The following is a 53245-nucleotide window of genomic DNA, read 5'->3' as shown; positions in this document are numbered from 1 at the left end:
GTGCCGCCCACTACGGTGAGGCTGCCTTCGTCAAAGCCGGTGACTTTTTCACTGAAGCTGAAGGTAACCTCGCTGGTCTCGCCCACGCTCAGCAGGTCGTCAACAATGTTGACCTCCACGCTCGGGGCGGCAGTATCCAAGCTGTAGCATTCGCTGTCGGTCGCAGTGGCACTGTTGCCCGCCGCATCGGTGCTGGTCACGCTGGCATCGATGGTCTGGTCTTTATCGGCCACTAGGTCACTGCCCGCAACTAGGATGGTGAAGCGGCCTGCCGCATCTACCTTGCCAGCGTATGCGGTGTTGTTGACGGTCAGAGTGACAGTGTCGCCCTCCTTGAACTCGCCAGTCACGGAGCCACGGACTGGGATCTGCTGACCCGCTTCGGCAGCGTTGATGACATCGTCGGCGGTGATGTTGGCATCAAGATTGATTGCCAAGTCAGGGACCTTGCTATCCACACTACCATCGTCGGTCGCGGTGCCGGTGTTGCCAGCTGGATCGGTGACGCTGGCCGTTACTTGATAGCTGCCTTCCACCAACGGGGTGGTGACATCCACGCTGTAACCACCGTCCGGCTGCACGGTGGCGGTCAGGGTCTGCTGGTTGCCGTTCGCATCGGTCACGACTAGGGTAACGGTACTGCCTGGGGCCGCATTGGTAGTACCAGTGATGGTCGGAGTGGTGTCATTTGTATTGTCAGGCGCATCGACAGTGATCACTGGAGCTGTTACATCCACACTCCCTGAATCAGTCGCACTTCCGGAATTACCCGCAGGATCTGTCACTGTGGCGGTCACGGTATAAGAACCCTCGACCAATGGGGTCACCACATCCACGGTGAAGGTACCGCTGGGTGTGACAATCGCGGTCAGGGTTTGTTGATTACCGTTTGCATCGGTGACCAGCAGGGTCACGGTGCTGCCAACGGGAGCATCCGTGATTCCGGTCAGGGTCGGAGTGGTGTCATTGGTGTTATCTGGCGCAACGACGGAAATGGTGGGCGGAGTCAGGTCAAATACCTCATCTTCGCCAGCAGCACCCAACGGCGGCTCACCATTGGTGTTGTAGGTGGTATCGAAAGTGGCTTCAGCAATGGTTGCGGAACCGGTACGGTCGATGGTGACAAAACCGCCGTTGCCACTGGCACCGGCGACGCCCCCAATACCGCCACCACCGGCGGCAGGTGCACCGCCTGCGGCAGAAGCTTCAAAGGCCTGGGTCGGGTCCGCGCCGCCCAAGATCGCCTGTTGCAGGGCATTGATATCATCAGGAGTACCTGTAGCGCCGTTTTGCGCCAGCTGGGGAGCATCTCCCTCTTCGGCAGGCTCACTCTGTTCGCTGGCTGGTTGCACATTGAACGACTGTCCGCCGCCCATGAAACTGGCGCCATCCGGCGACACGATCACCGCCCCTTTCGGCAGCACATCACCTTCAGCCAACAGCTTCCGGCTGCCATCTGCGGCAACCAGATAAATTTGTCCTTTGAGTTGGGTTACGGTTACGCCCTGTTCCAAGGTAACGGCATTGGTGATCATGTTCTCTCCTGAATCCTGATTTGAATGCAATAAGCCACAGCCTACTTTGCAGACTGAGGGGAAAAATAACCAGCTCGAAAATTCGAAAGGATAGACCGATTTGAGGCTGAACTGTTCAGCCAGACAGAAGTGTGTAAAACGAGGTTGCGAGAATGGTAAAAACCAAAACTATCAATAAATTACAGAATAATGACGAGAGCATGACAAGGCATGCTCCCGTCAAGATTAACCCTAGGCTCCCGCCCAGAGGATGATAGCCAGCAGCTGTGGCGAGATGATCCGCAGGAACATCACCAGCGGGTAGACAGTGGCGTATGAGAGCGCACTGGCGCCACTGGTCGGGTGCATGGCGTTGGCAAAGGCCAGCGCGGGAGGATCTGTCATGGAGCCGGCCAGCAAACCACACAGGGTCAGATAGTTCATCTTGCCGTAGAGGCGCGCCAGCACACCGACCACCAGCAGCGGGATCAGGGTGATCGCCATGCCGTAGAGCATCCAGGCCGGGCCATCACCGTTGATCAGGGTATCGACGAAGCCAGCACCGGACTTGAATCCGACCACCGCCAGAAAAAGTACGATGCCGATCTCCCGCAGCGCCAGGTTGGCACTGGGGGGCATGAACCAGTAAAGCTTGCCGATGCTGCCGATCCGCGACAGGATCAGCGCCACCACCAACGGCCCGCCCGCCAGACCCAGCTTGAGGGCGGCCGGGAAACCGGGCAGGTAGAAGGGGATGGAGCCGAGCAATACGCCAAGGCCAATCCCGATAAATACCGGCAACATCTGCACCTGCTGCAGCTTTTGCTGCACGTTGCCGACCACATTGGTCACGGCCTCGATGGCGTCGAGACGGCCAACCAGGTTGAGGATGTCACCAAACTGCAGGCTGGTCTGACTGGTCGGCACCAGTTCGATACCTGCCCGGTTGAGACGGGAGATCACCACGTCATAGCGCTGTTTGATGTCCAGATCGCGGATCTTCTTGCCAAGAACCTGCTCGTTGGTCACCACTACTCGCTCGACGCGCAGATCTGTGCCCCGGGTCGAGAGCGAGGTCTCCACCTCCTCCCCCAACACCAACAACACCTTGTGCAGCGCGTGACGCTCACCCACCAGGTGCAGCAAGTCACCCAGTTCGATACGGGATTCCGGCCGTGGCACCATCAGCTCGTCGCCCCGTTTGAGCCGTGAACAGATGACATCAGACTCGTCGAGACTCGGGATCTCGCTCAGCATCAGGCCGTGCATGTTGGGATTGCGCACCGCGATGTTGATGGTCTGCAAGCTCTCCTTGGTTTTACCGGTTTGTAGCTCGAACTGGGCGGCTTCATCGTCGATCTTGATGCGAAAGAAAACCCTGACCAGCCACATGGTGAGCAAAATGCCACAGATACCAAACGGATAGGCAACCGCATATCCCATCCCCATCAGGCCGGTAGAACCGGGCGCGGCGCCCAGCTCGGCCAGGATCTGCTGGCCCGCACCGAGGGATGGCGTATTGGTGACGGCACCGGAGAAGACCCCCAGAATGACCGGTAACGGCACATCGAAAAATTGATGCAAGCCAGCAGCCACCACGCAGCCAAGGATGACCAGCAAAGCGGCAAAGGCGTTGAGTTTGAGACCCGAACTGCGCAATGACGAGAAGAAACCCGGCCCGACCTGGATGCCGATGGTATAGACAAACAGGATCAGGCCAAATTCTTGAATAAAGTGAAGCGTTTGTGCATCCAGCGCGAGATCGGAGGCGCCTGCAAAGTGACCCACTATGATGCCGCCGAACAGCACCCCCCCTATTCCCAAGCCAACGCCATAGACTCGCCAGTTTCCCAGCCAGAGTCCTAGCACTGCCACCAGCGACAACATGCTGATGGAAAGCGCGATTTCACTCATTTCGTGCATCCTTTGCGAATTGAACTGGCCCTAGCTTGTCAGCAAACGCTGATGCCAACTGTGTGATACCGCACGAATTTATCCTTTTACGCGCTAAAAATACCAATTAAGGGCTAGTTGCAAGACGTTAGGCGACGTAGCCGTAAATGGCCATAAAGTGACAAACGCTGCCACCCAGCACAAAGAGATGCCAGATGGCGTGGTTATAGGGGATCTGCTTGGCCACATAGAAAATGACCCCGAGGCTGTAGATAAGGCCACCGAGCCCGAGCAGCAGCAGCCCCTCACCGGCCAGATGGATATAGAGCTGATAGATGACCACCAGCGACAGCCAGCCCAACATCAGGTAGGTAAAGAGCGACAGCTTCTTGAAGCGGTTGATAAACACCAGCTTGAACACCACACCAGCCAGCGCCAGGGCCCAGATCACCACCATCAAGCCCTTCGCCAGCGGCGTATCGAGCGCCACCAGCAGGAAGGGGGTATAGGTGCCGGCAATCAGCAGATAGATGGCGCAGTGATCAAACACCTTGCACCAGCGTCTGGCCCGCCCTTCCGCCATGCTGTGATAGAGGGTAGAGGCGAGATAGAGCAGCACCAGACTGCCGCCATAAAGGCTGTAACTCACCAGCGCCTGCGTGCCCTGCCCCCATCCCTTGATGAGCAACAACACCAGCCCGACAATCCCCAGCAACAATCCCGCACCGTGACTCAGCCGGTTTGCCAGCTCCTCTCGGGGGGAGTAATCCATCACACCACTCATAACAGCGACTCCACAATAACTGTGGCTCACTCTACCCAGCGCCATTTCGGAGTACAAGTGTTCGCTTAAAAAATGGAGTGGCTGTCACCTGCCAACCTTTGGTGTATGCTCTGCCGCCGATGCCCGAGACAAGCGGCATTGACGCCTAACCCGGTGACCTGGTCTGGAGAACCTGATGAAGTTGACTGAGCTGTTTGCACAAGCGGATCCCGCCTTTGGCGAGGCGATGAACACCTTGCTGGAGAGCTTCCACCACTCCGACGACAGTCAGGCTCCCTATCAGCGCGACCTGTTCACCCACCAGCTCGATCAATCCCGCATGCCTGCAGTCGGCCAACCTATCGAGGAGTATCTGACGCGGCTGGCTACTCTGGTACCCGGCGCCTCGCATCTCACCTCGCCATGCTACATGGGCCACATGACGGCGCCACTGCCGGCCTATACCGCCGAGCTGTCGCGCCTGCTGGTGATGCTCAACCAGAATCCGATGAAGATGGAGTCCTCCCGCCTGCTCAGCTTTCTGGAGCGGGAGGTGCTGGCCAAGCTGCACCGCCTCATCTATGGCAGGGACGATGCCTTCTACGGCGAACAGATGCATGCCAAGGATGCAGCCCTCGGCGTCATGACCAGCGGCGGCACCATCGCCAACGTCACGGCACTGTGGTTGGCCCGCAACCGCGCCTGTGGCGACAACCTGTTCGCCCTCTATGAACAGGGCTATCGGGGCGCCGTTATTCTAGGCTCCCGGCTGATGCACTACTCCTTCGACAAGGGGATGGATCTGCTGGGGCTGGGCGCCCGCAGCGTCTGGCGCCTCGAGACCGACGAGCAGAACCGGCTCAGTCTGGCTGCGCTGGAGCAGGCGCTGATCCAGTGCAAAGAGCAGAAATTGAAAGTACTAGCATTGGTCGGCGTGGCAGGCAGTACCGACTTTGGCTCCATCGACCCCCTGCCTGAGCTGGCCGCCATCGCCGAGCGAGAGCAGATCCACTTCCACGTGGATGCTGCCTGGGGTGGCCCGACCCTCTTCTCCCCCCGCTATCAAGGTCTGCTGGCCGGAATAGAGCAGGCCGACACCGTCACCCTCGATGGCCACAAGCAACTGCTGGTGCCGCTTGGTACCGGCATGCTGCTCTGCCGCCAGCCCGACCTGATGATGGCGGTCAAGCGAGAGGCCCCCTACGCCATTCGCGCCACCTCGTTCGATCAGGGTCGCTTTACCCTGGAGGGCACCCGCCCGGCCAATGCCCTCTATCTGGATGCCGCTTTCCAACTCTTCGGCCAGCAAGGCTACGCCGAGCTTATCGAAGCCAACTACGACCGCGCCCGGCTGATGGCAGATCTCATCGAAAGTGACCCCGCCTTCGAGCTGATGTCGGCACCGGTGATGAACCTGCTCTCCTACCGCTGCATCCCGCCCCACCTGCAGGGCAAGGTGCTGGATGAGACGGCCAATGCGCAGATCAACGACTTCAACGTGGCACTGCAAAAAGCCCAGCGGGCCGAGGGGCACAGCTTTGTCTCACGTACCCAGCGGGCGGTGGTGCGCTACGGCGCACAGCCTCTCACCTTGCTGCGCGCCGTGCTGCTCAACCCTCTGATTGAAGAGCGCCATATCCGCGACCTGCTGGCCGATCAGCAACGACTGGGGATCTCCATTGCACGCCAACTGTTTGGCGACAGCGCGGAACCGGCGTAAAAATGAGCGGTCTTATTCATTTGCCGTTGTCCGCCATGCAGGTAGACTGGGCGAAATTTGCAGGCCATCTTTGAGGACTAGGCGCCAGACATGAAGCAATTTATTGAATTTATTCCACTTATCGTTTTCTTCGCGGTCTACAAGTTCTACGACATCTACATGGCTACCGGCGCACTGGTAGTGGTCACCGGTCTGCAGCTCGCCTATAGCTGGATCCGCTATCGCAAAGTCGAGAAGATGCAGCTCTTTACCTTCCTGCTGGTTGGCTTCTTCGGCGGTCTCACCGTCTTCTTCCACGATGACACCTTCATCAAGTGGAAAGTGACTGTCATCAACGTACTGTTTGCACTGGGTCTGCTCATCAGCCGCTACGGCTTTGGCAAGAACCTGATCAAACAGATGCTGGCCAAGGAGCTGCAAGCGCCCGATGCAGTCTGGGACAAGGTCAATCTCGGCTGGGTCGGCTTCTTTACCGTCTGCGGCCTGCTCAACCTCTATGTGGCGTTCAACCTGCCGCAGGAGATGTGGGTCAACTTCAAGGTGTTCGGTCTGCTGGGGATGACGCTGGTCTTTACCCTGCTGAGCGGCGTCTATCTCTACCGCCACATACCTGCCGAGCAGTTGTCCCAGCAAAAAGACGAACCCAAAAAGTAACCCTCATCAGAAAAGGATTGTCTCATGTGGTATCTCATCTACTCCGAAGATGTCCCCGATAGCCTGCCACTGCGCAAGCAAGTTCGCCCTGCCCATCTGGCCCGACTGCAAGCCCTGCAGGATGAAGGTCGCCTGCTGACCGCGGGTCCTAATCCTGCCATCGATGCAGAGGATCCGTCAGATGCAGGTTTTACCGGCAGCACCGTCATCGCCGAGTTTACCTCGCTGGCTGACGCCAAAGCCTGGGCCGATGCCGATCCCTATGTGGCAGCTGGCGTCTATGCCAAAGTGACCATCAAGCCGTTCAAGAAGGTCTTCTGATCCAAAGCACATAGCGAAATAAAAAAGGCCGGACTGGAAGTTCACTCCAGTCCGGCCTTTTTGCATCCCGATATCTCGTTTATGCCCTGGCGACAAACCAGGGGTTGAGGATGTCGGGCTTGTTGTAGCGCAGCGGTGAGCCATCGAGCTGGGTGACGCAGCCACCCGCCCCCTCCAGCACCGCCTGTGCCGCACCAGTATCCCACTCGCAGGTGGGTGCGAGGCGCGGATAGAGCTCGGCGTCCCCCTCAGCGATGATGCAGAACTTGAGGGAGCTACCCATGGAGACCAGCTCGATCTCACCAAACGGCGCCAAGAAATCGAGGGTCTCCTGCGACAGGTGGTTGCGACTGCCCACCACTCGCCACGCCTCGCCTTCACGATGAGGCCGGGTCTGGATAGGCTCGCGCTTGCCATCGGCGATGCGCCAGGCACTGAGCCCCTTTCCGCCATACCAGAGCTTGTCCAGCACAGGGGCATAGACCAATCCCCAGCGCGGCGTCCCCTCTTCAATCAGCGCGATATTGACGGTGAACTCACCGTTGCGGGAGACAAACTCCTTGGTTCCGTCGAGGGGATCCACCAGCCAGTAGCGTGACCAGCCGTGGCGCGCCGCCATCACCTCGGGCCCCGACTCCTCGGACAATACAGGGATGTCGGGTGTCAGCCGTGCCAACGCCTGAACGATCACCTCATGAGCCCCCTTATCGGCAGCCGTGAGCGGGCTCTCGTCGCTCTTGTACTCCACCGCGAAGGGCTGGCTGTAGATGGCCATGATGGCCGCCCCCGCCGCGCGGGCGACAGGTTCAAGTTCGGTGATATCGGGGTGGTACAAGGGATGATCCATAACAATCTCGTCCAGCTTACAGGGTCAACAAGTGTAACCCTTTTGACATCAACTGCTTATAGCCGATTGTGCTGGGTTATTACAGCGCAGGAGTTGCCATCGTTTGAACAGGGCCAAAAACAACAAAGGACGCCGTGGCGTCCCTTGTTGTTTTTGGCAGCCTGTATCAGGCCGCCTGTCTAATGGGTCAGATCCCCTGACGGGCTTCCTGCATCAGCAGGCGCATATCGCTCACAGCCTTGGCTAGACCATCAAAGGCGGCGCGGCCGATGATGGCGTGGCCGATGTTGAGCTCATAGAGCTCGGGGATGGCGGCGATAGCCTTGACGTTGTGGTAGTGCAGGCCGTGGCCGGCATTGACCTTGAGCCCCTTGCCAGCGGCATAGGAGGCGCCGGCGGCGATGCGCTTGAACTCGGCATTGCGCTCGGCATCGGTGGTGGCATCGGCGTAACGGCCGGTGTGGATCTCGATAAAGGGGGCGCCACTCTCGGCGGCCGCATCAATCTGGATGGGATCGGCGTCGATAAAGAGCGAAACCTGGGCCCCCACAGCGGAGAGGCGGGCAACTGCGTCAGTCACCTTGTCCAGCTGACCGGCCACGTCCAGACCGCCCTCGGTGGTCACTTCGGTGCGCTTCTCCGGCACCAGACAGACGAAGTGGGGCTTGATGCGGCAGGCGATGCCGATCATCTCTTCGGTCACTGCCATCTCCAGGTTCATCCTCGTCTGGATAGTCTGGCGCAGGATCTCCACATCACGGTCGGTGATATGGCGGCGATCTTCTCGCAGATGCACGGTAATGCCATCAGCCCCGGCCTGTTCGGCCACGAACGCGGCCTGTACCGGATCCGGATACTGGGTGCCCCGGGCGTTGCGCAGGGTGGCGATATGGTCGATGTTCACACCCAGATAGATTTCACTCATTGAGAACTCCTTGAAAGGCTTCATCTGTTGACTGCGCGGTCAGCGAATCCCCCCGCGCCAATATCCGTATGTCTGTAATCTGTGTCAGCCTTGCATGCTGGCTTTGCGTTTTAAAAACAGCTCCCGGCTCTTTAGCTGGCGCTTGCCCAGATAGGGTTGCAGTGCCAATCGGCTGAAACGTTTGGCCGCCTGCAGCAAGGGAGGGGTATCGAAACGTCCCTCGGCAAAGGCGAGCAGGTGGGCACCGAGAAACAGGGTACGGGGATCCGGCGCCCGCTCGCAAGCAACAAAGCCCAATTCACGCTCGAAGCCATAGAGCAGGGTCGGCTCGATGGGCGACTCGTCGTCCGCCGTGTATTCGAAATCCACCGCATAACCGAGCGCCTGCAACAGCAGGAACTCGAAGCGACGCAGCGGCAGCTCCGGCGTCTCGCCGTCGGCCAGCGCCATGATGGCACGAGCATAGGCGTCGAATACTTCGGGGAACGGGGTGTGCGCTTCCAGCAGGTAGTAGACCAACTCGTTGAGATAGAGGCCGTAGAAGAGGCGATCGCCACCGAGTCGCAGGGAGTGATCCGGGCATTCGACCTGGGTGAGGTTCTTGAGATCCCCCTTGCCGCGCCAGGCGATGGTGAGCAGGGTAAAGGGTTGCAGCAGCCCCTTGAGAGGGGAGCGTGGCCCGCGAGAACCGCGAGCCACCAGAGTAAATCGGCCACTATCCTGGGTGAAGACCTCGACCAGCTGGCTGGTCTCCCGATAGGGCCGACTGTGGATGACGAAAGCCGGGGTCAGCAATCAGTCGTCGCCATACCCGAGGCTGCGCAGTGCGCGCTCATCATCAGCCCAGCCCGACTTGACCTTGACCCACAGCTCGAGGTGCACCTTGTTCTGGAACAGACGTTCCATATCGAGGCGCGCTTCGGTGCCGATGGTCTTGATCTTCTCGCCCTTGTTGCCGATGACCATCTTCTTCTGGCCATCGCGCTCGACCAGAATGAGGCCGTGGATGTGATAGAGGCCGTTCTCTTCCACCTTGAAGCGCTCGATCTCCACCGTCACCGAGTAGGGCAGCTCCTCACCGGTGAAGCGCATCAGCTTCTCGCGGATGATTTCGGAGGCCATAAAGCGGGAGGAGCGGTCGGTCACGTAATCTTCCGGGAAGAAGTGGACGTTTTCCGGCAGCAGATCCTTGGCCCACTCGCGGATCTTCTCCACGTTGGTGCCCTTTTCGGCACTGATGGGCAGAATATGGGCGAAGTTCATCTGTTGGCCCAGCCACTCGAGGTGGGGCAGCAGATCTTCTTTCTCTTTGACGTTGTCGATCTTGTTGACCGCCAGCACCACCGGGCACTTGAGATTGCGCAGCTTGCCCAGCACCATCTCGTCGTCTTTGGTCCAGTGGGTACCGTCGACCATGAATACCACCATGGCCACATCACCCAGCGAACTGGTGGCGGCACGGTTCATCAGACGGTTGATGGCCCGTTTCTCTTCAATGTGCAGACCCGGGGTATCTACATAGATGGTCTGGTAGTTATCCTCGGTGTCGATCCCCAAAATCCGGTGACGGGTGGTCTGGGGCTTCTTCGAGGTAATGCTGACCTTCTGGCCAAGCAGCTTGTTGAGCAGGGTGGACTTGCCCACATTCGGGCGGCCCACGATGGCGACAAAGCCGCAGTAGGTGGTATCTGTCATGACAGTTTTTCCAATGCTTGCTGCGCCGCGGCCTGTTCGGCCTTGCGACGGCTGGTGCCGACCCCGACGAGGGGACCATCCAGACCTTCCACGTCACACTGGACGGTGAACTCCTGGTTGTGGGCCTCGCCCTTGACGTTGGTCACGGTGTAGGTCGGCAGGGATTTGCGGCTTCCCTGCAAAATTTCTTGCAGACGGGTCTTGGGATCTTTCTGCTCGATGCCCGGCTTGATCTCTTCCAGGCGGCTGGCATACCAGCTCAGCAGCAGTGTCCGCACCGTCTCAAGATTGGTATCCAGATAGACGGCACCGATCACCGCCTCGACCGTGTCGGCCAGAATGGATTCGCGGCGAAAACCGCCGCTCTTGAGTTCGCCGGGGCCGAGGATCAGGTGATCCCCGAGGTCGAACTCCCGGCCCAGTTCGGCCAGGGTCTTCTCGCGCACCAGGGTGGCGCGCATCCGGCTGAGATCCCCTTCCGCCGCTTGCGGGAAGCGGTGGAACAGATCGTCGGCAATCACCAGACTCAAAATGGAGTCCCCCAGAAATTCCAGTCGTTCATTGTGACGGGAACCGGCGCTGCGGTGAGTCAGCGCCCGGGTCAGCAGTTCCAGATCCGCAAAGACATGCCCGAGACGGGACTGCAGTCTGTTCATCTTGATATTCATTTACTTGATTCCGCCAATGCGGTTGAAGCGCACACCTGTCGGTACCCAACTTGGCAGCAGGGAGCCTTCTTCGCGCTCGAATTCAAAACTTATCCAGATAGCGACCGCCTTGCCGACCAGATTCTGCTCGGGCACAAAGCCCCAGAAGCGGCTGTCGGTGCTGTTGTCGCGGTTGTCGCCCATCACGAAATACTGGCCTTCCGGTACCACCCACTCGTCGGGGTAGGTGCCGGGCTGGCGATAGTAACGACCAACCATGTCGGGCATCAGCGGATTGCGCAGGGTCTCGTGGGAGACATCACCCAACTGCTCGGTATAGCGGTCAAGGGGGATCCCCATCTGGGTAAATTCGCCTCTTTGTTCAAACTTGACGTCGAGCTTCTTGAAGCCCGGGCACGTTTTCCCTTCCTGCTCTTCGCACTTGGGCCGGATCATCAGCTCCTTGTTGCGATAGATGACCCGATCACCCGGCATGCCGACCACCCGCTTGATGTAGTCAACGCGCGGTTCAAGGGGATACTTGAACACCACCACGTCGCCACGCTTGGGCTCGCCAGTCTCGAGGAACTTGGTGTTGGTCACCGGGTCCCGCAGACCATAGGCAAATTTTTCCACCAGGATGAAGTCGCCCACCAGCAGGGTGGGCATCATGGAACCTGACGGGATCTGGAACGGTTCAAAAATGAACGAACGCAGGATCAGCACAAAGGTGATGACCGGGAAGACCCCGGCGGTCTGTTCAATCCAGACCGGCACGGGGGCGACCTTGGCCAGGGTCTTCTCATCCAGGTGGGCACCGCCATGGGCACGAGCCACGGCAATCTTGGCGGCGCGCTGCTTGGACCAAATCATCTTGTCCAGACACCAGATAACACCGGTGATCGCGCAGACCACCACCAGGATCAGGGAAAACGTGCTTGCCATCTATTAATCCTTTCCGACGTGGAGAATCGCGAGGAAGGCTTCCTGCGGCACGTCGACACGGCCGAGGGACTTCATCCGCTTCTTACCTTCTTTCTGCTTGTTCAGCAGTTTCTTCTTACGACTCACGTCACCACCGTAACACTTGGCGGTTACGTCTTTACGCAGAGCCTTGACGGTGCTGCGAGCGATGATCTGGTTGCCGATGGCCGCCTGAATGGCGATATCGAACATCTGGCGCGGGATCAGCTCGCGCATCTTCTCCACCACCTGACGACCGCGATACTGGGCGTTGTCCTTGTGGGTGATGATGGCCAGGGCATCGACGCGCTCACCGTTTATCATGATATCCAGACGGACCATGTCGGAGGTTTCGAAACGCTTGAAGCCATAGTCCAGCGAGGCGTAACCGCGACTGGTGGATTTCAGACGGTCGAAGAAGTCGAGCACCACTTCCGCCATCGGGATTTCATAGGTCAGCGCCACCTGCTTGCCGTGGTAGACCATGTTGGTCTGCACGCCACGCTTCTCGATACAGAGGGTGATCACATTGCCCATGTACTCCTGCGGCAGCAGGATATGACACTCGGCGATCGGCTCGCGCATCTCCTTGATGCTGGTGATGGCGGGCATCTGGGCCGGGCTGTCGATATGGATAGTGGAGCCGTCGGTCAGCTCGATCTCGTACACTACGGTCGGCGCCGTGGTGATCAGATCCAGATCGTATTCACGCTCCAGACGCTCCTGAATGATCTCCATGTGCAGCATACCGAGGAAGCCGCAACGGAAGCCGAAGCCCAGTGCCGTAGAGCTCTCCGGTTCGAAGAACAGGGAGGCATCGTTCAGGGAGAGCTTGTCGAGGGCGTCACGGAACGACTCGTAGTCATCGCTGGAGATGGGGAACAGACCCGCATACACCTGCGGCTTCACCTTCTTGAAACCGGCCAGCGCCTTGTCGGCACCGTTCTTGGCCTGAGTCAGGGTATCGCCCACCGGCGCGCCGTGGATGTCCTTGATACCGCAGACAACCCAACCTACCTCGCCGCAACCCAGCCCGTCGGTGTCCACCTGCTTGGGCGTGAAGATACCGATACGATCGACACCCCACACCTGACCGGTGCTCATCACCTTGATCTTGTCGTTCTTCTTCAGGGAACCGTTCTTGATCCGCACCAGAGAGACGACGCCCAGATAGGAGTCGAACCAGGAGTCGATGATCAGCGCCTGCAGCGGCGCATCCGGATCACCTTCCGGTGCCGGGATCTTGGCCACGATCTCTTCCAGTACCAGATCGACACCGAGGCCGGTCTTGGCGGAGCAGCGCACTGCATCGACCGCGTCGATACCGACGATGTCTTCGATCTCCTCGGCAACCCGCTCCGGCTCTGCTGCCGGCAGGTCGATCTTGTTCAGTACCGGCACCACTTCCAGATCCATCTCCATGGCGGTGTAGCAGTTGGCCAGAGTCTGTGCCTCAACCCCCTGGCCGGCATCTACCACCAGCAGCGCCCCTTCACAGGCCGCCAAAGAGCGGGAGACCTCGTAGGAGAAATCCACGTGGCCCGGGGTGTCGATAAAGTTCAGCTGGTAGGTGTTACCGTCTTGTGCCTGGTAGTTCAGGGTCACACTCTGCGCCTTGATGGTAATGCCGCGCTCGCGCTCCAGATCCATGGAGTCAAGCACCTGAGCCTGCATCTCGCGGTCGGACAAGCCACCGCAAGTCTGGATCAGACGGTCCGACAGGGTCGATTTACCGTGGTCGATGTGCGCAATAATCGAAAAGTTACGAATGTGTTTCATCGAGCAAGAGTCACTCAAAATTGGTTTAAGGTCGGTTATGGAGGCGCGATTTTACTGGATAACCCGGCTGACGGCCATTCTTTAGTCGCCGGCGCCAGTGAAATAGCGCCTGTTCAGTCAGGGGAGGATGCGGACAGGGACCACGACGCCGAGCATTTGCGGGCCGTAGCGCCCCTGATCCAGGCGGTTGGAAAAGTAACGAACCAGTAAAAAGCCCAGCACGCCCCCCAGCAGGCAGCAGAGAATGGTAATCCCCTCCCCGCCCGAGAGCAGCGGCGCCAGCCAGAGCTGCCCCAGCAAGGCGCCGGCCAACAGACAGAAAAGCGGCAGCACATAGACCAGCGCCGCCCCGCGCAGCAGACTCTCTTGCGGGATACCGAGCCTAACTTGCTGGCCAACCCGCACCTCGGCGGTCAGCCTGACTCGCAAGCGGGGAGCTTTCAGGGGAAACGCCTTGGACACGGTGCCGGTACCGCAGTTGGATTGCTGCTGACAACCACTGCAGGCGGAGCGACGCTCACATTCCACCCAGGCATGGTCACCCTCAATGGCCACCACAGTCGCCAGCTCTTCACTCATCTCATTCACGGCAACACCTCGGGTTCACACAATCAGGGGATCTGACCACGACTCGCCACGCTCGGCAAGCGGGGAACACCCCCGCATCCCCCGTTACTGCACCGCTTCGTTGCGGGCCAGCGGCTGGACCGACTCGGCGATGCGCTTGGCGGTTTCGGCAGGCACCTCGCCGACCACGGTGATCTCGACCCCCACCTCGTTGACATAGCTCACCAGCGAGGTCGCCCCCTGGCGGATCAGCTGCTGGCGCACCGCCTGCTTGGGATCGACCCGGGAAACGTAGACCGAGAGATCAACCAGCCCGTCGGAGAGCATCATGTAATCCACCGGCATACTGGTGGTCACCAGCTGGTGCCGGTCTTGCGACAGCACCTTGAAGCCATCGGGCAACCAGGTGATCTGCCAGTTCAACTGCTGTTGCGGCGCCGGATAGGCATCCTCCAGCGCCAGCGCCGGAGGCTGCTTGCTGTTGGCCAGCTTCACCAGCCAGGGGGCCGGTTTGCTCTGCAGATCCAGCTCGACACCGAGTACCTGCTCCACCAGATTGCCTTCCCGCTCGACCATGTCGATCCGCAGCAGCAAGTGGCTCTGCTCGTCAATCCAGAGCACGAAACCATATTTATCGGCCTCTTTAGGCACCAGCCTCACCACCTGTGCCACCACACCGGCGACCCGGCTGCGACCGGCCAGCACTGGATCATAGCTCTCCAGCACCTGCGCCAGCGGCATCTTCACCAGGGTCGACCAGATGCCGGGGAAGCGGGCATCCTTCAGGGTATAGGGATCGTGACTGTTTTCAAAGAAGGTGTATTCATTCTGGCGCTGGAGATACTCGATCGCCTTGCCGTCGAGGTAACTGAGGTGGGCCACTTCCTTGCCGTTGATCACGGCATGGCTGATCCGGATCGGTTCAAGACGCCCCTGACGGGCCTTGACCATGGACAACTCGAAATTCTGTTGCTGCACGGCACTCTGCATCTGCTGCAACAAGGCCTCGGCCGACTTATCGTCGGCCGAGGCCTTGGCACTAATCAGCAGGAGAGAGGCCAGCAAAATACGGCTGGACTGGCGCACGTTTGTATCCCTGACAATTCGTTATTGTTGGAGCTGTCTGTCTTGCAACAGGCGCTGCTGCAACTGGTGGTCACGCAGGAAGGCGTTGATCCGCTCCCGCTGCTCCTGCATCTGCTGTTCGGTCAGCCCCTGCTGACGGGCACGGGCACCGTCCTGTTGTGGATAGTGAACACTCACAGGCGCCGCACTACCACCGATTGGAATGGTATTGAGCACCGGATTGGCCGGAACGCCATCCTGTCCCTGATACTGCTGCACCCCGAAGATAACGGCAGCGGCCACGGATGCCGCAATGGCATATTGACCCAGCTGCTGACCGACACGGCGGAACAACGGAACCACATTGGCATCTGTCTTGACCGGTGCAACGGCAGGTTGCAGTACGGGAGCCGTCTCGACCGGCTTGGGTGCCAGTATGGTGGGCTCATCCTCCAGCGCAGCCATGATGCTGTCACTAAGATCCAGTTGCAGATTGACCGGCAGGTCACCCCGCATGGCATCGCCGATCAGGTGGTAACGACCCCAGGTATCTTGCAAGTCGGAGTCCATCCCCAGCTCGTTCAGTACCTCTGCGTCACTCAGGTCACCATCCATCAGGGCAGAGATTTGCTCTTTATTTGCCATAAGTTAACCCGTCTTTCCCCAGTTAATTCTCGATCAGAGGTTGCAGCTTTTTATCGATTGCTTCCCTCGCCCGGAAGATACGGGATCTGACCGTACCCACTGGGCAATCCATGATTTCGGCAATCTCTTCGTAGCTCAGCCCTTCCAGTTCGCGAAGGGTGATAGCTGTCCTCAGGTCTTCCGGCAATGCCTCTATGGCTGAAAACACGGTGCGTTTGATCTCGTCAGTCAGCGCCAGGTTTTCGGGGGTTGAGACCTCTTGCAAGGCTTCACCACCACCATAAGACTCCGCTTCGTCAGCCTCCACATCACTGCTGGGCGGCCTGCGCCCTTGGGAGGTGAGATAATTCTTCGCCGTGTTCACGGCAATTCGGTACAACCAGGTGTAAAAAGCACTTTCGCCACGGAATGTCGGCAATGCACGGTAGGCTTTTATAAAGGCCTCTTGCGCCACATCGGGCACATCACCGGGATTGTTGACATACCTGGCAACCAGGTTGACCACCTTATGCTGGTATTTTTTTACCAACAGGTTGAAAGCTGCTTTATCGCCGCGCTGGACCCGTTCAACCAGCTGTTCGTCCAGTAGATTCTGGTCGCTCATCAGAGCCGTAAAACCCCCATCAGGTTATCGTTTTTCTTTTCCGGCCCTTCCTAAGCGCACAAGTTCAGACAGGGAGAATCAGAGAAAGTTCGCTTCAATTGAAAAAAATGTGATGCAGGCTGCATCCTCGCCCTCGCTTGGGCTACCATGGTGCCAGTTCTTAATCCAGGCCAATGATACTTATGAAAGCAAGTGTTGAATACCTTTGCGATGTACTGATCATTGGCAGCGGTGCCGCTGGTTTGTCCCTCGCGTTGCGATTGGCAGACCACGCCAAAGTCCTGGTTCTGAGCAAGGGGCCCATCAGTGAAGGGGCCACTTTCTATGCGCAAGGAGGCATCGCTGCCGTTTTCGACGAAACCGACAGCATCGAATCCCACGTGAGCGACACGCTCAACGCGGGCGCCGGGTTGTGTGACCCGGCAGTGGTGGAGTTCACCGCACGCCACGCCCGCGAGTCCATCCAGTGGCTCATTCAGCAAGGGGTCCCCTTCGATCAGGAGGAGAACGCCGACGGCGAGTCCCAATACCACCTCACCCGCGAAGGAGGCCACAGCCATCGCCGCATCTTCCACGCAGCGGATGCCACCGGCAAGGCGGTGCAACTGACCCTGATCGATCAGGTGCGCGCTCACCCCAATATCCAGCTGATGGAGCGCTTCAACGCAGTCGACCTCATCACCACCCGCAAGCTCAACCTGCCGGGCAACAAGGTGCTGGGGGCCTACGTCTGGAACCGCAACGCCGAGCAGGTCGAGGTGATCCGTGCCCGTTTCGTGGCGCTGGCCACCGGTGGTGCCTCCAAGGTCTACCAGTACACCTCCAACCCGGATGTGAGCTCTGGCGATGGCATCGCCATGGCATGGCGGGCCGGCTGCCGGGTGGCGAACTTGGAGTTCAACCAGTTCCACCCCACCAGCCTGTTTCACCCGGACGACCCCAACTTCCTGCTGACCGAAGCGCTGCGTGGCGAGGGGGCCTATCTGCGCCGCCCGGACGGCAGCCGCTTTATGCCGGAATTTGACGAGCGGGCCGAGCTGGCACCGCGCGATATTGTCGCCCGCGCCATCGACCACGAGATGAAGCGGCTCGGGGCGGATTGCATGTATCTGGATATCAGCCACAAACCGGCCGATTTCATCATCAAGCACTTCCCGACCATTTATGAGCGCTGCCTCGCGGTCGGCATCGACATCACCAAGGAGCCGATGCCCATCGTGCCGGCCGCCCACTACACCTGTGGCGGCGTGATGATCGACAACAACGGCCAGACCGATATTCCCGGCCTCTACGCCATAGGTGAAGTGACCTACACCGGTCTGCACGGCGCCAACCGCATGGCCTCCAACTCCCTGCTGGAATGCGTGGTCTATGCCCATCAGGCGGGGGCCGACATTCTGGCCAAGCTGCCGATGAGCGTGGAGCCGCCGCACCTGCCGGTGTGGGACGAGAGCAAGGTGGAAGATTCCGACGAACTGGTGGTGATCCAGCACAACTGGCACGAGCTGCGGTTGATGATGTGGGACTACGTGGGGATAGTGCGTACCAACAAACGCCTCGCCCGCGCCAAGCGCCGCATCGACCTGCTCAAGCAGGAGGTGCAGGAGTACTACGCCAACTTCCGCGTCTCCAACAACCTGCTGGAGCTGCGCAACCTGCTGCAGGTAGCCGAGCTTATCGTCAACTGCGCCCTGCAGCGCAAGGAGTCTCGCGGCTTGCACTACAACCTGGATTATCCGGATATGCTGCCGGACTCCAAACCGACCGTGCTGACCCCGGAGCGGGATTAATCCCCCTTCCTGCCAAGCGTTGCAGCAATCAGTGACCCCGCCCCGGCGGGGTCACTTGTTTTCAACCGCTTTTCAGCCACAAAAGAGTGTCGCCAGCCACATGGCAACAGCTTATCGCGATAAATCAGCGCATGGTCATCACGGAAAGCAGGCGTCAGCGCCGGGACGGCAGAAAGTGGATGGCTCGCGCCAGCAGGCGGTAATGTTCGGGGGGAAGGGCATCGGAGAAGAGCCACAGTTGCCGTGGCGACACGGCTCCACTCTCTTGCGGATCGGGACAAAGCACCAGCCTGAGCACGCCGGGCAGAATGCGGCTTTTCTTGTCAAGCTGATAGCGACGACCTTGCCACTGCAACCACTGACCATCCCAAACGAGCTCGAACGGGGGCTCGGCGAGCGCACGCCAGCTCAACCAGAGCGCCGCCAGCCAGACGGGCAGCAACAGCGCCCACTGCCAACCGGCAATCAGGCCAGCCACCGGCCAGAGCAGCAACAGAAAGAGGGCCACCAGCAAACATTGCTGATGGCGGGAGGGGTGAACCGTCATGATCACCCGCTCCACGGTATTACCCCTGGCGGTCGTGGCGCGCCTGATTGCGCTCCAGGATCATCGGGATCATGGCGGCAAATGCGGGATCGGCAGGGACACCATGACCCATGCACCATTTGAACAGATCCGGATCGTCGCTCGCCAGCAGGCGGATAAAGGTCTGCTGATCGGCTTCGCTCAGGGAGTCGAACTCGTGTTCGAAAAAGGGCATAAAGATCACATCCAGCTCGAGCATACCGCGACGGCAGGCCCACTTCAGGCGGGATTTTTCAACTGGGCTCAACATGGCACTCTCCTTACAAAGACCGGGGGATGGTACCAGCTGGATTTTCCGGCTGACAAACATTAGTTACGTCTTTACCATGCAGCTCACATACTTTCTCTCTGGAATACCATCGTGAGCCTGCAACCACCTGTTTTTCCTGCCGAGCCGACCCGCTTCCCCCTGACCAAGCTGGCCATCACCCGTATCAGCGGCCAGGATCGCGCCAAATATCTGCAAGGTCAGGTCACCTGTGATGTCAACGCCCTACAACCGGGGCAACAGACCCCGGGTGGCCACTGTGATCCCAAGGGCAAGCTGTGGAGCAATTTCCGCCTGCTCTGCCTCGACGACAGCCTGCTGCTGCTGACCAGCCCCTCGGTGCTGGAACGTCAGTTGCCGGAGCTGAAGAAATTTGCCGTCTTCTCCAAGGTCGAGATCACCGCCGATGAGCGTCACGCTACCGGGATCGCCGGTACGGGCAGCGATGGCTGGATCGCCGCGCAGTTTGGCCTTGAGCAGAGCGGTCTGATCGATGGCGGCATGGCGGTGAAGATTGAGCAGGATCGCTGGCTGCTGGTGAGCAATCAACAAGCCGACGCCCTGCCGCAAGGTGACGAGTCACTCTGGTGGGGGCTCGAGATCAAGGCGGGTCTGCCGCATATGGAGGCAGTGCATCAGGGGGAGTTTATCCCGCAGATGCTCAACCTGCAGGCGCTGGACGGCATCAGCTTCAACAAGGGCTGCTACATGGGGCAGGAGACAGTGGCCCGCGCCAAGTATCGCGGCGCCAACAACCGCGCCCTGTTCCTGCTGGCGGGCACTACCGGCGAGCCGGTTGCCAGCGGCGATACCCTTGAGCTGCAACTGGGTGACAACTGGCGTCGCAGCGGCATGGTGCTCAACGCCTGGCAACAGGCCGGGCAGGTGTGGCTCACCGCCGTACTGCCGAAAGATACCGAGGCTGACGCCCTATTCCGCCTCAAGCAGGACGAAGGCTCCCGCCTCACCGTGCAACCCCTGCCTTACACCCTGACCGAGTAAAGTCGGCTAGCGAGGCACCCGCGCCAGCAGTGCCTCCTTCAGCCAGCGCCCCGCCTGCCCCAGCGGGCGGGCGCGATGCCACTGCAACTCAAGCGCCAGCGCGTGGCTGGCGATAAAGTCCGGCTCCAGCACCACCACCTCGCCCCGCTTCAGCGGTTGATGCAGCAGAAATTCCGGAATGGCGGACCAGCCAAGGCCCCGCTTGACCAGCTCCAGCACCCCGAGATCCCCCTCGACCCACCACACCTGAGCCGAGATGCGAAAACGCTGGCGCTCGCTCCCTTCACGTCGGCCGGTCACCATCAGCTGACGTGCCCCCTGCAGATCGACCTCCCGCAGCGGCTGCTTGCGGGCCAGCGGATGATCCGGTGACACCACCAGCGGCATGGTCACCTCCCCCAGCGAATGGGCGACAATCTCCCGCTGGGGATGCACCTTCTGATAACTGATGCCGAGCTGGGCCCGGCCGGTCACCAGCATCTCGGTCACATCTTCCATCAGCGGGAAGAGCAGCTCCAGCTCCACGGTCGGGTAGCGAGTGGCGAACTCCTCCAGCAGGGTGCCGAGCCAGGGTAGGTGGGAGTCATCATCGATGGCCAGAGTGAGCCGCGTCTCCACCCCGGCCGCCAGCTCCCCGGCAATGGATTGCAATCGTTCACTCTGCGCCAGCAGGATCCCCGCCTCCTGCACCATGCGGGCCCCCGCGTCCGTCAGTTGCGGATAGCGGCCGCTGCGGTCAAACAGGGTGAGCGCCAGATCGATCTCCAGATTGGCGATGGCGCTGCTCACTACCGACTGCGCCTTGCCCAGCTTGCGGGCGGCAGCGGAAAACGAGCCGGTTTCGGCGGCCGCCAGCAAGATCCTCAGTTGTTCCAGTGATGGCGTCATCTTGTGGCCCTCCGGCAAGCTCTCTCATCCATCTATTTTAGCGATGGATACCAACATGAATCTATCGCTAGAGTTCTATAGATTAACCTGCAATTCGTGAATGAACCTGATTGAGAGAGTGACTTATGCGTACCCGTAACGATCGCCTGCGCCATGCCATTGGCTTTGAATTCATTGGCCTGCTGATTGCCGCCCCGCTGGCCAGCTGGGTTACCGGGGTCGGGCTCAACCATATGGGCCCGCTGGCACTGTTCTTCTCGGTGCTGGCCACCGTCTGGAACTACATCTACAACATCGGGGTCGACAAGCTGTTGCTCAAATATCAGGGCCATACCCACAAGACCCTGTGGCAACGGGTGCTGCATACCTTCGGCTTTGAGGGCGGTCTGCTGATCGTCGCGCTGCCGGTCATGTCCTGGTGGCTGAGCGTCAGCCTGCTGGAGGCGCTGGTGCTGGATCTGGGCTTCGTCGTCTTCTACCTGATCTATGCCTTCGTCTACAACTGGTGCTATGACAAGGTGTTCCCCATCCCCCGCGAAGTGCCGCACGGCATGCCACAAGAGGCGCGCTAAGGCACGAATCAGTTGGATTGAAACCGAGAAGTGAAGGGCAACAAGGAAAGACTACAGAAGAAACGACACGACCCCATCATGGCAGACATGATGGGGCCGCAAGAGGGATCAGCGCTGGCAGGCCGGCTGATTCAGAGGTAAGGATTCAGGCCTGCCCGTCGTTCAAGCCTGGGCTTTGAGCTCTTCGCCGCTCTCGTCAGTTGCGACAGCCTCTTCAGGCTGCGCCTGGGCGGCCTGCAGCGCTTCCAGTTCGCTCTGATAATCGCTCAGGATCTGCTGGGCAACCGCCATATCTCCCTTGTGTTTGCGCTCGAACAGATGGTGCTGCACCACGCCGTTGAGATACTCCACCGTGATGGGCTGCTCCAGGGTGGCCATCAGCTCCTCTTTCTCCAGCTCGGCATTGATTTCATCGGCGGTCGTGCGCAGCAGCCCGGCCAATTGAACCAACATGCGGCGCTCACCTTCGCGCAGCAGGCTCAACATGCGGTTTCTCTGCTGCTCATTCTGTTGGGTCATACATTTCCTTACGTCAATTGGGAACAAGCCCGCTCATTCTGCCCTGTCCCCATGACAGCGTCTATCTCATGCCCCCCACAAATTTTTGGCGCTGGCTCACAAATGGCTACAGATGCTATTTGAAGCGCCTCTGGGGTATAGTAGCCGCTGATTTTCGGGCGCTTTTTTCACCTTCATCCGCAGACAGGGATGAGACGGCAAGGGCGCCTGCCCGGTTTACCCCAACGAGGTGAAGATCCGCTTTATGACCGACGCCATTGTGGTGCTCTGCACCTGCCCAGATCAAACCAGTGCCGACCTTCTCTGCGAACAGCTGCTGAACCAGCGGCTGGCCGCCTGCATCAATCAACTGCCGGGCGTCACCTCCGTCTATCGTTGGCAAGGCAAGGTGGAGCGCGCCCCCGAGATCCAGCTCATCATCAAATCCCGTCAATCGCGCTTTGCCGAGCTGCAGGCATGTATTCAAGCCCATCACCCCTATGAGGTGCCCGAGCTGCTGGCCCTGCCGGTAAGTGCCGGACTACCTGCCTATCTGGACTGGCTCAATGGGGAGACCGCATGACGTTCAACCGCTTGCTCTCTCCCCTGCTGCTGCTCTGCGTCCTGCTGATGACAGCGGTGGGCAGCTCCCCAGCCCACGCCAGCGGCGCCGATCTGCTCAGCTCGCTGGGTATTGAGGCCAACGCCAAGCCCAAATTTTTGCAGGTCGATGAAGCCTTTCAGATCGAGAGCGAACAGCGTGGCGATCAGCTGCTGCTGACCCTCCACATCGCCGACGATTACTACCTCTATCGCCACAGCCTGCGCTTCAAGGGGAACAACCTCACCTTCAGCGAGCCGACCCTGCCAGAAGGCACCGAGCACGAGGATGACTTCTTCGGCAAGACCCGAGTCTACTACCAGCAGGTGAGCATCGCGGTGCCGCTCAAAGAAGTGGGCGACGGCGCCACCCTGCGGGTGCGCTATCAGGGCTGTACCGACGGCCTCTGCTACCCGCCGACCGACAAACTGATCGACGTGGCCCCGCTGGTCACGGCAACCACAGCGTCCACTGCTGATACGGCACAAAGCGTCGCACCGGTTAGCCAGCAAGATCAGCTGGCCGCTGCCCTCGGCAATCAGGGGTTCTGGCTCAGCATCGTCGCTTTCTTCGCACTGGGGCTGGGGCTCTCCTTCACCCCCTGCGTCTTCCCCATGTACCCAATCCTGACCGGCATCATCGCCGGAGCTGGCCATCGCCTCTCCACCGGTCGCGCCTTCCTGCTCTCCATGGTCTATGTGCAGGGGATGGCGGTCACCTACACCCTGCTCGGACTGGTAGTGGCCTCAGCGGGGCTGAAATTCCAGGCGGCGCTGCAACACCCCTATGTGCTGATCGGTCTATCGGTGATGTTCGTGCTGTTGGCCCTCTCCATGTTCGGGCTCTACACCCTGCAACTGCCGAGCAGTTTGCAAACCCGGCTCTCTGGCCTCTCCAACCGCCAGCAGGGCGGCTCGGTAGTCGGGGTCGCCATCATGGGGATGATCTCCGGGCTGGTCTGCTCCCCCTGCACCACGGCGCCGCTCTCGGGGGCGCTGATCTATGTTGCACAGAGCGGCGATCTCTGGCTCGGCGGCGCCGCGCTCTATGCGCTGTCACTGGGGATGGGGCTACCGCTGCTGCTGCTCGGCACCTCGGGGGGCAAGTTGCTGCCCAAGGCGGGCGCCTGGATGGATGTGATCAAGCAGCTGTTTGGCTTCGCCCTGCTGGCGGTGCCGCTCCTGCTGCTGTCACGGCTATGGAGCGATCAAGTTACTACCCTCGCCTGGCTTGGCTGGGGGCTGCTGCTGTGCGGCTATCTCTATCACCACAACCAGCATCAGCCCCACTCGGTGGCCAGAAGCGTGCGTGGCTTCGTGCTGTTGCTGGCGATGATCAGCGCCGTGGTAGTGGGCAAAGATCTGCTGCAACCGGCCACCCCTGCTGCCATCACGGCGGATGCCAGTCAAACGGCGCCACAGTTTATCCGCGTCAAGACGCTGGATGATCTCAAGGTGCAGCTGGCCGCCGCCCGCGGCAAACCGGTGCTGCTCGACCTCTACGCCGACTGGTGCGTCGCCTGCAAGGAGTTCGAGCACAAGACCTTCAGTGACCCAACCGTGCGCGAGCGCTTCGGCCAGATGGTGCTGCTGCAGGCGGATGTCACTGCCAACGACGATGCCGATGTCGAGCTGCTCAACAGCCTCAGTGTGCTGGGGCTGCCGACCCTCATCTTCTTCGACCGCGAGGGCAAGGAGCTGGCTGGGCAGCGGGTCACCGGTTTTATGGGGCCGGTGGAGTTTCTGGGCAGGCTTGATCAGCTACGCTGACCAACGGCGCCCCTGTCGACAGACAGGGGCAGCCTTATACGTTACGCACTGATTTTTCTGGCAATCCCTTGTATATGACCGGCAGCATGGCAGAATTTGCCCTTCGATTGTCTCGCCCGTCCGGAGTTTTGATGAAAAAGTGGTTCATCCCCCTGCTAGCCCTCTGGCTTTATGGCTGCAGTGCAGGGCCCGGTGAAGAGGATATCCGGAGCCAAGTTACCGCTAGGCTGCTGGCCGAGACAGACGCCAACCTGTTCGAGATCAGCGATTTCACTATCCTCGGCAAGGAGGAGCGGATGGAGGGGGTTTATCTGGTCAAGGTGAGTTACCAGCTCCACTTCAAGCAGGGGCTCGATCAGTTGCAGGTGTTGCACGACGAGGACCTGGTCTACGACCGGGTTGGCCCCTTCCAGCAGGAGATGGGGCTGATGGAGCTCGAGCGCAAATATGGCGAGTTCGAGGCGGGCCAGGTGCTGCCACAAGAGGCCGAGGTGTGGATGATGAAGGACGAACAGGGGTGGCGGCTGGCGGAACCGGCCCAATAAAGGGCTTTCCGCCCCTTATGCTCTGCAACGACTCTCCTGCCGTTGCCAACCAGCTCAAACCTGGGTATCGACCCGATACCCTTTTCGCTCGGCAGGTTCGTTCGGCAGCTTGCTGGCCAACCCTGACAGCACCTCCTTGAGGGTGACCCCGCTCTCTGCCGCACCACTGCTCTCCAGCAGCTTGGTCAGCTGGCTCTGCAAGGGGTTGACCGCTTCACGCTCGGCTCCTTGCTCGCTCGCTTTTTCCTGTCCGCCCTGCTGATCCAGCGTCTCCAGCAGGCGCTCCAGATCCCGCTTGAGCGGGTTTTCGCTGCTGTCGGCGATGGCGAGTTTGCGCTGTTCCTGCTCTTGCCGCTGTTGTTGCTGCAATGCCAGCTGTTGCTCCTGCTGCTGTTGCAGGGAGCCCATCATGGTGTTGATGAACGCCTCTAGCGAATCCCTGATTGAAACAGTGCCACCGCCGCTGCTCTCCCCTTGTGGTGACAGCCCCAGCTCATCCAGCACAGCGCCAAGGTCGCGCACCAGGCTGTCACTGCCCGTTGATGGTGAAGTTGCAGCCCGCTCCTGTGCCTGCACAGCGGGAGAACCCTGCCGTTGCGCCAGCGGGCTGAGCCCGCCTGACGCGACCACATTTATCTCCATCTTGGCCCTCCTCTCCCCGTCCTCAGCTCTTTCTCGGCAAGTATTCCGGCAAGCAGACACACCCTCGTCCCCTTGGCAGATAACCGCTCTCACACCTAAAAGATAGCGCCAACCGGACGAGATTGGCGCGAATGCATCTTTTGGTCTATCAGGCGGAATGATAGTGCTAACCCGCTATAAACAAGAGCTTGGCAAGGGGGCTGGCGTTCAGCCATCACTGCGCAGGCTGACAATGGGGGTCAGAAGATATCCTTCATCCGGTGCCACAGCATACCCAGTGCCAGCAGCGGGGAGCGCAGCGCCGGGCCGCCGGGGAAGGTGATATGGGGCACGCTGGCAAAGAGATCGAAACCCCGGCTCTCGCCGCGGATCGCCTCGGCTACCAGCTTGCCCGCCATATGGGTGGCGTTGAGGCCATGCCCCGAGTAGGCCTGGGCGTAGAGCACGTTGGGATGCTCCTTCAAGCGGCCAATCTGCGGCAGCCGGTTGGCGCCGATCCCGATCATCCCGCCCCACTGAAACTCGATGGCAGTGCCAGCCAACTCGGGGAAGACCCGCAGCATCTTGGGCAACATAAAGGCCTTGATGTCGCGGGGATCCCTTCCCGAGTAGTTGCAGGCGCCGCCAAACAGCAGGCGACCGTCGGCGGAGAGGCGGTAGTAGTCAAGCGCCACGTTCTGATCGCACACCGCCATGTTTTGCGGCAGCAAGCGCTGGCGCAAGCGGCGATCCAGCACCTCGGTGGCAAGAATGTAGGAGCCGGCCGGCAGCACCCGCCCTCCCAGCTCCGGATTGAGGTCGTTGAGGTAGGCGTTGCAGCCGATCACCAGATAATCGGCGGTGACCCGCCCATGAGCCGTGGTCACCTCGACCTGCTTGCCGTAATCGATATGGGTCACTCTGGAGTGTTCAAACAGGGAAACCCCGAGGCTGGCGGCGGCACGTGCCTCGCCGAGCGCCAGATTGAGGGGATGGAGATGGCCGGAGCCCATGTCGATAAGGCCACCGATATAGCGATCCGACCCCACCACGGTATGGATATCTTCGCGCGGCACCAGCTTGAGTTCGTGCTCATAGCCGAGGCTCGCCAGATGGTCGAGCTCCTCCTCAAAACCTGCCAGATGGCGCTGACGGGTGGCCAGATCGCAGTAACCCCAGGTGAGATCGCAGTCGATATTGAAACGCTCCACCCGCTCGCGCACCAGCTGCACCGCCTCCAGCCCCATCAGGTCGAGCTCGCGCACCCCCTCCTCACCAATCCAGCGGGCAAACTGGTTGGTGTCGTGGCCGATACCGCGAATAAGCTGACCGCCGTTGCGCCCCGACGCCCCCCAGCCGATGCGGTTGGCCTCCAGCAGCACCACCTTGTAGCCCGCATCAGCCAGGTTGATGGCGGTATTGAGACCGGTAAAACCGCCGCCGATGATGCAGACGTCAGCCTTGTGCTCCCCCTCCAGCTCGGGCCACTGTTGCGAGTCGTTGCGGGTGGCCGCGTAGTAGGAGGCGACGTGCTCCTGATATCCGTTGTGCTTTCCTGCCTGCATACTCAGCATCCTGCCTTGGTTGCAAATTGTTTAATAAAATAAGCAAAGTTGTTTCGATAATACCCAGTTCCTCCTCCACTCACCAACCGGTGCGGATCACAGAAATGCAAAAGGCGCCCCGAAGGGCGCCTTTTCATGCAATCAAGGTGCTGTAACGAATTACAGTACGTCGATGGCGTTCAGGTCGGAGAATGCTTTCTCCAGACGAGCGATCATGGAAGTCTGACCTTCACGCAGCCATACGCGCGGATCGTAGTACTTCTTGTTCGGCTTGTCGGCGCCTTCCGGGTTGCCCAGCTGGCCTTGCAGGTAAGCTTCGTTCTTCTTGTAGAAGTTCAGCAGACCTTCCCAGGTTGCCCACTGGGTGTCGGTGTCGATGTTCATCTTCACTACGCCGTAGGAGATGGACTCGCGGATCTCTTCCAGAGTGGAACCTGAACCACCGTGGAATACGAAGTCCAGAGACTTGGCTGGAACACCAAACTTCTCGGAAACGTACTTCTGGGAAGCGTCCAGGATGGACGGGGTCAGCTTGACGTTACCCGGCTTGTATACACCGTGTACGTTACCGAAGGAGGCAGCGATGGTGAAACGCGGGCTGATCTTGGACAGACGCTCGTAAGCGTAAGCAACATCTTCCGGCTGGGTGTACAGAGCGGACTGATCCATGTGGCTGTTGTCGACGCCGTCTTCTTCGCCACCGGTGCAACCCAGTTCCAGCTCCAGAGTCATGTTCATCTTGGCCATGCGGGTCAGGTACTCGCAGCAGATGTCGATGTTCTCTTCCAGAGACTCTTCGGACAGATCCAGCATGTGGGAGGAGAACAGCGGCTTGCCGGTTTCAGCAAAGTGCTTCTCGCCCGCTTCCAGCAGACCGTCGATCCACGGCAGCAGCTTCTTGGCAGCGTGGTCGGTGTGCAGGATTACCGGCACGCCGTAAGCTTCGGCAACAGCGTGAACGTGCTTGGCACCAGAGATGGCACCCAGGATGGCAGCTTTCTGACCTTCCAGCTTCAGACCCTTACCGGCGGTGAACACGGCACCACCGTTGGAGAACTGAACGATAACCGGCGCTTTAACCTTGGCGGCAGCTTCCAGTACGGCGTTCACGGAGTCGGTACCAACGCAGTTTACGGCCGGCAGAGCAAAGCCGTTCTCTTTAGCGATGGCGAACACTTTCTGAACGTCATCACCAGTGATCACGCCGGGTTTTACGAAGTCGAAAATTTTCTTAGACATGTTTAATCGTCCTGTCTCGTATGCCGTTAATAAAAAATGGGGGGTTCATCATGAACCGGCACAGCGGGCACATGATAAACGAAACGGGAGGCTTTTGCCCCCCGTTCCGGGTCAATTAGGCTTTAGCGCGCTGTTCCAGAATCGCAACAGCCGGCAGTACCTTGCCTTCTACGAACTCCAGGAAGGCGCCGCCGCCAGTGGAGATGTAGGAGACTTTGTCAGCGATGCCGAACTTGTCGATAGCAGCCAGGGTGTCACCACCGCCAGCGATGGAGAAGGCCGGAGAAGCAGCGATGGCTTCAGCGATAACCTTGGTGCCTTCAGCAAACTGGTCGAACTCGAATACACCGACCGGGCCGTTCCACAGGATGGTCTTGGCGTTCATGATGATGTCAGCCAGAGCCTTGGCAGAATCCGGGCCGATGTCGAAGATCATGTCGCCGTCGGTCACGTCAGAGACGGACTTGATGGTCGCCGGAGTGGACTCGGAGAACTCGGCACCTACAACCACGTCGGTGGTCACAGGAATGTTGGTCTCGGCAGCCAGTTTCTTGGCGGTGTCGATCAGGTCGTGCTCGCACAGGGACTTGCCGACGTTGTGACCGGCAGCAGCGATGAAGGTGTTGGCGATGCCACCACCGACAACCAGCTGGTCAGCGATCTTGGAGAGGGATTCCAGAACGGTCAGCTTGGTGGAGACCTTGGAGCCGCCAACGATGGCAACCATCGGGCGCTCGGGCTTCAGCATGGCTTTGCCCAGGGCTTCCAGTTCACCCGCCAGCAGCGGACCAGCACAGGCGACCGGAGCGAACTGAGCCACACCGTAGGTGGAACCTTCGGCGCGGTGAGCAGTACCGAACGCATCCATTACAAAGACGTCACACAGGGCGGCGTATTTTTTGGCCAGCTCTTCGGTGTTCTTCTTCTCGCCTTTGTTGAAGCGGCAGTTTTCCAGCACAACCAGCTCACCGGCAGCGACTTCTACGCCATCCAGGTAATCCTTGGCCAGGCGAACCGGGCAGGACAGAGCGTCTTTCAGATAGTTGACAACCGGAGCCAGGGAGAATTCTTCGTTGTATTCACCCTCGGTCGGACGACCCAGGTGGGAGGTGATCATCAGCTTGGCGCCCTTTTCCAGAGCCAGCTTGATGGTCGGCAGAGTCGCAACGATACGTGCATCGGAGGTGACCTTGCCGTCTTTTACCGGTACGTTCAGGTCAGCACGGATCAGAACGCGTTTACCCGCCAGATCCAGGTCAGTCATCTTGATAACAGACATATTCAGTCCTCTATATTTTCCAGGTAATGTTAAAAACAGTAACCTTTCGCCCGGGGCAGGCTCAGCCTGCGGCCATCATGGCCCGGGTGGTATCCAGCATCCGGTTTGCGAAGCCCCATTCGTTATCGCACCACATCAACATCTTGACGAGGTTGGCATCGCTCACCCGGGTCTGGGTACCATCAATGATGCAGGAGTGTGCATCATGATTGAAGTCTACGGAGACCAGCGGTTCTTCCGTGTAATCCAGAATACCGTGTAATGTACCTCTGGATGCCCGTTGCAGGGCTTGATTTACGTCAGTAACTGTCACTTTTTTACGAACAGTAATACTGAGATCCATCGCTGTTACATTGATGGTCGGCACCCGCACCGCGATCGCCTCAAACTTGCCGGCGAAGTGGGGCAGGATACGCTCCAGCCCCTTTGCCAGCTTGGTGTCCACCGGAATGATGGACTGACTGGCAGCGCGGGTTCGGCGCAAGTCACTGTGGTAGGCATCGATGACTTGCTGATCATGCATGGCCGAATGAATTGTCGTAATAGTACCACAATTTATCTCGAATTCTCGATGCAATGTTTCAATCACCGGCACCACGCAGTTGGTGGTACAGGAGGCGTTGGAGACAATCCGCTCCGCTCCGGTGAGGGTATGATGGTTGACCCCGTAGACCACGGTGGCATCCACATCCGCATCCGCCGGGTGGGAGAAAAGCACCTTGCCCGCCCCCGCCGCCAGATGCAGCTCGGCATCGGCCCGCGAGCAGAATACCCCGGTGCAATCCAGCACCACATCGACTCCCAGCGCCCGCCACGGCAGCTTTGACGGATCCCGCTCGGCAAACAGAGAGATGAGATCCTCCCCCACCAGCATGCTGTTGCCCGCCAGTTGCACCGGATGGTGGAAGCGACCGTGACTAGTATCGTAACGGGTCAGGTGCACCATGGCCTCGGGGGCCGCCAGCTCGTTGATGGCGACGATCTTGATGGTCTTGTCGCGTCCGCTTTCATAGAGGGCTCGCAACACGTTGCGACCGATCCGCCCGTAACCATTGATGGCAATCTTGATCATCGAGAATCCGTTTCCTTGAACCAGCAACAAGACGGCGCACCGGCCGCCCGGGAGCCCCGGCTACGACAGCAGGGCCTCCTTGAATTCACCGCGGGCCAGCAGTGCCGCCCCGAATACCCCGGCACTGTCGCCAAGGGCAGGAGCAATAATGGGGGCTCTGAAGCGGGGATTAAAGAGGAAGGGCAAAATTGTCTGCCGTCCGGCGTTGTAAAGGCTCTGCACATTGCCCACCCCGCCGCCGATGACGATCACATCCGGGTCGAGAATGTTGACCACGTTGGCCAGCGCCTGACCAAACAGCAGGTGCAGCCGGTCGATGGTGAGCTTGGCCACATGATCGTGAGCCGTGGCGGCCGCGATTTGGGCGAGCGAGAGGCGGCGCTTGGCCTTGGCCTCGTACCAGGCCTCCAGCGCCGGGCCGCTGATCAGGGCCTCGACGCAGCCGCGCTTGCCGCAGTAGCACTCGGGACCATCGGGGGAAAGCACGTTGTGGCCCCACTCACCGGCGATGCCGTGGTGGCCGTTGAGGATCTGGCCGTTGATGACGATGCCGGAGCCGACTCCGGTGCCCATGATGATGCCGAACACCACTTTCGCATCGGGATGGTGCTGACGCACTGCACCGAGATGGGTTTCTGCCAGCGCGAAGCAGTTGGCGTCGTTGGCGATCAGTACCGGCACGCCCAGTTTGCGCTCCAGATCCTCCTTGAACGGCTTGCCGTTGAGCTCGGTGGTGTTACAGTTCTTCATCAGGCCGGTCTGCGGATCCCGCGCCCCCGGCGTGCCCATGCCGATGACGGTCGGGCGTTGACCAATCTTCTCGGCGCACTCCTCCACCAGCTTGGCGATCTGACCGATCATGTGCTCATAACCGCCCGCCCGCTCGGTGGGGATGCGGTGGCGCAGCAGCACCTCGTCGCCCTCCAGCACCACGCATTCACACTTGGTACCGCCAAGATCGATACCCCAATCCAGTGACTTGCAGCTCATCTTGCCTCCTGCACTGGCGCCACGCTCTCGTCGTCGCGGCGCCTTTTTCAATGTAAAACGGGGCCTTGCGGCCCCGGATATCAAACAAACTCTTCTTCTCTCGCCCCGGCCTTAGCGACCGTGGTACTGGGCGGAGAGCTCGTGTACCGCGGTGACGAACACGCCGGCGTGTTCCGGGTTCACATCCTGATGGATGCCGTGACCCAGATTGAATACGTGGCCATTGCCGTGACCGAAACCGGCCAGAATGGAGGCGACCTCTTCACGGATGCGAGCCGGGGTAGCGTAGAGCATGGAGGGATCCATGTTGCCCTGCAGCGCCACCTTGTCGCCGACCCGGCGCTTGGCGTCGGCGATGTCAGTGGTCCAGTCCAGACCCAGCGCGTCGCAACCGGTGGCGGCGATCTGCTCCAGCCACTGACCGCCGTTTTTGGTGAACAGGGTGACCGGCACACGGCGACCGTCGTGCTCGCGGATCAGGCCATCGACAATCTTGTGCATGTACTGCAGGGAGAAATCGCGGTAATCGCGGGGGGTGAGCACGCCGCCCCAGGTGTCGAACACCATGACCGCCTGGGCACCCGCCTTGATCTGGGCGTTGAGATAGGCAATCACGCTGTCGGCCAGCTTGTCGAGCAGCAGGTGCAGGGTTTGCGGCTCTGCGTACATCATCTGCTTGATCTTGGTGAACGCCTTGGAGCTGCCCCCCTCCACCATGTAGGTGGCCAGAGTCCATGGGCTGCCGGAGAAGCCGATGAGCGGCACTTCACCCTTCAGCTCGCGGCGGATGGTGCGCACCGCATTCATCACGTAGCCCAGCTCATCTTCCGGATCCGGAATGGGCAGCGCCTGCACGTCGGCCATGGAGGTGATCGGACGCTCGAAACGCGGGCCTTCACCCTGCTCGAAGTAGAGACCGAGCCCCATGGCATCGGGCACGGTCAGGATGTCGGAGAAGAGGATGGCGGCATCGAGCGGGTAGCGGCGCAGCGGCTGCAGGGTGACTTCAGAGGCCAGCTCGGCATTGCGGCACAGGGACATGAAATCCCCCGCCTGGGCGCGAGTCGCCTTGTATTCCGGCAGATAACGGCCAGCCTGGCGCATCATCCATACCGGGGTCATGTCCACATCCTGACGCAGCAGGGCGCGCAGGTATCGATCGTTCTTCAGCTCTTTCATCCCAGTTCCTGAGTTCGTATCACGCATAAAATGGCGGCCATAATACCACTTTGCCCACCGGATCGGACTGCCCAAAACGTGGCAAATGGACGCGCGATTGCAAAGATGTGAAGGGGCGCAAACCTGACCGCCCCGCTTGTAACAAGAAGTGCAAAAAGGTTGGCGAAAAGATAAGCGCCTCGTTACCCCTCACCCGCCAGCGAACGCTCGATCAGCCGCCGGGCGATGGTGCCGTGGGGAGGCAAACGCGGCAAGCGGTCGGCGGTAAAGAAATCGGCAGCGACCAGTTCGTCATCCTGCACCCGGATTTCGCCGCTCTCGTAGTCGGCGGTAAAGCCCATCATCAGGCTGTGGGGGAAGGGCCAGGGCTGGCTCGCCACATAGCGCACATTGCGCACCCGGATGCCGCTCTCCTCGAACACCTCCCGTGCCACGCACTGCTCAAGGTTCTCTCCCGCCTCCACAAAGCCGGCCAGCACGGTATACATGGGATCGTCCGCCTGATAGTGACGGCGATGGGCCGCCAAGAGGATCTCCGGCCCCTTGCGCACCGCCACGATAATGCAGGGGGAGATACGCGGATAGACCGTGTGGCCGAGGTGGCACACCTGCGCCCACTCCCCCGCCTTCGGGGTCATGGGGGCGCCGCACTCGCCGCAGAAACGGTGGGTGCGGCGGAAGGTAACGAGCTGCCAGGCACGACCTGCGAGGCGAAAGCCCTCTTCGTCTCCCGCCACCATCAGCTGGCGCAGAGGACTCATGGCGCTCGTGTCGGCCTCATCACCCAGATCGAGCAGATAGCAGGGCAACCCCTGCCACTCGTCAAAACGCTCGAAAGAGGCGTCAGCCAGCGCTGCGGGCAGGCACGCTTTACTTCCTTGTGGCACCTCTCCCTGCTGATCGAGCAGTACCAGATGATCGCCCCCCAGCACGAACCAGCGGGCTTGTTCGGTTAATGACATCGGATAAACACTCTCGTTAAAACAAAACCCCGGCTACGGCGGGCCCGCCAAGGGGCAAACGCCACGCGAATGGCTTCCATCTTACGACCAGCACGGGTCGCTGACGACCCCGCCGTGGCCGATTGTCCCATTCGTAAAAAACGGATGGTGCAAATAAAGAGGCCGCCCGAAGGCGGCCCGTTGTTATCCGGTATCCCGTATCCGGCCTCTATCGACGCGGATCAGGCATCACCCATCGCCAGCAGGGAGGCGTTGCCGCCCACCGCGGTGGTGTTGATGGTGCGGGTCTTTTCGGTGACGAAACGGCTCAGGTAGTGAGGGCCGCCCGCCTTGGGACCGGTGCCGGAGAGCCCCTGGCCGCCGAACGGCTGCACCCCGACCATGGCGCCGATCTGGTTGCGGTTGATGTAGACGTTGCCCACGTTGATGCGGCTCGCCAGCTCCTCAGCGTGGGATTCATTGCGGCTGTGGATCCCGAGCGTCAGGCCATAGCCGGTGCCGTTGATATCGCTGATCACCTTGTCCAGATCCCGGGTGGCGTAGCGCACCACGTGCAGGATTGGGCCGAACTGCTCCTTGGCCAGCTCGCGGATGGAGCCGATCTCCAGCGCGGTCGGCTGGACAAAGTGCCCTTCCATGGTCGCGGCTGGCATCGGCGCCTGGGCAATCAGGCGAGCACGCGGGATCATGTGCACCAGGTGCGCATCCAGCCCGCCCTTGGCATCGGCGTCGATGACCGGGCCGACATCGGTGTTGTGCTCAGCCGGGTTGCCCACTTTGAGCTCCTGCATGGCGCCGGTGAGGATCTCCAGCACCCGCTCGGCGATCTCCTCCTGCAGGTAGAGTACCCGCAGGGCCGAGCAGCGCTGACCGGCACTCTGGAAGGCGGCGCTCACCACGTCCCGCACCACCTGCTCCGGCAGGGCGGTGGAGTCGACGATCATGGCGTTTTGGCCGCCGGTTTCGGCGATGAGCGGCAGGATGGCGCCATCGCGCTGGGCCAGAGTCATGTTGATGAGCTTGGCCGTCTCGGTGGAGCCGGTGAAGCAGACGCCGCCAATGCGCGAGTCCGCAGTCAACTTGGCCCCCACGGTGGCGCCGTCACCGGGTAGCAGCTGCAGCACGTCGCCCGGAATACCGGCCTGATGGGCCAGCGTCACCGCCAGATGGGCGATAAGGCCGGTCTGCTCCGCCGGTTTGGCGATGACGGTGTTGCCGGTGGCCAGCGCAGCGGCAATTTGGCCGAGGAAGATCGCCAGCGGGAAGTTCCACGGGCTGATGCAGACAAAGACACCGCGCCCCTGCAGGAACAGCTCGTTCTGCTCGCCGGTGTAACCGGGCAGCAGGGTCGCCTGCCCCATCAGGCTGCGCGCCTGTACCGCGTAGTAGCGGCAGAAATCGACCGCTTCACGCACCTCGTCGATGCCATCTTGCAGCAGCTTGCCCGCTTCGCGGGTACAGAGGGAGACGAACTGCTCGCGGTTCGCTTCCAGCAGATCCGCCAGCTTCTCCAGCGCGGCGGCACGCTCGCTCACCGGGGTTTCACGCCAGCGCGGGAAGGCAGCGTGGGCAGATGCCAAGGCCTGCTCCACCGCCAGCTCGTCGGCCCAGTGGATCTTGCCGACGGTGAGGCTCACATCCTGCGGGCTCAGCACGGTGCGTGCCTCGCTGCGCTTGAGGGTCTCGCCATCGACGATGGGGCCTGCCAGCCACTGCTTGCTCTCCAGCTCTTTCAAGCGGGTGAAGAAGGGGCGCTGGATGGAGAGGATGTTCATGTTGACGCCGCTGGAGTTCTTGCGGTCGCTGAACAGGTTCACCGGCTGCGGAATCCGGTCGTTGGCAAAGCCGGAGTAGCGCTTGAGGGTGCGCAGCGGATGCTCGGCCAGCGAGTCCACCGGGGTATTGGGATCCACCAGCTTGTGAACGAAAGAGGTGTTGGCCCCGTTCTCCAGCAGGCGGCGTACCAGATAGGGCAGCAAGTCCTTGTGGGCGCCGACCGGCGCGTAGATGCGGCAGTGCAGGCCGGGATTGTCGTTCAGCACGGCGTTGTGCAGCTCCTCCCCCATGCCGTGCAGACGCTGGAATTCAAACTGGCGATCACCGGCCATCTCCAGAATGCTGACCACGGTATTGGCGTTGTGGGTGGCGAACTGGGGGGCGATAAAGCCACGGGTCGGCTCGCTCAGCAGGTAGCGGGCGCAGGCGAGGTAGGAGATATCGGTACCCACCTTGCGGGTAAACAGCGGGTAGCCGGGCAGACCCGCCTGCTGGGCATATTTCAGTTCGCTGTCCCAGTAGGCGCCTTTTACCAAGCGAACCGGAATGAGGTCACCCTGCTCGCGGGCCAGTGCGGTGAGCCAGCAGAGTACCGGCAGGGCGCGCTTGGAGTAAGCCTGCACCACCATGCCGAGTTTGCCCCAACCACGGTTGGCGTCGGAGCGATACAGCTGCTCGAACAGATCCAGCGACAGCTCGAGGCGGTCCATCTCTTCGGCATCGATGCTGATGGCCACATCCTTGTCGCGGGCCAGACGCACCAGCCCCACCAGCCGCTCGCACATCTCGCCGAGCACCCGCTCGCGGTTGGCCACGTCATAGCGTGGATGGAGCGCCGAGAGCTTGATGGAGATGGAAGGGGCCGGGCCGCCGTCGCTGATCCGCTCATTGCCCACCGCCTCGATGGCGTTGCGGTAATCGGTCAGATACTTGTCGGCATCCTGCATGGTCAGCGCCGACTCACCCAGCATGTCGTAGGTGTGGGTGTAACCCAGCTCGCGGGATTTGCGGCTCGCCTTGAGTGCCTCTTTCATGTCGCGACCCAGCACGAACTGCTTGCCCATGATCTTCATGGCGGCGTACATGGCGGAACGCACCACCGGCTCCCCCAGCTTGTTGACCATGCGGCCCAGCAGGTTGGCCGGGTTGCCGTCGAGCTTCTTGTCGAGCTTGATGATCTTGCCGGTCAGCATCAGCCCCCAGGTGGAGGCGTTGACCAGAGTAGAATCGCTCTTGCGGAAATGGGAGGACCAGTTGGCGCCGGAGAGCTTGTCCTTGATCAGGGCATCGGCGGTCTCGGCATCGGGAATGCGCAGCAGCGCCTCGGCCAGACACATCAGGATAATCCCCTCCTGAGTATCCAGGCTGTACTCCTGCAGGAAGGCGTCGATACCGTCACCGGAGCCGCTCTCCTTGCGCACCTTGGTCACCAGGGTACGGGCACGCTGGGTCACCTGCTCCAGCGAGGCGCCATCCCCCGGCAGCATGGCCGACAGTTCGGCCAGATAGGCATTTTCATCCACCACGTAGTTCTGGGTGATGGCTTCGCGCAGGGCGGCCAGATCGGAGGGGATATAGTCAGCGGCAAGCACTTGAGTAGCTTTGAACATATGGGGTCTTCCTGTACGCCCTAGGGCTAATATCGACAAAGGCGGACGCGCCGCCGAAACGCCGATAATGTATACAATATTGCACCCTATATGAAATGAATTTGTTGCCACTCTTTAACAAAGATCGCTCATTCCCCCCATGAATTCCCTTTTGAAGCCAATACGCCAGCAAGCGTGAGGGTCATCTGACTTCATTTTGTATACGATCTGCCACCACCCTGTCGCAAAGCAGCCACGCATTCCGCCCAATGCGCCCCAAAAAAGAAGGGCCGCCACGGCGACCCTTCTCAGCAATTCATTCAGCCAGATGCTGTCAGTTCATCCAGCGATCGCCACGGCTGCGACGACGGGGCAACATGGGCAGCAGGATGCCAAGCAGGATACCGGCACCCACCATGGCACCACCACGGATAAACCAGTCCATCTGCATGTCGTGCTCCTGGTTGTCGTAGCTCTGGGTCAGGGCATCATTCTGCTCTTTGAGATTGCTCATCTCCTCACCCTGACTGACCAGCTGGGCCTTGAGAGCGGCGATCTCCTTGCTCTGGGCAGCGATCTGGCCATCCTTCTCGGTGAAGCGTTTCTCGTTGTCACCGTTGAGGTTCTGCAGGCGATCTTTAAGCTCATCGCGCTCTTTTTCCACCTGGGGCAGACGCTCGCGCAGGCTGATCTGGCTCTGCAGTTCGCTGTTCTTGATCCACCCCTCGCGGCCACGACCGTCCACCACCTGGGTGAAACCGGCCTCGCTGTTCACCGCCTTTACCTCCAGCGGTTCACCAGCCTTGACGCTGCCAAGGATCCGGTACTGGGTACCCGGGCCATTGTGGATATAGGTAAAGATGTTGTCTGAAACATAACGGGTATCGGCCAGTGCCTGTTGGGCACACAAGCAGATCAAAATCCCGAGAAGGGCGCGCATGGTCGATCGGTTCTCTTTTTCAGGTTTGGACAAGAGGTTGAATGTTAAGCCGCCAGCAGGTTAAAGGACAAGCAAAGAAAAAGCACCTCCCCCGGGATAATACGCGCAGAGTTGCGAGTCACCTCGCAACTTGCCCGTCTGCGGCCTCACTTGTTTTTCAGCTCCTGCACCTCGCTGCGCAGGGCGCGGATCTCCCGCAGCAGCTCCTCTTGCTGGTTGTTGTAGTGATGACGCCACTTGTCGGTCTCGCCATCCCCCTTGTTGGGCTGCAAAAACAGGCTGGCCATGAAACCGCTGATGGCACCGAACAAACCGACCCCGAACAGGATCAGCAGGCTGGCGACAAACCGCCCCTCCTCGGTCTTGGGCACCAGATCGCCGTAACCCACTGTCGAGAGAGTCACCAGCGTCCACCAGAACGCGTCGTAAGGTGTCTCAATCTGGCTGCCGGGCTGGCCTGACTCAATCCAGTACATGACGCCGGAACCCACCCCCAGCAGCAGGAAGAAGAGGAACAAGATGCCGGAGAGGGTGGTCTCGTTGCGCTCGCGACGGAACATGGCCCAGAGATCCGGGTGCTCCTTGAACAGCTGATAGACCCGCCAAAGCTGGATCAACCGCGCCCAGCGCAGTTGCTCCGCCATCGGCAGGCTACCCGGCAGATAGATCCAGTTGGCCTTGAAATAGGCCTTGCGATCAGAGGCCCGGATCCAGCCATAAGCAAAGTGCGCGAGGAAGAAGTAGCAGATCAGACTGTCGAGGTCATAGAAGAGCTGCAGAGTCTGTGGTGTGAGGCTCTCATGGCCCCACCAGCGGGCCGTCACCAGCACAACCGAGATAATCGACAGAAATGCCATCAGCAGATCCATCGCCCGCAGATGAGTTAAGTGATGTCGCATACATTTTCCAACTTTAAGCACAGTGCAAATTAATAAAAGAGAAGATAATGCCGATAGTCCTGAGGGCAAAGGAAAAAACGGCTTTTAAAAGGAGAATGACAATGCAGCTGAACCTGCTGGAGAAAAGAATGAGCAACATCCGGTTGGTACCCAAAGTGGTGCTGCTGATGGTGTTCAGTACCCTCCTGCTACTGACAAAACTCTGGTTTGACGCCAACAATCTGGAAGCGACCCTGCTCAGCGAAGGGCTCGATCCCGCCAAGGCGGATGCGATCTCCAATCGCCTGCTCTGGACCGGCCTGATGGAGACCGCCATCATGGGGCTGCTGTTCGTGATCCTGCTGCTCACCGGCTCCCGCCTGATGGTCAAGCAGGTGCACTATCTGGTGGGCCTGCTGGAGCGCTTCGCCAAGCGGGACCTCAGCCACAAGGTACTGCTCAAGTCTCGTGACGAATTCGGTGACATCGCCAAGGCGGTCTCCCACTCGCAGGAGAATCTCAAAGAGGTGTTTGGCAACCAGCGCGCCGCCTGCAAGGAGCTCAACGACATCGCCTCCCAGGTGACCCTTTGCATGGAAGAGGCCAACGAAGCGATCAACGAAGAGTTCACCCAGATCGAACAGCTGGCCAGCGCCATGAGCCAGATGGTCGGCGCCATTCGTGAAGTGGCCGCCCATGCGGATCAGGCCTCTCACGCCACCGCCGAAACCAGCCAGCTGGCGGAAGAGGGGAGCCGCTGCGTCGCCGACACCGTCAGCACCATCGACACCCTCTCCGGCAACATCCAGCGCTCCGCCACCGTGGTCAACGAGGTAGAGCAGGGGGTCGAGCGCATTGGCTCTGTGGTCGACACCATTCGCGGCATCTCGGAGCAGACCAACCTGCTGGCACTGAACGCGGCCATCGAAGCGGCTCGCGCCGGTGAAGCAGGTCGTGGCTTTGCCGTGGTGGCCTCCGAAGTGCGCGAGCTGGCCAACCGGGCTCAGGCCGCCACCGTCGAGATCCAGAAGATGATCGAACAACTGCAGGGCAATGCCCATCAGGCTGGCGAGCTGATGGCCCAAAGCGTACAGCAGGCCGACAAGGGGGTAGAACAGGTGACCCAGGCCGGTACCCAGCTCGCCACCATAGTGCAGCGGGTACAGGGCGTGGCCGACATGAACCGCCACATCGCCGCCGCCTCCGAGCAGCAGAGCTCGGTCGCCGAAGAGATGCGCGGCAATCTGGAGCAGGTCAAGCAGATCGCCGAAGGCTCCGTCGTTGTGCTGCGCGAACTGCAAGAGGCCTCCGAACTGGTCGAGCAGCACAGCAAGGATCTCGACAGCCAGATCCAGTCCTTCAAGCTCGCCTGACTGTTTTCATGCCCCAATCCGGTTAGACTGGAAGGCCCCTTGAGGGGGCCTTTCTCATTTCCAGCGCACGGCAAGGAGCCAATATGCAGCAGAATGCAACGCACCCACCACTCGAGCTCAGTGACGACAAGGGGCGGCTCGATCTGCCGCTTATCCACCGCTTCTTGTCTGAAGAAGCCTACTGGTGTCGCGGTATTCCCCACAGCACTGTGGTGCGAGCCATCAACCACTCCCTCTGCGTTGGCGGCTATGTCAATGGTCAGCAGGTTGCCTTCGCCCGGGTTATCACCGACAAGGCCACCTTCGGCTATCTGGCGGACGTGTTTGTGCTGCCGGAGTACCGCGGCCGGGGTTACAGCAAGGCTCTGGTGGCAACCATTGTCGACCATCCCGAGTTGCAGGGATTACGGCGTCTCGCTCTCGCCACCTCTGATGCTCACGGCCTCTATGCCGGTTTTGGCTTTGCGCCCCCAGCAAGTCCAGACAGCCTGATGGAGATCTATAACCCTGCCATCTACCAGCGCACCTGATTGACTGGCGGCCAATAATTCCCACCAGATCATGCTTCTCGCCCCTGCGCTGTGACGCGGGAGCCTGACAGTGCTAGATTGGCAACCACCATTTTGAACCGGCAGCGTTGTTAACACCGTGTTGTTAACCCGCTGTCGTGAACCACAAGGACGGCAACCGTGGCCCAGCACTCTCCCTCTTTCTCTGCCCTCTCCCCCTTGCTGCAAGAACAGGCCGAGCGCCAATGGCAACGGCTGATCGAACTGGCCCCCGACTATGGCTCGCTGCCCGAGCCCGTTCGCCAGACCCTGCTGACCCTGCTCGGCCTCTCCGATTTTGTCGCCGACTCCCTCTTCAAACAGCCAGAGTTGCTGACCGAACTGCTCGCCTCCGGGGATCTGGAGCGCTCCGAGCGCTGGCCCGCCTACCAGAGCGATCTGACCGCCCTACTCGCCGAGGTGAGTGATGAAGAGGCGCTCAAGCGCATCCTGCGCCAGTTCCGCCGCAGCCGCATGCTGGTGATCGCCTGGCGCGAGCTGCTGGGCCACGCTGAAGTAGAAGAGAGCTTTATCCACCTCACCAAACTGGCGGATGCCCTGATCTGCTCCGCTCGCGACTGGCTCTACGCCAAACAGTGCAGCGAGCTGGGCACCCCGATGGATGGCAACGGCAACCCGCAGCCGCTGCTTATCCTCGGCATGGGCAAGCTGGGCGGTGGTGAGCTCAACTTCTCCTCGGATATCGACCTTATCTTCACCTTCCCCGAGAACGGTTACACGGTCGGCGGACGGCGCGAGCTGGCCAACCAGCAATTCTTCATCAAACTCGGTCAGCGCATCATCAACGCCCTCCACCAGCCCACGCAGGATGGTCAGGTGTTCCGGGTCGATATGCGTTTACGCCCCTTTGGCGATGCGGGGCCGCTCGCCATCTCCTTCGCCGCCATGGAGGATTACTACCAGCACCACGGCCGCAACTGGGAGCGCTACGCCATGGTCAAGGCGCGGGTACTGGGGCCCCAGTGCGAGCACGCGGTGGAACTAGCCGAGATGCTGCGCCCCTTCGTGTTTCGCCGCTATATCGACTTCGGCGTCATCGACGGCCTGCGCCAGATGAAGGCGATGATCGCTGCCGAGGTGCGCCGCAAGGGGCTGGAGGGCAACATCAAGCTGGGGGCTGGCGGCATCCGTGAAGTGGAGTTTATCGCCCAAGCGCTGCAACTTATTCGCGGCGGTCGTGAACCGGCGCTACGGGTGCGCCACCTGCCCGAAGCGCTGGCCGCCATAGCCCAATGTGGCGCCCTCGAATCTGCCCATTGCGATCGCTTGCTGGATGCCTATCGCTTCCTGCGTCGGGTCGAGAACATATTGCAGGAGATCGGCGATCAACAGACCCAGACCCTGCCCACCGAGGAGCGGGATCGCCAGCGGCTGATCGCTGCTCTGGGTTTTGCTGACTGGGACGCCTTTATGGCTCATCTCGATGAGGAGATGGCCGCCGTCCATCAGGAGTTCGCTGCCGTGGTGGGGGAAGAGAAAGAGGCACCCGCCCATCTGGAGCAGCTCTGGCTCGATCTCTGGCGCACCGAGCTCGACGCCACCGAGCTGGAAAAACTGCTGACTGCGCAGGGGGTGGCCGAGCCCGCCCCGCTCTGCGCCGCCCTGCTGCGTTTCAAGGAGGAGTACAAGCGCCGCCAGGTAGGGCCGCAGGGGCGCATCGCGCTGGACTGGCTGATGCCGGAGCTGCTGCGACTGGTGGTCGCCTGCGAGCAGCCCGCCCGTCTGTTCGAGCGGGTATGTGAGCTGCTGACCCGCATCTTCACCCGCAGCGCCTATCTGCAGCTGCTGGCGGAAAACCCGGGCGCCCTGCGCCAGCTGGTGCGGCTGTGCGACGCCAGCCATCTGGTGAGCGAGCAGCTGGCCCGCTACCCCATTTTGCTGGACGAGCTGCTCGATCCCCAGCACCTCTATCACCCCACCCCGCTCGATCAGTACAAACCCCAGCTGCGCCAGTTCCTGCTGCGCATCCCCGAAGAGGATGTGGAGCAGCAGATGGAGGCACTGCGCCAGTTCAAGCAGGTGCAGCTGCTACGCATCGTGGCGGCCGACATCGCTGGCGCCCTGCCGCTGATGAAGGTGAGCGACCACCTCACCTGGCTGGCGGAGGCGATCACCGAGGAGGTGGTCAATCAGGCCTGGGCCCAGATGAGCGAGCGCTACGGAGTGCCGCCCGAGGTGGCAACCAGCGGCCAGCGCGGCTTTGCGGTGGTGGCCTATGGCAAGCTGGGCGGCATCGAGCTCGGTTACGGCTCGGATCTCGACCTGGTGTTCCTGCACGGTGGCGACCCCAACAGCTACACCGATGGTCGCAAACCCATCGACAGCCGCCAGTTCTACCTGCGCCTGGCCCAGCGGATCCTGCACCTGTTCAGCACCCGCACCCCGTCCGGCATTCTCTACGAGATCGATATGCGGCTGCGTCCCTCCGGCGACTCCGGCCTGCTGGTCTCGTCGCTGTCGGCCTACGAGCAGTACCAGCAAAACGAGGCGTGGACCTGGGAGCATCAGGCACTGGTGCGGGCTCGCCCCATCTATGGCGATGACGCCATCGTTGCCGAGTTTGCCCGCATCCGCCGCGATGTGCTGGCCAGGGAACGCGACCTGCCGACCCTGGCCCGCGAGGTGCGCGAGATGCGCCACAAGATGCGGGATCACCTGCTCAAGGCCGGCGCCGGCGAGTTCGACCTCAAGCAGTCCCCCGGCGGCATGGTGGATATCGAGTTTATCGCCCAGTATCTGGTGCTGGCCCACGCCTGCGGCGAGCCCGATGCCCTCACCCGCTGGTCCGATAACGTGCGCATCTTCGATGAGTGCGTGATGGCGGGGGTGCTGACCCTGGAGCAGGCGGAGGGGCTGAAGCAGGCCTATCTGGAGATCCGCAACCTCGGCCATCGCCTCAACCTCTCGGAGATCTCCCGCAAGGTGAGCGACGATCAGCTGCAAAACGAGCGCAGCCATGTGCTCGCCGTCTGGCAAACCCTGCTGGGGGAGTAATTCCCGCCAGCGGCAATGAAAAAGGGCCCGCCTGAATTGCTTCAGGCGGGCCCTTCTCTTATCGGTAAAACAGCATTCTTGCGGCTGCTCAGCCGTGATCCATCACCGTCTCCACCAGCATGCTGTTGAAACGCTGATAGGCCTCTTCCTCAAGGAGCCCCGGATAGCTCAACACCCGCAGGGCATGACCTTGATAGTCAGGATGATAGGGTGGGTGGAGATGGGCATAGTCGTTGAGACAAAAGCCCAGCCCCTGATAGAAGCGCAGACGGCGAATGGCAATCTCATCCTCTGGCGGATCGATCTCGAGAATGACGGTTTTGCCTGCCCGCTCGCAAAATTCGGCCAGCAGGCGGCTGCCGTAGTTGCGGCCGCGCAGTGCCGGATTGATGGCCAGATGTTCGATATAGATCTGCTCGCCACACGCCCACCAGAAGATGAAACCGAGCAGCAGGCCGTCCTGATAAAAGATTTGGCAGTGATAGCGAGGATCCCGCATCTTCTGGGGCTGATGCTGTGACTGGCGCTGCTCGTAGCGGGGAAAACTCTCGCCATAGATCTGCCAGACCAGCAGCCACGCCGGATGGTTTACCTCTCTAATCACTTCACTCTCAATCATCAGAACTACCTCTCGTTTATTTCGCAGAACGTTCATCTATACATAAAAAGTTCTGCCACATCATCCTCTGATGAAATAAAAGCCAGAACGCCCGATTAGCGGGCGCCATCCGGTTGCGAGACAAACCGCTGCTGGCTGCCATCGGGCAGCAGCGCCAGCACGCTTTGAGCGGCCAGTTTTATCCCTGCCAGCTCGGTGGCCGGGCCAAAGTTGGCTATCAGTCGAGTACCATCGGCAAACTCGCTCTGCTGCACCTCTCCTCGTTTGTCGAGCCAGCGAAAACCGGTGAGCGGCTGGTTGTAGAGCCGCTCATGCAGTGGGCGGAAGAAGGCATCGAGTCCCTTGAGGTAGGGAATGCGCACGCTGGCGCTATCCAGACTCATGTTGAGCAACGGCGGCACGTTGTAGAGCTGCTGCAACAGTTCGGTCACCTGACGGCTCTCCCTGAACTTGAGGCTGTCCATCGTCCAGTGGTGGGTGGTCACTATGCTGTCGTGAAAGACGCTCTGGAGCAGCGGCAACCGCAGCGCCGGATCGAAGTAGAGCCCCTGATACTCAGGTTTTAGGTGGCTCTGGCGAAAAAAGAACGCAGGCTGATAGTCGGGATACCAGACCCCCAGATAGTAGGGAGAGCGCTTGTTGCGGCGCATATCGGGATCCTGCCAGCCAAAGCCGCTGGTCTGGGGGCCGTGGGCAAAGGCCGCGGTGCGGTTGGCAACCGAGCCGCCCTCCTCGGAGCCCACCAGTACACCCTGACTCCTGGCAATCCACGCCATTCCCGCCATCCGGTTCTGTGCATCCTGCGCCTGACTGGTCGGCTTGGCCGGGTCGAAATCGTCAAACACCATGCCGGTCGCCGCCACATCGAGGAACCAACTGTTGTAGTGGCTCGCCTGCTGCAATTTGGGCACTCGCTGCTCCATCACCGGGCGCACACAGGCCTGATTGGTGTAGACACCGCTGTTTTGAAAGCCGCTCTTGCGCCGCCCGTTCTCCTGCATGATGCCGCAGCGCAGGTAGATATCCTGCCCCATCTGGGCGGTGAGCCAGCTCTGCTGGCGATTCCCCTCCGGCAGCGCGGTATCGTAGGAGTCGTAAGGAGCGATGAGATAGCCCGCCGCTTTGGCAAGTTCCATCCCCTCTGACGCAGCAAAACCGGCGGTCCACTGGGGCAGCCCCAGCCAAAGTCTGGGAAGATCTGCCTGTTTGAGGGCATAGATCATCTTGGCCGAGCTGCCATCACCCCAACTCTGCGGCTCGTTAAGCGCAGCCCCCAGTTGCCTGGCCGCCAGTGCGCGCCGGGCAGCGAAATCAGCCGGTTGCTGACCCGGATGGCGCAGCGCCAGCGCCTGCTCAACTCCGGCCAGCACCCGGTTTTGCAGGTAGCGGTTTCGCTCAAGATCGGGCGCTTGCAGCTCACGCTTGCTCTCCCCCTTGAGCCAGTCAACAGGGATCAGGCGGCGCAGCGCGGGCCAACTCTTCACATCCTGTGGCACCAGCAGTCGCTCGCCCCAGAGGTAGAGGTGAGAGGCACCGATCAGCCGTTTGCCATCCGGTACCGCCGCCAGCTTGCTTTCGAGCGAGACCAGCTCGCCCCGCTCCTGCAACCAGCTGCGATAGGCCTTGGCCGCCGCCAGCCAGTCGTTGCCCGGTTGCAACGACACTGCCACTTCATAGGGGTCAGCCAGATTGAGGCGATTGACGCTGTGGGTCGCGGTGAGGGCAATGCCATCTTTCTTCGGAGCAAAGGTGAGCCGGTTGTTGAAAGGGTTGGCAAAGAGGATCGCCAGCTGCTGATCGCCGTGATCCAGCCCGACCACCGGCAGGGTGAGATTTTCGGTGGTGTTGATCCCCTGATACTCCTGCGCCAGCGCCTTGCGCCACGCAGTGTGCGTAGCCGGAATGCGAAATCCCTCGTGGATCGGCAGTATCAGCGCCTGTGCACCTGCCGGTACCCGCGGCCACACCAGCTCGCCAGCACTCGCACGGCTCAGGGTGAGGATCAGACGGTTACCCTCAAGGCGAGCCAAGGCCCGCATCTCGCCATCGGCACGGGTCAGCCAGCTGGCACGCTCCCCCTCCTGCTGCAGCGCGGTGACCGGCTGACGCGGGCCGGGAGAAGAGATGAGAAGGTGCTTGCCCGATGGCAGCACAGCCTCGGCCGCCAGGGTGGCGGGATCCAGCTCGATGCGCCACTGATCGTTGGCAAGGGTCAGCGCCTCGGCAGGCAGGGAGAACAGCGGCGCCAACAGCAGCAGCGGGCGGATCCGGCTCGTTAGCACGGGAAGAAGAGTCATGGTCGGTGATTCCTGATAACACACGGGAATCGCCATTTCAGCAGATTGGCCGCCTGCGATTGTCAGGCCAATGTCAGGATTTCAGGCATCTGACCATCACGATATCCATTAGTCCACCGGCCCCGCCTGACTATGGCTTAGCTGCAACACCAGCTGACCGCGCTGGCTGGTTTGCACCAGCGAGAGGGTACGCCAACTGTCGGGCGTGGCGGCAGGCCAACCCACCTTGCCATCGAGAGGCAGGCGGTTCCACCAGAGCAGGGAATATTGCGGGCGAGCCAGCACCGCCTGATCGAGCCAGAGCGGCATACAAGAAGCGGGATTGGCGGGGGGACTGGCCACCGCCAGCGGCGAGCGGGAGAGCCAGTCCAGATCCTGCACCGCAGGCAGCGGCAGCGCTACCTGCCAATCCTTGCCCGCCACCGCCAACCGCAGCAGATAGAGTCCGGCTGGCAAAGGCGTAGGTAGATCGGCCCCGACAACCCTGACCCCTTTATTCTCTTCCGCCTCCCACTGGGCACCTGCCAACCGGTTGAGACCAGCGGGATCGATAAGTTCAGCGGCGGTGATGGGCCCCTCCCCGGTCAACTGCACCCGATAGTCCCGCAACAACGGCGCATCGCGCTGGATCAGCTCAAGGTGCAGCTCGCTCACCCCATCAGGCAGAGTCAGCGGGAAATCCTTGCCGCAGTGCTGGGCACTCAGCGCAGTCAGCATCCCCTGCCAGTTGCGGCGCTCGGCATCGCTGTTGAGGGCAGGCCATGCCTGCTGCAAAGATTGCCAGGCGTGCCGGTTATCCCCTTGCAACAGCGCCAAGGTAGCCGGTTGCAGCGGGTCGGCGCGTTTGGTTTCCAGGAGGCGTTCGGTTGCCATCACACTACCTGCATTCAGAAGGCCGCCGCTTAGAGCCAACAGCAGCCCAGCCAGCGTTGCACGCTTCACGCTGGCACCTCCAGCCGGTAGCCGATGCCGCGCACCGTCTCGATGGCCAGTCCGGGTAGCTTCTGGCGCAGTTGCAGAATATGGGTATCAACGGTGCGGGTGGAGGGAAACGCCTGATAGCCCCATACCCGGTTGAGGATCTCCTCCCGGCTCAGCACCCGCCCCGCCATCCGTACCAGCAGGGTGAGCAGGGCAAACTCGGTGGGGGTAAAGCTCACCTCCGCATCCTGCCAACTCGCCTGCATCCGGGCGGGATGAAGCTGCAAGCCGCCCACCGCCTGAGTGCCATCCCCCAGCTGACGCAACTGGGCCCGGATCCGCGCCAGCAACTCGTCGTGGGAGAAGGGCTTGGTCAGGTAGTCGCGCGCCCCCGCATCGAGCCCGGCCACCCGATCGCTCACCTCCACCCTTGCGGTGAGCACGATCACCGGCAGCGCCTTGCGCGCCAGCCACAGGGGCAGCCAGTCGAGGGCATCCCCCTCCGGCATGGAGCGATCCAGCAGCACCAGATCCGCCGCCTGCCACTGCTGCTCCGCCGCAGCCAGAGTGTCGCACCAGAGGCAGCGATATCCCTCTCGGGTCAGATAGCGTTGCAGGTTCTCCGCCAGCAGCGCCTCGTCTTCGACAAGCAGGATGGTTTTCATGATTCGGGGTCGCTCCAGAGTTGGCAGGGCAGCGTCAGGGTAAAGGTAGTGGGCGGGCCGGATAGGGCGAGACGCCCGCCAAGACGGCGCAGCAGATGGCGCACGATGGCAAGCCCCAACCCCAAACCCTCGGCACGGGCACCGCGGCGCAGCAGGGTGGCGAGCCGGTAACCCGGCAGCTCGCCGCCATCGCTGACCGCGAGGATCAAACGCCTCGCCTGCCAGCTGGCACAGATCCGAACCGGTGCACGGCCATGCTGGCTGGCGTTGCGCAGCAGGTTGTCGAGGGCGAGATCGAGCCAGTAGAAGGGGAGCGCCAGAGTCATCTCCCGCTCAAGGCAGAAGGTGGCGTCATGCCGCTCGCAGGCCAGGGTGAGCCACTCGGCCAGACTGACCGCCACCTGCTCATCTTCGAGAGTCTCAGCCGCCAGATAGTGGCGACTGGCCTGCGCCAGCTGATGCAGGCGGGCGACACTGCCCAGCAGCTGACCCACGCTCTGCTGGGCGGAAGCGGGGAGCTGGTCGAAATCGTGGCGCAGCTCCTCGCTGATACCGGAGAGCGCCATGATGGGAGTACGCAGCTCGTGGGTCAGCATCTGCAACGCGACGCGCCGCTCCCGTAGCAGGCGCGAGCGCTGCCAGCTGGCCCACCCCAGCAGCAGGATAAAACCAAGCGTGCTGGCCAGCGCCAGCCACTGCCAACCAAGCGTGGGGCGAGTATTGAAGCAAATTGCTCCGACTCGCTCTTCACAGGGGCCATCGACTCGGCTATCCAGCGTCACGCCGAGCCGCTCGGCCAGCGGTTGCCACTGCCCCGCGCCATAACGGCGCCACTGCTGTTCTGCGAGTAGCCAGAGGTGACCCGATTGCAGCAGCCAGCGCTCGCCCCGCAGTAGGGCATCGAGGTTGTCATCGCCGAGCTCGCCAAGCAGCCCCAGCTGATCACGCCGCTCCCGCACATGGAGCAGAGCGTCGAGCCCGGCCGCCGGATGACCAACCTGCCAGCGAGCCGAGCTGGAGCCGCCCAGCGGATAGATGGGGTGAGCGGCAAACCAGCGGGTCGAGGGCACAGCCCCTTGGCCGCAAAGCGCTCGCAGCAGTGGCAGCCACTCGGCGGGCAACTCATTCTCTGTCCCGCACTCCTGCTGATAGAGATAGATGGCCTGCAACTGACGCAGCGGGTAACGCTGCCAGGCAGGATAGAGGGAGTCGGGAGCGATCAGGCGACGATCGAGCCGCTGCACCTCGTCAAGAGGCAGCGCCTGTTCAGGAGCCTGCTTGGCCAGCTCGCCCGCCAGACGATCTGCCAGCGGCCCGGCCAGCACGGGATACGCCATGCCGTAGCAGATCAGGGAGCAGAGCAGCAGGATCAGGCGCATGGGTTCAACTCGAGATGACTCCGGATCAAGGCGCAGCAGATCACTGCGCCATAAAAAATGTCAGCGCCATTTTTCAATGGCGCTGACATCCGGTCAACCGCTAACGGCATTGGCGCGGCTCGCGCCTGCCCATGTGAAGTGTCACCTATTTGAACAGTCCCTTAAGCAGCTGGTCAGCCGCCCCTTTGACGGCCTCGTTGTCGGCCTTGTCACCCAGCAGCTTCTTGAGGCCGCGTTCGGCCTCCTTGCGGGCCTTATCCTCCAGCAGCTTGTTGTTGCTGAGCAGCGTCTTCACATCGAGCTGATAGCTGGGGGCTTGCCAGTAGCCGCCGATCCGCACCGGAATGGTGATCTCCTTGAGCTCATCCACATCCTTCCCTCCCTGCCCCTTGCTGCTCTCGACGATGGAGGTAAGGAACAGGAAGTCGAGGCTCTCCGGCACCAACGCCGTCTGCCCCTCGCCCTTGACGCGCAAGGCGGGAGCAAAGAGCTGGATGTCGTTGCTGCGGGCGATGCCGTTGGCAATCTGGAAGCTGGCGGTGAGGGCGCTGAAGTCGGTCTTGCGCGCCTCCTTCACCTGCTCGGCCCCCTTGCCGCTGAGGGAAGCCCGCGCCTCGCGGATCATCTCAGGCAGGTTGATGCCGTGCAGGGCACCGTCGCTCAGTTTCAAGGTAACCTTGCCCTGCATCCCGTTGCGCAGTGCCAGCGCGGAGAGACCACGGCCCTGCACCTGCACATCGAGATCGCCCTTGCCCTCCAGCAGATCACTCTGGGCCAGAGTCTGCAACAAGGGACGAATGTTCACTCCGGCCACCTGCTTGTGCACCTTGTAGGTGGCGGGCTGCTGGCGTGCGTCCAGTACCCCGTTCGCGTTTACCTGACCGCCTGCTACGGTCGCGCTGAACTGTTTGAGCGTGAGCAGTCCCTTGGCCAGAGCCACCTGCAGATCGACAGCACCGAGATCCAGCCCTTTCAGGTGCAGGCTGCCGAGTTGCAGCCGACCATCCAGATCCACCCCCTTGAGCGCGCCCAGATCCGGTTCGACCGCGGAGAGGGCTTCGCGCTTGCCGGTTGCCGCTTTATTGTCACTTGCAGCGGTATTTGAAGCACCGGCCGCCGATTTGCCCTCTTTCGCTTGTGTTGGAGTGGCCGGTGTCGAATTGGCGAGCCATTTGTCGAGATCCAGCGTCTCCCCCTTGAGATCGAAGCTGATTGCGGGAACAGCGCCAAGCTGCACGGTTCCATCACCACTCAGCAGCGCCTCATCGGCACTCATCACCAGCTTGCTCAGGGTAATCAACTGCTTTTCGAGCTCAGCACGGGCAAACCCGGCCAGTTTCAGCTTCATCTGCGGGCGTGGCAGCGCATCACCTTCCAGCGCTGCCGTCAGCAGCACATCGGAGAGCTCGGCCAGCTTCATCTCTTTATCGAGCCGTCCCTTGAGCGTTCCTTCCAGCGAGCCAGCCAGTGAAGCTTGCTGCCCCTCACCCTTGGCCCCCTTCAGCGCCAACGTGAGGTTGCTCCACTCACCAAGGGCCAGTCGGTCTCCCTTGATGGAGAAACTGTCGAGTCGCAGGGACGGATCACTCAGGCTGCCACTGAGGCTCAAGTCTTTCAGTTCACTCGCCATCACCTCCTGCGCCAGCTTGATCTGGGTCTGCCCTTTAACGTCGAAAGCGAGCTTGTCGGCACTCCCCTTGGCGACCAGCGTCACGGGTACCCACTGACCGGTGGCCAGCTGCCCCATATCGAGATCGAGGCGATCCAGTCGCAGCGAGGTGCCGCTGCGATCATCCTGTACCAGCGCGCTGGCCTGGGAGAGCGCGACACCCTGCAAGCTGATCTGCCAGGGCTTGCTATCAGCGGCTGGCGCAGGGGTTGCGGGGACGACCGGTTCGCTTGCATCAGCAGCGGCATCATTGATCAGTCCGCTCAGATTGGAGCTGCCATCCGCCTTGGTCTGGATAAAGAGATGGGCGCCACTCAGCGTCACCTTGCCAATCTCCAGACGATGGGAGAGCAGCGGCAACAGGGCCACCGAGGCCTCGCCCTGTTCGAAACGAATCAGATCCGGCTCGGCAAAACCGACCGGATTGCGCAGAGCAACCTTCTCCAGCGAGAGGCCGAGACTCGGCCAGAAACGCCAGTCAATCTCCCCCGCCATCACCAGTTCCCGGCCCGTGCTCTTGCGCACCTGTTCAGCCAGTTGGGGCTTGAATTGATTGGGGTCGATAAGGCTTATCAGCGTCACTATGGCCAGCAAGGCCGCCACGGCGATACCGAGCAAGATGAGAACTATCTTCTTCACGATATGCTCCTTGAATCCGGATCCACTGCAGACTATACCACTCACCGTCTGACGAATGGCGTCTGCGGGACAAAAGCGGACAAGGATGAGACAGGGATGGTCGCTGCCAATCTCCATCGTCATCAGCAGGGATCAGGCTTGCAAAGAGGATTGCTGCAGCCGCGCCATCGCGGTACGCGTCGATTCGAAAGCAAAGCTGGATAAGGAAATATCGCTGATCTTCAGCCACTGGCAGGCGGCAACATCGTCAGCCGGCTGGATGACCGGTTTTTCGCTCAGCATGATGGCAAAGAAGGTGTCACAGGTGTGATAGGTGATGCCATCGTAGGGATAGATATTGGGAAAGGAACCGAGATAGGTAAAAGGTTGGGCGCTGACATCGAGTCCCAGCTCCTCCTGCAACTCGCGCACCAGAGCCGCCTCCAGTGACTCGCCGGGATCGACAAATCCTCCCGGCAGATCCAGCAACCCCTTGCCCGGATTGCCCGCTCTCACCGCAACCAGCACCTCATCCTGCCAGCAAAGCGCCACCATCACCGCAGTCGCCACATTCTGGAAAAAATGAAAACCGCAGCCACAGCGAAACTCTTTGGGGCTGACGCTCTGCAGGGTTTGACCGCCGCATTTTGGACAAAACATGGGCTATCTCCGACGAAATAAAGCGCCATTTTAAGCTGTTGCGATCGTTTTTTATGAGTAAAACAGACGGGGAAGACGAGGAATTCAAAGGAATAGTAATAAAACGGGGCAATTATCAGGCGATTTGCTGATTTTCAGGCAATAAAAAACCCCGCTCGATGAGCGGGGTTTCTTGTATTGGGTGCCTGGCAGGGTCCTACTCTCGCATGGCGAATGCCACACTACCATCGGCGCTACCGCGTTTCACTTCTGAGTTCGGCATGGGATCAG

At 60.7% G+C, this 53245-nt stretch carries 48 protein-coding genes and 1 rRNA gene; 12 read left to right on the top strand and 37 right to left on the bottom strand.

All coding sequences use genetic code 11. From position 1 onward, the window contains the following. From OKC31_RS04230 to trhA, 3 genes are all read right to left on the bottom strand, one after another. On the bottom strand, nt 1-1535 hold a 1535-nt coding region (locus tag OKC31_RS04230), incomplete at its 3' end, for a retention module-containing protein (RefSeq protein ID WP_270656340.1). A 231-nt stretch (nt 1536-1766) separates the two neighbouring features. Beyond that, the gene (locus OKC31_RS04225) at nt 1767-3428 is read right to left on the bottom strand and encodes a putative transporter (protein WP_005335335.1); all 1662 of its coding nucleotides are present in this window, start codon (nt 3426-3428) and stop codon (nt 1767-1769) included. A gap of 127 nt (nt 3429-3555) precedes the next feature. After that, a complete protein-coding gene (gene trhA / locus OKC31_RS04220; RefSeq protein ID WP_005335337.1) occupies nt 3556-4191 on the bottom strand; it encodes a PAQR family membrane homeostasis protein TrhA in 636 nt (211 codons plus the stop codon). 175 nt (nt 4192-4366) lie between these two features. Here trhA and OKC31_RS04215 point away from each other — a divergent pair, with 175 nt between their 5' ends. The 3 genes from OKC31_RS04215 to OKC31_RS04205 all read left to right on the top strand — a co-directional run bounded on the left by OKC31_RS04215 (nt 4367) and on the right by OKC31_RS04205 (nt 6865). Next, nucleotides 4367-5890 carry an aminotransferase class V-fold PLP-dependent enzyme gene (locus OKC31_RS04215; protein ID WP_247823392.1) on the top strand — a complete coding sequence of 508 codons (1524 nt, stop codon included), beginning with the start codon at nt 4367-4369 and terminating at the stop codon, nt 5888-5890. 90 nt (nt 5891-5980) lie between these two features. Beyond that, the gene (locus OKC31_RS04210) at nt 5981-6544 is read left to right on the top strand and encodes a septation protein A (RefSeq protein ID WP_005354349.1); all 564 of its coding nucleotides are present in this window, start codon (nt 5981-5983) and stop codon (nt 6542-6544) included. 24 nt (nt 6545-6568) lie between these two features. Next, nucleotides 6569-6865: a YciI family protein gene (locus OKC31_RS04205; RefSeq protein ID WP_058056974.1), complete on the top strand. Its 297-nt coding sequence runs from the start codon at nt 6569-6571 to the stop codon at nt 6863-6865. Nucleotides 6866-6944: 79 nt separating this feature from the next. Here the strand turns inward: OKC31_RS04205 and cysQ are convergent, their stop codons facing one another. From cysQ to rpoE, 11 genes are all read right to left on the bottom strand, one after another. Continuing rightward, a complete protein-coding gene (gene cysQ / locus OKC31_RS04200) occupies nt 6945-7712 on the bottom strand; it encodes a 3'(2'),5'-bisphosphate nucleotidase CysQ (RefSeq protein ID WP_421299246.1) in 768 nt (255 codons plus the stop codon). A gap of 187 nt (nt 7713-7899) precedes the next feature. Further along, the gene (pdxJ, locus tag OKC31_RS04195) at nt 7900-8637 is read right to left on the bottom strand and encodes a pyridoxine 5'-phosphate synthase (RefSeq protein WP_005335389.1); all 738 of its coding nucleotides are present in this window, start codon (nt 8635-8637) and stop codon (nt 7900-7902) included. An 84-nt stretch (nt 8638-8721) separates the two neighbouring features. Further along, nucleotides 8722-9432: a DNA repair protein RecO gene (gene recO, locus OKC31_RS04190; protein ID WP_005335391.1), complete on the bottom strand. Its 711-nt coding sequence runs from the start codon at nt 9430-9432 to the stop codon at nt 8722-8724. Beyond that, the gene (gene era, locus OKC31_RS04185; protein ID WP_005335393.1) at nt 9433-10332 is read right to left on the bottom strand and encodes a GTPase Era; all 900 of its coding nucleotides are present in this window, start codon (nt 10330-10332) and stop codon (nt 9433-9435) included. It lies immediately after the preceding gene. After that, the gene (gene rnc, locus OKC31_RS04180) at nt 10329-11000 is read right to left on the bottom strand and encodes a ribonuclease III (protein ID WP_005335394.1); all 672 of its coding nucleotides are present in this window, start codon (nt 10998-11000) and stop codon (nt 10329-10331) included. The genes era and rnc overlap by 4 nt, the downstream gene beginning before the upstream one ends. Next, nucleotides 11001-11924, bottom strand: coding sequence for a signal peptidase I (gene lepB, locus OKC31_RS04175; protein ID WP_005335395.1), 924 nt, complete (start codon nt 11922-11924; stop codon nt 11001-11003). 3 nt (nt 11925-11927) lie between these two features. Beyond that, nucleotides 11928-13721: a translation elongation factor 4 gene (gene lepA, locus OKC31_RS04170; protein ID WP_033112792.1), complete on the bottom strand. Its 1794-nt coding sequence runs from the start codon at nt 13719-13721 to the stop codon at nt 11928-11930. 117 nt (nt 13722-13838) lie between these two features. Beyond that, nucleotides 13839-14300 (bottom strand): SoxR reducing system RseC family protein, encoded by a 462-nt coding sequence (locus OKC31_RS04165; protein WP_236298028.1) that lies wholly within the window; start codon nt 14298-14300, stop codon nt 13839-13841. Between the two features lie 93 nt (nt 14301-14393). Continuing rightward, nucleotides 14394-15374 (bottom strand): MucB/RseB C-terminal domain-containing protein, encoded by a 981-nt coding sequence (locus OKC31_RS04160; protein ID WP_005335407.1) that lies wholly within the window; start codon nt 15372-15374, stop codon nt 14394-14396. Between the two features lie 21 nt (nt 15375-15395). Then, the gene (locus tag OKC31_RS04155) at nt 15396-15998 is read right to left on the bottom strand and encodes an RseA family anti-sigma factor (protein WP_247823393.1); all 603 of its coding nucleotides are present in this window, start codon (nt 15996-15998) and stop codon (nt 15396-15398) included. A gap of 22 nt (nt 15999-16020) precedes the next feature. Further along, a complete protein-coding gene (gene rpoE / locus OKC31_RS04150) occupies nt 16021-16602 on the bottom strand; it encodes an RNA polymerase sigma factor RpoE (protein ID WP_005335411.1) in 582 nt (193 codons plus the stop codon). Between the two features lie 182 nt (nt 16603-16784). On the opposite strand from rpoE, the gene nadB reads away from it, so the two are divergent. Further along, nucleotides 16785-18392 carry an L-aspartate oxidase gene (nadB, locus tag OKC31_RS04145; protein ID WP_139441639.1) on the top strand — a complete coding sequence of 536 codons (1608 nt, stop codon included), beginning with the start codon at nt 16785-16787 and terminating at the stop codon, nt 18390-18392. Between the two features lie 154 nt (nt 18393-18546). Here nadB and OKC31_RS04140 read toward each other — a convergent pair whose 3' ends face one another. Together OKC31_RS04140 and OKC31_RS04135 are read right to left on the bottom strand one after the other, a co-directional pair. Continuing rightward, on the bottom strand, nt 18547-18939 hold the full coding sequence (locus OKC31_RS04140; RefSeq protein WP_139441637.1) for a protein YgfX: 393 nt from the start codon (nt 18937-18939) through the stop codon (nt 18547-18549). A gap of 19 nt (nt 18940-18958) precedes the next feature. Next, nucleotides 18959-19228 (bottom strand): FAD assembly factor SdhE, encoded by a 270-nt coding sequence (locus OKC31_RS04135; RefSeq protein ID WP_005335417.1) that lies wholly within the window; start codon nt 19226-19228, stop codon nt 18959-18961. A 111-nt stretch (nt 19229-19339) separates the two neighbouring features. Here OKC31_RS04135 and ygfZ point away from each other — a divergent pair, with 111 nt between their 5' ends. Further along, nucleotides 19340-20248: a tRNA-modifying protein YgfZ gene (gene ygfZ, locus OKC31_RS04130; protein ID WP_247823394.1), complete on the top strand. Its 909-nt coding sequence runs from the start codon at nt 19340-19342 to the stop codon at nt 20246-20248. Nucleotides 20249-20254: 6 nt separating this feature from the next. Here ygfZ and OKC31_RS04125 read toward each other — a convergent pair whose 3' ends face one another. After that, nucleotides 20255-21136 (bottom strand): LysR family transcriptional regulator, encoded by an 882-nt coding sequence (locus OKC31_RS04125; RefSeq protein WP_216952960.1) that lies wholly within the window; start codon nt 21134-21136, stop codon nt 20255-20257. A 125-nt stretch (nt 21137-21261) separates the two neighbouring features. On the opposite strand from OKC31_RS04125, the gene OKC31_RS04120 reads away from it, so the two are divergent. Continuing rightward, a complete protein-coding gene (locus tag OKC31_RS04120) occupies nt 21262-21708 on the top strand; it encodes a PACE efflux transporter (RefSeq protein ID WP_201944393.1) in 447 nt (148 codons plus the stop codon). Between the two features lie 162 nt (nt 21709-21870). On the opposite strand, the gene OKC31_RS04115 is transcribed toward OKC31_RS04120, so the two are convergent. Then, on the bottom strand, nt 21871-22227 hold the full coding sequence (locus OKC31_RS04115; RefSeq protein ID WP_069529227.1) for a hypothetical protein: 357 nt from the start codon (nt 22225-22227) through the stop codon (nt 21871-21873). Between the two features lie 244 nt (nt 22228-22471). Here OKC31_RS04115 and cutA point away from each other — a divergent pair, with 244 nt between their 5' ends. The 3 genes from cutA (at nt 22472) to OKC31_RS04100 (ending at nt 25121) form a co-directional block, all read left to right on the top strand. Further along, the gene (gene cutA, locus OKC31_RS04110; protein ID WP_139406746.1) at nt 22472-22789 is read left to right on the top strand and encodes a divalent-cation tolerance protein CutA; all 318 of its coding nucleotides are present in this window, start codon (nt 22472-22474) and stop codon (nt 22787-22789) included. Next, nucleotides 22786-24576, top strand: a complete 1791-nt coding sequence (locus OKC31_RS04105; protein ID WP_247823395.1) for a protein-disulfide reductase DsbD — start codon at nt 22786-22788, stop codon at nt 24574-24576. Before cutA ends, OKC31_RS04105 begins: the two co-directional genes overlap by 4 nt. Nucleotides 24577-24707: 131 nt before the next feature. Continuing rightward, nucleotides 24708-25121, top strand: a complete 414-nt coding sequence (locus tag OKC31_RS04100; RefSeq protein WP_040068021.1) for a hypothetical protein — start codon at nt 24708-24710, stop codon at nt 25119-25121. A 54-nt stretch (nt 25122-25175) separates the two neighbouring features. On the opposite strand, the gene OKC31_RS04095 is transcribed toward OKC31_RS04100, so the two are convergent. From OKC31_RS04095 to OKC31_RS04045, 11 genes are all read right to left on the bottom strand, one after another. Then, nucleotides 25176-25763 carry a hypothetical protein gene (locus OKC31_RS04095; RefSeq protein ID WP_247823396.1) on the bottom strand — a complete coding sequence of 196 codons (588 nt, stop codon included), beginning with the start codon at nt 25761-25763 and terminating at the stop codon, nt 25176-25178. A 239-nt stretch (nt 25764-26002) separates the two neighbouring features. Then, nucleotides 26003-27307, bottom strand: a complete 1305-nt coding sequence (locus tag OKC31_RS04090) for an NAD(P)/FAD-dependent oxidoreductase (RefSeq protein WP_247823397.1) — start codon at nt 27305-27307, stop codon at nt 26003-26005. Between the two features lie 159 nt (nt 27308-27466). After that, complete coding sequence (gene fbaA, locus OKC31_RS04085) at nt 27467-28546, bottom strand: class II fructose-bisphosphate aldolase (RefSeq protein WP_005340963.1); 1080 nt, start codon at nt 28544-28546, stop codon at nt 27467-27469. Between the two features lie 115 nt (nt 28547-28661). Next, a complete protein-coding gene (locus OKC31_RS04080) occupies nt 28662-29825 on the bottom strand; it encodes a phosphoglycerate kinase (RefSeq protein WP_005335436.1) in 1164 nt (387 codons plus the stop codon). 61 nt (nt 29826-29886) lie between these two features. Then, on the bottom strand, nt 29887-30897 hold the full coding sequence (epd, locus tag OKC31_RS04075; RefSeq protein WP_247823398.1) for an erythrose-4-phosphate dehydrogenase: 1011 nt from the start codon (nt 30895-30897) through the stop codon (nt 29887-29889). Between the two features lie 60 nt (nt 30898-30957). Next, the gene (locus OKC31_RS04070; protein WP_247823399.1) at nt 30958-31887 is read right to left on the bottom strand and encodes an ROK family protein; all 930 of its coding nucleotides are present in this window, start codon (nt 31885-31887) and stop codon (nt 30958-30960) included. A 111-nt stretch (nt 31888-31998) separates the two neighbouring features. Beyond that, complete coding sequence (gene hemE / locus OKC31_RS04065) at nt 31999-33066, bottom strand: uroporphyrinogen decarboxylase (RefSeq protein WP_247823400.1); 1068 nt, start codon at nt 33064-33066, stop codon at nt 31999-32001. A gap of 182 nt (nt 33067-33248) precedes the next feature. Beyond that, on the bottom strand, nt 33249-34028 hold the full coding sequence (nudC, locus tag OKC31_RS04060; RefSeq protein WP_247823401.1) for an NAD(+) diphosphatase: 780 nt from the start codon (nt 34026-34028) through the stop codon (nt 33249-33251). Between the two features lie 221 nt (nt 34029-34249). Next, nucleotides 34250-37414, bottom strand: a complete 3165-nt coding sequence (putA, locus tag OKC31_RS04055; protein ID WP_247823402.1) for a bifunctional proline dehydrogenase/L-glutamate gamma-semialdehyde dehydrogenase PutA — start codon at nt 37412-37414, stop codon at nt 34250-34252. Between the two features lie 313 nt (nt 37415-37727). Further along, nucleotides 37728-38333, bottom strand: a complete 606-nt coding sequence (locus OKC31_RS04050) for a TIGR04211 family SH3 domain-containing protein (protein ID WP_005335443.1) — start codon at nt 38331-38333, stop codon at nt 37728-37730. Nucleotides 38334-38479: 146 nt separating this feature from the next. Then, nucleotides 38480-39232: a potassium channel family protein gene (locus OKC31_RS04045; RefSeq protein ID WP_005354446.1), complete on the bottom strand. Its 753-nt coding sequence runs from the start codon at nt 39230-39232 to the stop codon at nt 38480-38482. A 101-nt stretch (nt 39233-39333) separates the two neighbouring features. On the opposite strand from OKC31_RS04045, the gene OKC31_RS04040 reads away from it, so the two are divergent. From OKC31_RS04040 to glnE, 3 genes are all read left to right on the top strand, one after another. Then, on the top strand, nt 39334-40584 hold the full coding sequence (locus tag OKC31_RS04040) for a methyl-accepting chemotaxis protein (protein ID WP_227095196.1): 1251 nt from the start codon (nt 39334-39336) through the stop codon (nt 40582-40584). Between the two features lie 83 nt (nt 40585-40667). Then, on the top strand, nt 40668-41114 hold the full coding sequence (locus OKC31_RS04035; RefSeq protein WP_270656338.1) for a GNAT family N-acetyltransferase: 447 nt from the start codon (nt 40668-40670) through the stop codon (nt 41112-41114). A gap of 159 nt (nt 41115-41273) precedes the next feature. Continuing rightward, nucleotides 41274-44147 carry a bifunctional [glutamate--ammonia ligase]-adenylyl-L-tyrosine phosphorylase/[glutamate--ammonia-ligase] adenylyltransferase gene (gene glnE / locus OKC31_RS04030; RefSeq protein ID WP_247823405.1) on the top strand — a complete coding sequence of 958 codons (2874 nt, stop codon included), beginning with the start codon at nt 41274-41276 and terminating at the stop codon, nt 44145-44147. An 88-nt stretch (nt 44148-44235) separates the two neighbouring features. Here the strand turns inward: glnE and OKC31_RS04025 are convergent, their stop codons facing one another. The 8 genes from OKC31_RS04025 to rrf form a co-directional block, all read right to left on the bottom strand. Further along, nucleotides 44236-44766 carry a GNAT family N-acetyltransferase gene (locus tag OKC31_RS04025; protein WP_247823406.1) on the bottom strand — a complete coding sequence of 177 codons (531 nt, stop codon included), beginning with the start codon at nt 44764-44766 and terminating at the stop codon, nt 44236-44238. A gap of 95 nt (nt 44767-44861) precedes the next feature. Beyond that, entirely contained in the window at nt 44862-47063 is a 2202-nt protein-coding gene (locus OKC31_RS04020; protein ID WP_270656336.1) for a glycoside hydrolase, read from the bottom strand. Between the two features lie 108 nt (nt 47064-47171). Continuing rightward, the gene (locus OKC31_RS04015; protein WP_270656335.1) at nt 47172-47936 is read right to left on the bottom strand and encodes a DUF2861 family protein; all 765 of its coding nucleotides are present in this window, start codon (nt 47934-47936) and stop codon (nt 47172-47174) included. 65 nt (nt 47937-48001) lie between these two features. Beyond that, nucleotides 48002-48649 carry a response regulator transcription factor gene (locus OKC31_RS04010; protein WP_270656334.1) on the bottom strand — a complete coding sequence of 216 codons (648 nt, stop codon included), beginning with the start codon at nt 48647-48649 and terminating at the stop codon, nt 48002-48004. Further along, nucleotides 48646-50028, bottom strand: a complete 1383-nt coding sequence (locus OKC31_RS04005) for an ATP-binding protein (RefSeq protein ID WP_270656332.1) — start codon at nt 50026-50028, stop codon at nt 48646-48648. Before OKC31_RS04005 ends, OKC31_RS04010 begins: the two co-directional genes overlap by 4 nt. 145 nt (nt 50029-50173) lie before the next feature. Further along, complete coding sequence (locus OKC31_RS04000) at nt 50174-52336, bottom strand: AsmA family protein (protein ID WP_270656331.1); 2163 nt, start codon at nt 52334-52336, stop codon at nt 50174-50176. 132 nt (nt 52337-52468) lie between these two features. After that, nucleotides 52469-52975 (bottom strand): NUDIX domain-containing protein, encoded by a 507-nt coding sequence (locus OKC31_RS03995; protein WP_270656330.1) that lies wholly within the window; start codon nt 52973-52975, stop codon nt 52469-52471. A gap of 183 nt (nt 52976-53158) precedes the next feature. Further along, nucleotides 53159-53245, bottom strand: a 5S ribosomal RNA gene (gene rrf / locus OKC31_RS21705); the annotation flags it as partial.

Origin of the sequence: Aeromonas sp. Y293-4 (assembly GCF_027705905.1) — a bacterium.
GTDB classification, from domain to species: domain Bacteria; phylum Pseudomonadota; class Gammaproteobacteria; order Enterobacterales; family Aeromonadaceae; genus Aeromonas; species Aeromonas veronii.
The sequence above is the reverse complement of the archived record's forward strand: the minus strand, read 5'-3'. Positions and strand labels throughout refer to the sequence as shown.

Coding starts and splice junctions, on each gene's coding strand:
- OKC31_RS04225 (WP_005335335.1), bottom strand. CDS start 3,428: ATGAGTGAAATCGCGCTTTCCATCAGCATGTTGTCGCTGGTGGCAGTG.
- trhA (WP_005335337.1), bottom strand. CDS start 4,191: ATGAGTGGTGTGATGGATTACTCCCCCCGAGAGGAGCTGGCAAACCGG.
- OKC31_RS04215 (WP_247823392.1), top strand. CDS start 4,367: ATGAAGTTGACTGAGCTGTTTGCACAAGCGGATCCCGCCTTTGGCGAG.
- OKC31_RS04210 (WP_005354349.1), top strand. CDS start 5,981: ATGAAGCAATTTATTGAATTTATTCCACTTATCGTTTTCTTCGCGGTC.
- OKC31_RS04205 (WP_058056974.1), top strand. CDS start 6,569: ATGTGGTATCTCATCTACTCCGAAGATGTCCCCGATAGCCTGCCACTG.
- cysQ (WP_421299246.1), bottom strand. CDS start 7,712: ATGGATCATCCCTTGTACCACCCCGATATCACCGAACTTGAACCTGTC.
- pdxJ (WP_005335389.1), bottom strand. CDS start 8,637: ATGAGTGAAATCTATCTGGGTGTGAACATCGACCATATCGCCACCCTG.
- era (WP_005335393.1), bottom strand. CDS start 10,332: ATGACAGATACCACCTACTGCGGCTTTGTCGCCATCGTGGGCCGCCCG.
- rnc (WP_005335394.1), bottom strand. CDS start 11,000: ATGAATATCAAGATGAACAGACTGCAGTCCCGTCTCGGGCATGTCTTT.
- lepB (WP_005335395.1), bottom strand. CDS start 11,924: ATGGCAAGCACGTTTTCCCTGATCCTGGTGGTGGTCTGCGCGATCACC.
- lepA (WP_033112792.1), bottom strand. CDS start 13,721: ATGAAACACATTCGTAACTTTTCGATTATTGCGCACATCGACCACGGT.
- OKC31_RS04165 (WP_236298028.1), bottom strand. CDS start 14,300: ATGAGTGAAGAGCTGGCGACTGTGGTGGCCATTGAGGGTGACCATGCC.
- OKC31_RS04155 (WP_247823393.1), bottom strand. CDS start 15,998: ATGGCAAATAAAGAGCAAATCTCTGCCCTGATGGATGGTGACCTGAGT.
- rpoE (WP_005335411.1), bottom strand. CDS start 16,602: ATGAGCGACCAGAATCTACTGGACGAACAGCTGGTTGAACGGGTCCAG.
- nadB (WP_139441639.1), top strand. CDS start 16,785: ATGAAAGCAAGTGTTGAATACCTTTGCGATGTACTGATCATTGGCAGC.
- OKC31_RS04140 (WP_139441637.1), bottom strand. CDS start 18,939: ATGACGGTTCACCCCTCCCGCCATCAGCAATGTTTGCTGGTGGCCCTC.
- OKC31_RS04135 (WP_005335417.1), bottom strand. CDS start 19,228: ATGTTGAGCCCAGTTGAAAAATCCCGCCTGAAGTGGGCCTGCCGTCGC.
- OKC31_RS04125 (WP_216952960.1), bottom strand. CDS start 21,136: ATGACGCCATCACTGGAACAACTGAGGATCTTGCTGGCGGCCGCCGAA.
- OKC31_RS04120 (WP_201944393.1), top strand. CDS start 21,262: ATGCGTACCCGTAACGATCGCCTGCGCCATGCCATTGGCTTTGAATTC.
- OKC31_RS04115 (WP_069529227.1), bottom strand. CDS start 22,227: ATGACCCAACAGAATGAGCAGCAGAGAAACCGCATGTTGAGCCTGCTG.
- cutA (WP_139406746.1), top strand. CDS start 22,472: ATGACCGACGCCATTGTGGTGCTCTGCACCTGCCCAGATCAAACCAGT.
- OKC31_RS04105 (WP_247823395.1), top strand. CDS start 22,786: ATGACGTTCAACCGCTTGCTCTCTCCCCTGCTGCTGCTCTGCGTCCTG.
- OKC31_RS04100 (WP_040068021.1), top strand. CDS start 24,708: ATGAAAAAGTGGTTCATCCCCCTGCTAGCCCTCTGGCTTTATGGCTGC.
- OKC31_RS04095 (WP_247823396.1), bottom strand. CDS start 25,763: ATGGAGATAAATGTGGTCGCGTCAGGCGGGCTCAGCCCGCTGGCGCAA.
- OKC31_RS04090 (WP_247823397.1), bottom strand. CDS start 27,307: ATGCAGGCAGGAAAGCACAACGGATATCAGGAGCACGTCGCCTCCTAC.
- fbaA (WP_005340963.1), bottom strand. CDS start 28,546: ATGTCTAAGAAAATTTTCGACTTCGTAAAACCCGGCGTGATCACTGGT.
- OKC31_RS04080 (WP_005335436.1), bottom strand. CDS start 29,825: ATGTCTGTTATCAAGATGACTGACCTGGATCTGGCGGGTAAACGCGTT.
- epd (WP_247823398.1), bottom strand. CDS start 30,897: ATGATCAAGATTGCCATCAATGGTTACGGGCGGATCGGTCGCAACGTG.
- OKC31_RS04070 (WP_247823399.1), bottom strand. CDS start 31,887: ATGAGCTGCAAGTCACTGGATTGGGGTATCGATCTTGGCGGTACCAAG.
- hemE (WP_247823400.1), bottom strand. CDS start 33,066: ATGAAAGAGCTGAAGAACGATCGATACCTGCGCGCCCTGCTGCGTCAG.
- nudC (WP_247823401.1), bottom strand. CDS start 34,028: ATGTCATTAACCGAACAAGCCCGCTGGTTCGTGCTGGGGGGCGATCAT.
- putA (WP_247823402.1), bottom strand. CDS start 37,414: ATGTTCAAAGCTACTCAAGTGCTTGCCGCTGACTATATCCCCTCCGAT.
- OKC31_RS04050 (WP_005335443.1), bottom strand. CDS start 38,333: ATGCGCGCCCTTCTCGGGATTTTGATCTGCTTGTGTGCCCAACAGGCA.
- OKC31_RS04045 (WP_005354446.1), bottom strand. CDS start 39,232: ATGCGACATCACTTAACTCATCTGCGGGCGATGGATCTGCTGATGGCA.
- OKC31_RS04040 (WP_227095196.1), top strand. CDS start 39,334: ATGCAGCTGAACCTGCTGGAGAAAAGAATGAGCAACATCCGGTTGGTA.
- OKC31_RS04035 (WP_270656338.1), top strand. CDS start 40,668: ATGCAGCAGAATGCAACGCACCCACCACTCGAGCTCAGTGACGACAAG.
- OKC31_RS04025 (WP_247823406.1), bottom strand. CDS start 44,766: ATGATTGAGAGTGAAGTGATTAGAGAGGTAAACCATCCGGCGTGGCTG.
- OKC31_RS04020 (WP_270656336.1), bottom strand. CDS start 47,063: ATGACTCTTCTTCCCGTGCTAACGAGCCGGATCCGCCCGCTGCTGCTG.
- OKC31_RS04015 (WP_270656335.1), bottom strand. CDS start 47,936: ATGGCAACCGAACGCCTCCTGGAAACCAAACGCGCCGACCCGCTGCAA.
- OKC31_RS04010 (WP_270656334.1), bottom strand. CDS start 48,649: ATGAAAACCATCCTGCTTGTCGAAGACGAGGCGCTGCTGGCGGAGAAC.
- OKC31_RS04005 (WP_270656332.1), bottom strand. CDS start 50,028: ATGCGCCTGATCCTGCTGCTCTGCTCCCTGATCTGCTACGGCATGGCG.
- OKC31_RS03995 (WP_270656330.1), bottom strand. CDS start 52,975: ATGTTTTGTCCAAAATGCGGCGGTCAAACCCTGCAGAGCGTCAGCCCC.